The 57,671-nt window shown below is 44.2% G+C and carries 45 protein-coding genes, 1 tRNA gene and 3 pseudogenes (1 of these 49 only partly in view); 22 read left to right on the plus strand and 27 right to left on the minus strand.

The window, feature by feature from the left end; all coding sequences use genetic code 11:
- Positions 1–117 precede the first annotated feature (117 nt).
- A complete protein-coding gene (locus F941_RS11140; protein ID WP_018572567.1) occupies positions 118–561 on the plus strand; it encodes a DUF2726 domain-containing protein in 444 nt (147 codons plus the stop codon).
- Positions 562–692: 131 nt separating this feature from the next.
- Here F941_RS11140 and F941_RS11145 read toward each other — a convergent pair whose 3' ends face one another.
- From F941_RS11145 to F941_RS11160, 4 genes are read right to left on the minus strand one after another with little or no spacing between them, the layout of a single operon-like run.
- Positions 693–878 (minus strand): hypothetical protein, encoded by a 186-nt coding sequence (locus F941_RS11145; RefSeq protein ID WP_005011237.1) that lies wholly within the window; start codon positions 876–878, stop codon positions 693–695.
- On the minus strand, positions 875–2,584 hold the full coding sequence (locus F941_RS11150) for an FAD-dependent monooxygenase (protein ID WP_005011240.1): 1,710 nt from the start codon (positions 2,582–2,584) through the stop codon (positions 875–877). Before F941_RS11150 ends, F941_RS11145 begins: the two co-directional genes overlap by 4 nt.
- 46 nt (positions 2,585–2,630) lie before the next feature.
- On the minus strand, positions 2,631–3,938 hold the full coding sequence (locus F941_RS11155) for an MFS transporter (protein ID WP_005011241.1): 1,308 nt from the start codon (positions 3,936–3,938) through the stop codon (positions 2,631–2,633).
- Positions 3,939–3,988: 50 nt separating this feature from the next.
- The gene (locus F941_RS11160; protein ID WP_005011242.1) at positions 3,989–4,768 is read right to left on the minus strand and encodes an IclR family transcriptional regulator; all 780 of its coding nucleotides are present in this window, start codon (positions 4,766–4,768) and stop codon (positions 3,989–3,991) included.
- Positions 4,769–5,153: 385 nt separating this feature from the next.
- Between F941_RS11160 and fahA the strand changes: the two genes are divergently transcribed.
- The 6 genes from fahA to F941_RS11190 all read left to right on the plus strand — a co-directional run bounded on the left by fahA (position 5,154) and on the right by F941_RS11190 (position 10,561).
- Positions 5,154–6,461, plus strand: coding sequence for a fumarylacetoacetase (gene fahA, locus F941_RS11165; RefSeq protein WP_005011243.1), 1,308 nt, complete (start codon positions 5,154–5,156; stop codon positions 6,459–6,461).
- Positions 6,458–7,096, plus strand: a complete 639-nt coding sequence (maiA, locus tag F941_RS11170) for a maleylacetoacetate isomerase (RefSeq protein WP_005011244.1) — start codon at positions 6,458–6,460, stop codon at positions 7,094–7,096. The genes fahA and maiA overlap by 4 nt, the downstream gene beginning before the upstream one ends.
- 30 nt (positions 7,097–7,126) lie before the next feature.
- Positions 7,127–7,702: a VOC family protein gene (locus F941_RS11175; protein WP_005011245.1), complete on the plus strand. Its 576-nt coding sequence runs from the start codon at positions 7,127–7,129 to the stop codon at positions 7,700–7,702.
- Positions 7,703–8,107: 405 nt separating this feature from the next.
- Positions 8,108–8,992: a LysR family transcriptional regulator gene (locus F941_RS11180; RefSeq protein WP_005011252.1), complete on the plus strand. Its 885-nt coding sequence runs from the start codon at positions 8,108–8,110 to the stop codon at positions 8,990–8,992.
- A 217-nt stretch (positions 8,993–9,209) separates the two neighbouring features.
- Complete coding sequence (locus tag F941_RS11185) at positions 9,210–9,911, plus strand: CoA transferase subunit A (RefSeq protein ID WP_005011257.1); 702 nt, start codon at positions 9,210–9,212, stop codon at positions 9,909–9,911.
- Between the two features lie 2 nt (positions 9,912–9,913).
- Complete coding sequence (locus F941_RS11190; protein WP_005011259.1) at positions 9,914–10,561, plus strand: CoA transferase subunit B; 648 nt, start codon at positions 9,914–9,916, stop codon at positions 10,559–10,561.
- A 112-nt stretch (positions 10,562–10,673) separates the two neighbouring features.
- Here F941_RS11190 and F941_RS11195 read toward each other — a convergent pair whose 3' ends face one another.
- The 6 genes from F941_RS11195 to F941_RS11220 form a co-directional block, all read right to left on the minus strand.
- Complete coding sequence (locus tag F941_RS11195) at positions 10,674–11,951, minus strand: hypothetical protein (RefSeq protein ID WP_005011269.1); 1,278 nt, start codon at positions 11,949–11,951, stop codon at positions 10,674–10,676.
- Positions 11,952–12,030: 79 nt separating this feature from the next.
- Positions 12,031–14,340 (minus strand): primary-amine oxidase, encoded by a 2,310-nt coding sequence (gene tynA, locus F941_RS11200; RefSeq protein ID WP_005011270.1) that lies wholly within the window; start codon positions 14,338–14,340, stop codon positions 12,031–12,033.
- Between the two features lie 82 nt (positions 14,341–14,422).
- A complete protein-coding gene (locus F941_RS11205; RefSeq protein WP_005011273.1) occupies positions 14,423–15,088 on the minus strand; it encodes a helix-turn-helix domain-containing protein in 666 nt (221 codons plus the stop codon).
- Positions 15,089–15,172: 84 nt separating this feature from the next.
- Complete coding sequence (locus F941_RS11210) at positions 15,173–16,579, minus strand: aldehyde dehydrogenase family protein (protein ID WP_005011275.1); 1,407 nt, start codon at positions 16,577–16,579, stop codon at positions 15,173–15,175.
- A gap of 370 nt (positions 16,580–16,949) precedes the next feature.
- Positions 16,950–17,243, minus strand: a complete 294-nt coding sequence (locus tag F941_RS11215) for a hypothetical protein (protein WP_018572570.1) — start codon at positions 17,241–17,243, stop codon at positions 16,950–16,952.
- A 165-nt stretch (positions 17,244–17,408) separates the two neighbouring features.
- Positions 17,409–19,151 carry an FAD-dependent monooxygenase gene (locus F941_RS11220; protein WP_005011281.1) on the minus strand — a complete coding sequence of 581 codons (1,743 nt, stop codon included), beginning with the start codon at positions 19,149–19,151 and terminating at the stop codon, positions 17,409–17,411.
- Positions 19,152–19,360: 209 nt separating this feature from the next.
- On the opposite strand from F941_RS11220, the gene F941_RS11225 reads away from it, so the two are divergent.
- Complete coding sequence (locus F941_RS11225) at positions 19,361–20,242, plus strand: LysR family transcriptional regulator (RefSeq protein ID WP_005011283.1); 882 nt, start codon at positions 19,361–19,363, stop codon at positions 20,240–20,242.
- 47 nt (positions 20,243–20,289) lie between these two features.
- Here F941_RS11225 and F941_RS11230 read toward each other — a convergent pair whose 3' ends face one another.
- From F941_RS11230 to glnA, 5 genes are all read right to left on the minus strand, one after another.
- A complete protein-coding gene (locus F941_RS11230; RefSeq protein WP_005011286.1) occupies positions 20,290–21,513 on the minus strand; it encodes an alpha/beta hydrolase family protein in 1,224 nt (407 codons plus the stop codon).
- 155 nt (positions 21,514–21,668) lie between these two features.
- Positions 21,669–22,547 (minus strand): 4-hydroxybenzoate octaprenyltransferase, encoded by an 879-nt coding sequence (ubiA, locus tag F941_RS11235; protein WP_005011288.1) that lies wholly within the window; start codon positions 22,545–22,547, stop codon positions 21,669–21,671.
- A gap of 8 nt (positions 22,548–22,555) precedes the next feature.
- Positions 22,556–23,029 carry a chorismate--pyruvate lyase family protein gene (locus F941_RS11240; protein WP_005011290.1) on the minus strand — a complete coding sequence of 158 codons (474 nt, stop codon included), beginning with the start codon at positions 23,027–23,029 and terminating at the stop codon, positions 22,556–22,558.
- A gap of 69 nt (positions 23,030–23,098) precedes the next feature.
- Positions 23,099–23,374 (minus strand): hypothetical protein, encoded by a 276-nt coding sequence (locus tag F941_RS11245; protein ID WP_005011292.1) that lies wholly within the window; start codon positions 23,372–23,374, stop codon positions 23,099–23,101.
- 105 nt (positions 23,375–23,479) lie between these two features.
- Positions 23,480–24,895 (minus strand): type I glutamate--ammonia ligase, encoded by a 1,416-nt coding sequence (gene glnA / locus F941_RS11250; protein WP_018572573.1) that lies wholly within the window; start codon positions 24,893–24,895, stop codon positions 23,480–23,482.
- 995 nt (positions 24,896–25,890) lie between these two features.
- On the opposite strand from glnA, the gene F941_RS11255 reads away from it, so the two are divergent.
- The 8 genes from F941_RS11255 (at position 25,891) to F941_RS11290 (ending at position 31,929) form a co-directional block, all read left to right on the plus strand.
- Complete coding sequence (locus F941_RS11255) at positions 25,891–26,475, plus strand: anthranilate synthase component II (protein ID WP_005011298.1); 585 nt, start codon at positions 25,891–25,893, stop codon at positions 26,473–26,475.
- 18 nt (positions 26,476–26,493) lie between these two features.
- The gene (gene trpD / locus F941_RS11260; protein WP_005011299.1) at positions 26,494–27,540 is read left to right on the plus strand and encodes an anthranilate phosphoribosyltransferase; all 1,047 of its coding nucleotides are present in this window, start codon (positions 26,494–26,496) and stop codon (positions 27,538–27,540) included.
- Between the two features lie 21 nt (positions 27,541–27,561).
- Positions 27,562–28,368, plus strand: coding sequence for an indole-3-glycerol phosphate synthase TrpC (gene trpC, locus F941_RS11265; RefSeq protein ID WP_005011300.1), 807 nt, complete (start codon positions 27,562–27,564; stop codon positions 28,366–28,368).
- Positions 28,369–28,432: 64 nt separating this feature from the next.
- Positions 28,433–29,056: a tetratricopeptide repeat protein gene (locus tag F941_RS11270; RefSeq protein ID WP_005011302.1), complete on the plus strand. Its 624-nt coding sequence runs from the start codon at positions 28,433–28,435 to the stop codon at positions 29,054–29,056.
- Between the two features lie 154 nt (positions 29,057–29,210).
- On the plus strand, positions 29,211–29,894 hold the full coding sequence (locus tag F941_RS11275) for a Smr/MutS family protein (RefSeq protein ID WP_005011303.1): 684 nt from the start codon (positions 29,211–29,213) through the stop codon (positions 29,892–29,894).
- 96 nt (positions 29,895–29,990) lie between these two features.
- Complete coding sequence (folE, locus tag F941_RS11280; protein ID WP_171065526.1) at positions 29,991–30,539, plus strand: GTP cyclohydrolase I FolE; 549 nt, start codon at positions 29,991–29,993, stop codon at positions 30,537–30,539.
- Between the two features lie 105 nt (positions 30,540–30,644).
- Positions 30,645–31,004 carry a cupin domain-containing protein gene (locus tag F941_RS11285; RefSeq protein ID WP_005011307.1) on the plus strand — a complete coding sequence of 120 codons (360 nt, stop codon included), beginning with the start codon at positions 30,645–30,647 and terminating at the stop codon, positions 31,002–31,004.
- Between the two features lie 91 nt (positions 31,005–31,095).
- Positions 31,096–31,929 (plus strand): class D beta-lactamase OXA-299, encoded by an 834-nt coding sequence (locus F941_RS11290; protein WP_005011312.1) that lies wholly within the window; start codon positions 31,096–31,098, stop codon positions 31,927–31,929.
- 90 nt (positions 31,930–32,019) lie between these two features.
- On the opposite strand, the gene F941_RS11295 is transcribed toward F941_RS11290, so the two are convergent.
- From F941_RS11295 to hemE, 5 genes are all read right to left on the minus strand, one after another.
- On the minus strand, positions 32,020–33,399 hold the full coding sequence (locus F941_RS11295; protein ID WP_005011314.1) for a diguanylate cyclase: 1,380 nt from the start codon (positions 33,397–33,399) through the stop codon (positions 32,020–32,022).
- Between the two features lie 324 nt (positions 33,400–33,723).
- Complete coding sequence (locus tag F941_RS11300; RefSeq protein WP_005011318.1) at positions 33,724–35,622, minus strand: Lnb N-terminal periplasmic domain-containing protein; 1,899 nt, start codon at positions 35,620–35,622, stop codon at positions 33,724–33,726.
- An 84-nt stretch (positions 35,623–35,706) separates the two neighbouring features.
- Positions 35,707–36,177 (minus strand): DUF3015 family protein, encoded by a 471-nt coding sequence (locus F941_RS11305; RefSeq protein WP_005011321.1) that lies wholly within the window; start codon positions 36,175–36,177, stop codon positions 35,707–35,709.
- A 146-nt stretch (positions 36,178–36,323) separates the two neighbouring features.
- Positions 36,324–37,127 carry a DUF817 family protein gene (locus F941_RS11310; protein ID WP_171065527.1) on the minus strand — a complete coding sequence of 268 codons (804 nt, stop codon included), beginning with the start codon at positions 37,125–37,127 and terminating at the stop codon, positions 36,324–36,326.
- A gap of 36 nt (positions 37,128–37,163) precedes the next feature.
- Complete coding sequence (gene hemE / locus F941_RS11315) at positions 37,164–38,234, minus strand: uroporphyrinogen decarboxylase (RefSeq protein ID WP_005011325.1); 1,071 nt, start codon at positions 38,232–38,234, stop codon at positions 37,164–37,166.
- Positions 38,235–38,438: 204 nt separating this feature from the next.
- On the opposite strand from hemE, the gene F941_RS11320 reads away from it, so the two are divergent.
- The 3 genes from F941_RS11320 to F941_RS11330 all read left to right on the plus strand — a co-directional run bounded on the left by F941_RS11320 (position 38,439) and on the right by F941_RS11330 (position 41,724).
- The gene (locus F941_RS11320) at positions 38,439–39,671 is read left to right on the plus strand and encodes a L,D-transpeptidase family protein (RefSeq protein WP_005011327.1); all 1,233 of its coding nucleotides are present in this window, start codon (positions 38,439–38,441) and stop codon (positions 39,669–39,671) included.
- Positions 39,672–39,809: 138 nt separating this feature from the next.
- The gene (locus F941_RS11325) at positions 39,810–40,910 is read left to right on the plus strand and encodes a hypothetical protein (RefSeq protein WP_005011329.1); all 1,101 of its coding nucleotides are present in this window, start codon (positions 39,810–39,812) and stop codon (positions 40,908–40,910) included.
- 115 nt (positions 40,911–41,025) lie between these two features.
- On the plus strand, positions 41,026–41,724 hold the full coding sequence (locus tag F941_RS11330) for a pirin family protein (protein WP_018572577.1): 699 nt from the start codon (positions 41,026–41,028) through the stop codon (positions 41,722–41,724).
- A gap of 275 nt (positions 41,725–41,999) precedes the next feature.
- Here the strand turns inward: F941_RS11330 and tpgA are convergent, their stop codons facing one another.
- From tpgA to F941_RS11345, 3 genes and pseudogenes are all read right to left on the minus strand, one after another.
- Positions 42,000–42,797, minus strand: coding sequence for a trimeric autotransporter adhesin/peptidogylcan-associated protein TpgA (gene tpgA / locus F941_RS11335; protein WP_005011332.1), 798 nt, complete (start codon positions 42,795–42,797; stop codon positions 42,000–42,002).
- A 62-nt stretch (positions 42,798–42,859) separates the two neighbouring features.
- The gene (locus F941_RS11340; protein ID WP_005011333.1) at positions 42,860–50,677 is read right to left on the minus strand and encodes an ESPR-type extended signal peptide-containing protein; all 7,818 of its coding nucleotides are present in this window, start codon (positions 50,675–50,677) and stop codon (positions 42,860–42,862) included.
- A 669-nt stretch (positions 50,678–51,346) separates the two neighbouring features.
- Positions 51,347–51,772 (minus strand): annotated as a pseudogene (locus tag F941_RS11345) (transposase); the annotation flags it as partial.
- A gap of 856 nt (positions 51,773–52,628) precedes the next feature.
- On the opposite strand from F941_RS11345, the pseudogene F941_RS16250 reads away from it, so the two are divergent.
- Positions 52,629–52,793: pseudogene (locus F941_RS16250) on the plus strand (IS5/IS1182 family transposase); the annotation flags it as partial.
- Between the two features lie 270 nt (positions 52,794–53,063).
- Here the strand turns inward: F941_RS16250 and F941_RS11350 are convergent.
- Both F941_RS11350 and greB read right to left on the minus strand, forming a co-directional pair.
- Positions 53,064–53,153 (minus strand) — tRNA-Ser (locus F941_RS11350).
- A gap of 90 nt (positions 53,154–53,243) precedes the next feature.
- Entirely contained in the window at positions 53,244–53,735 is a 492-nt protein-coding gene (gene greB / locus F941_RS11355; RefSeq protein WP_005011335.1) for a transcription elongation factor GreB, read from the minus strand.
- A gap of 363 nt (positions 53,736–54,098) precedes the next feature.
- On the opposite strand from greB, the gene F941_RS11360 reads away from it, so the two are divergent.
- Positions 54,099–55,211 carry an MltF family protein gene (locus tag F941_RS11360; protein WP_005011336.1) on the plus strand — a complete coding sequence of 371 codons (1,113 nt, stop codon included), beginning with the start codon at positions 54,099–54,101 and terminating at the stop codon, positions 55,209–55,211.
- Between the two features lie 63 nt (positions 55,212–55,274).
- Here F941_RS11360 and F941_RS11365 read toward each other — a convergent pair whose 3' ends face one another.
- Complete coding sequence (locus tag F941_RS11365) at positions 55,275–55,658, minus strand: SCP2 sterol-binding domain-containing protein (RefSeq protein ID WP_005011337.1); 384 nt, start codon at positions 55,656–55,658, stop codon at positions 55,275–55,277.
- A 224-nt stretch (positions 55,659–55,882) separates the two neighbouring features.
- On the minus strand, positions 55,883–56,809 hold the full coding sequence (gene ttcA / locus F941_RS11370; protein WP_005011340.1) for a tRNA 2-thiocytidine(32) synthetase TtcA: 927 nt from the start codon (positions 56,807–56,809) through the stop codon (positions 55,883–55,885).
- A gap of 572 nt (positions 56,810–57,381) precedes the next feature.
- Here ttcA and F941_RS11375 point away from each other — a divergent pair.
- A pseudogene (locus F941_RS11375) lies at positions 57,382–57,671 on the plus strand (lytic transglycosylase domain-containing protein) (its annotated part continues 490 nt past the right edge of the window); the annotation flags it as partial.

The following is a 57,671-nucleotide window of genomic DNA, read 5'->3' on the forward strand; positions in this document are numbered from 1 at the left end:
GTAGAGCGACGGACTGTTAATCCGCAGGTCCCTGGTTCGAGCCCAGGTTGGAGAGCCAAATTCTAAAAGCCCACGCATTATGACGTGGGCTTTTTCTTCGGTATAGCAAAAGTTCCCGTGTTCAATTTAACTCAAATTATTTTTTTTATTATCGGCTGCCTTGCAAGCTTTGCTTTAGTTTGCATTCTGTTTCCCCGGCTTTTTTTCCGTAAGCAGAAATATTTTCCCAAACGCGTTATCACCCCCTTCGAAAGCAAAATGTACACGCGCTTAATCAGCGCTTTTCCGCAGCATCATGTGTTGGCGCAGGTGGCTTTCAGCGCACTCATTACCAATCAAAACTACAAAATACGCAATCAGTTCAACCGCAAGGTGACCGACTTTGTGCTGCTGGATAAAGACTGCAGCGTGATCGTGATTATTGAATTGGATGATCCCAGCCACATCGGCAAGGAAAAAGAAGATGCTGAACGGGATGCCATGCTGCAGGAGGCCGGTTACCGTGTGCTGCGCTATACCAGCATCCCCAGCGCGCATAATCTGCAAAAGGATATTTTGTAAAGCGCCTTTGGGGTTTGACTTTTCTGCATCTATGTTAATCGCAGCAGCGGGTTAACCTGCTCCATGCAGAACTGTAATAAAAAATCCCAGACGCTTTGCAGCGGCTAGGATTTGGTGCATCAAGTATACAATCAATCTTCAAAAACTTTAGCCTGATGAATCAGCTGCTGGTACACGGCGCCATCCTGGATTTGATTGGCGCTGAGTAAAGCCAGTTTGACCAAAAACAGCTCACGCTTTTGTTCAGGCACGGCATCTAAGGTTTCGGCCAGCAGGTCATATACTTTTTCTAAATCTGGAATGCTGATTGCGTTCATGCTGCGGCTCCTTCGGCGGCTTGAAGAAATTGTTGAAAGGTTTGGGTAATGGCATTTTCGCGGTAATTGATCCATCGCCCGTTAATATGATGCCCTGGACGGACTAAATAAATTGCTCCAGCCTGCGCAAAGAAGCGCTCTGCAGCCACGTCCGGCGCAATGGCAGCCGTGCGGTCTGCCCCATCAGCCGTCACGCCATCCAATGCTAAAGCTACGAGCTGCACTGGAATGCCTTGCTTTTTCAGCGCAGCAATTTCTGCATGCAATGAAGCAGGAAGCTGGCCTTGCTCTGTCAGTGCCAATACCGTGAATTTTCCAGAGATGGCATCATAAAGGAACGAACCATCGGCAAATTTAACATTCGGTATCAGCGCGCCATTTTCTGTCAATTCATTCATTTGCGCATTATCATCATGCTGACTGTTTAATGGCGAATGCGTATAGGCATGCGGGCGGGATGTGCGCCAATGGTACAGCGGACGCACAAATTCATGCGCTAAAGACAAGGACAGCACGGCGTTACGCAGCAGGCGGTAACCTTCCGTCGGCGGCGCCATAAAGCGGGTCGATTTTCCGGCCTCTGCAATAATTTCACGCGCCGCGCCAACCCGGTCACAACTGTAGCTTTCTAAAAGCTTTTCAGGCGCCCAGCCCTTCACGACCGCCGCCAGTTTCCATGCCAAATCCTGTGCATCCTGAAAACCGGTATTGGCGCCGCGCACGCCAAAAATCGGCAGCAGATGCGCGGCATCACCGGCGAAAATAATCCGGTTATGCACATAATTATCCAAGGTCAGCGCCCGTGCAGAATACACAGTGCTCCAGTCCATTTCCCATGCTAAATGATCTTTGCCAATCATCTTCAGCTGATCATTGACCGCTTTATGCAGATTTTCCGGCAGTAAAGCTTCTTCTGGAGAAACCGCAGGATCGAGCTGGTAATCAAAGCGCCAAATGCTGTCCGGCTCACGGTGCATCAAAATGGTATTGCCCGGATTCCAGTCAGGAGAGAAATAAGCCAAGCGTTCTGTTGGATAATCCAGTTTAATGCGGATATCCGCAATGACAAAACGCCCTTCGTAGCTTGCGCCTTCCATCCGCAGCTTCATGCGCTCACGGATCGGCGAACGGCCGCCATCGGCTGCCACCACCCATTTAGACGTGTGCTGATAAGCGCCTTCCGGCGTTTCAATAGTTAAAGTGACTTGATCATGGGTTTGCTCATGATCCACCACTTTGTTGCCCCAGCGCATTTCAATGTTCGGCTGCTGCTGAATTTCTTCCAGCAAAAAATGCTCCAGCCAGTTTTGCTGCAGATTATTCAATGGTGCAAACTGATCATGCTCACTGACCGGTGACGCCATGCGGAAGGCAATTTGCCCTTTATATATAGAATTGCCATGCGTCCACGGCAATGCTTTGGCCATAATGCGCTCAGCTGCGCCTGCCGCCTGCAGAATTTCCATTGAGCGCTTGGTATACACCAGTGCGCGGCTGCCTTCTGACAGCTGCAGTTCCGCAGACAGCAAAATGACCTTTACGCCCTGCTTGGCCAGCAGCAATGCGGCGGTCATGCCGATGGGCCCAGCGCCAACAACGGTGACCGTTTGATCATCCGCCGTTTCGGATGCCGCGCCATGATAGTGCGGAAAAACTTGATAATTGTAATACAGTGATTTTCTTGGCTCTGCCGCTGGAAAATGCATCTTGAACTCCTTGTCTTCATTACAATAAATAAATATTTTTAGCCGCTTAACCTGCTGGCTGCAGCGGCATGCTGTCTTTAAGTTGAATCGAATCTTCAGCTGTATGGCTGCGGTACGCTTTGCTTCCATTTAAGCCCACAGCATAAAAGCTCAGCAGCAATACAGTTAAAAATGAACAAAGCACCCAGACCATGGTGAATGAACCTGTCGCGGCTGCAATCATTGAAATTGCCGGAACGCCAGCGGCAATCCCCAGCGTCTGAAAGCGCAGGCAAATGCCGTAAACTTCACCGTAATATGCTGGGCCATAGGTTTTGGAGGCCACAACAGCCGGCGTTACCGTGCCTATGCAATTACCTACACCCCAAAACATCGCACCGAACAGCCCCAGCATCCACATATCTGCAGAAACGGTAAAAATAAAGGGAATACAGGTCAGTAAAACCGATGCCGCCACTAAAGCTGTGGTTTTGAGTGACCCGAATTTGTCATACAGCCAGCCCAATGCCACTTTTGCAAAAATCATGATGCCAAGAGTAATCACTAAAAATGTTGCCGCCTGCTCCATGCCAAAAGTATTTTGCAGATAAACCGGCAGCTGCAGCACAATCCCCCCGCCGACAAAACCCACCAAAAATTGAGCCGCCAGCATCGACCAGAAAAAAGGCTTTTTCTTTAATACGGCAGGCGCCAAATGCACCAGTGCAGTTTGATTTCCCGGCACGGACTGTTTCAGCGCCTGCTCTGCGCCATATGCTTTTAAACCTATGCTTTCCGGACTGTCTTTGATGATAAAGACAATCAACACGGCTCCTGCCGCAAACATGATCGCCGCCACCGTCTGATAAGCAAAAGCCAGACTGAAATGCTGAATGCAGTAGGTGATATATTTACTGAGCGCCATGCCAAAGAATGCGCTGCCCGAAAGCGCAATGCTCATCGCCAAGCCTTTCTTTTCTGCAAACCAGCGATTTACCAATATATTGGGCGGAATAAAGGTTAAACCGGTCGAAAAAAAACCGAACAGCGCCGCGGTGGCATACAGCGCCGCAATGCTGCTGACTATTGAAAATGCGGCATAACTCAGGCAAAAACCGGTTAAGAAAAACAGTAAGGCTTTTTGGGTATGCGCCTGCAGGATTTTGCCAACTTTCGGTGAAAACAGCATCACCGTAATATTGATAATGGTTGAGCACAATGCAAATTGCGTCGCGCTGATGCCCGCCTGCTGGGTGAATGCGTTCAGATAGATATTGAATGTTGTAATGGTCAGCGCAAGGGCTGAACCTGAAACCGCCATCAGCGCCAATACAATCCACCAGCCGTAAAAAAACTGATTTTCCGTTTTTTTCATTTTGCTTTCCCTAGTTCCTTGCATATATTCTGCTCAAGGAAAGCAAAGGCTTAACCTTGAGAGATCAATTCCGTTAAAGCAGATGCTGTTCCTTTTAGCGCTTTAACTTTTTCATTATTAAAATCAATTGGCAGATGCGCGTCACTGCCCAATGCCGCAATGGAAAATTCAATTTCACCATGGCGGTTAAACACTGGCACACACACCGCATTTACCCCAGCAAGCAAGTCTCCAGAGACGGTCGCTGCGCCCTTGTCACAAATCGCGCGTTTCATCTTCTGAAACTCATCCCAATTGGCTGGATAGACCTGCTGACCCAAACTTTGGCGCTGCTGCCATTCCTTTTCCAGTAAAGGCCGCACAATGTCTTCTGCCATAAAAGCGGCAAAAGTGCGTCCGGTTGCTGAATTCAGCATCGGCATGACAGAACCGACCCGCGTAATCACCGACACGGGCTGATCCGGTTCAATCCACTGCACCACCAATGGCCCTTGTGACGTCCATTTGCTGATTTGCAGGCCGCAGTTGATTTCACGGTGCAGCGCATGAATCATCGGCTGAGCCGCCTGAATCATATCTGTGCGCTGTATACAGCTCAGCCCTAAACGCCAGGCCTGATCACCAAGCGCATAGCGCCCGTCATCCAGCTGCTTGGCGTAATTCATCCGCACCAGACTCACCACATAGCGGTGAACCTTTGCCGGATGCATCGACAGCTTTTCAGAAAGTTCTTTCAGCATCATCGGCGTACGGTGCGCAATCAGTGCATCCAATACATTTAAGCCGACCTCTAAAGACTGCACCCCGCCTTGTGTTTTTTCTTCAGACATTCGTCTTTTAACTCTCAATTTAATGATCAGTATTTTACGCGAAGCAGTCTGATTAAAAAGCGCTAAACACAAAATTGGCCGCAATAAACTTTTAAGCAATGCTCCTGATCTGTTAATTTCAAAACCCATAAATTACGTAATTCATAATTAATTTATATATTGCGTAATTTGTTAAAATGAGTATGATGAGATTAATCGTAAAAATCAAGGCTTCTAAGACCTTAGGCGTAATTTTTTATAAAACATTTATATTTCAAAGTTTTATAAAAATATGATTTGCAAAATCATCAATTTGCGCAATGCCTGGAACCCCTGATGCTTATTTTTCTCAATGCAAACGTGTCAAACGCATGGATTGCTTTGCTCAGTCAAAAGGAATATAGAAATGACCCGCCCATTGAACTCATTTATAGACGTCGCCCAAAATTCAGATTTTCCAATTCAAAACCTGCCTTATGGCATTTTCAGCAACACTCAAGACGGCGTGCGCCGCGCAGGTACAGCCATCGGCGAATGGGTGCTGGACTTGGCGGCCCTCGAAGCGAATGGCTATTTGAAAATTCAAGCTGGCGAAACTTACTTTGCGCAAAGCACATTGAACAAATTCATTGAATCCGGCAAAGCCAACTGGTCTAAAATCCGTGCTGAACTTCAGGAATTGCTGTCTGCAGACAATGCCGAACTGCGCGACAACCCAGCCCTGCGTGAACAAGTGTTCTTTAAGCAGGACGATGTCACTTTGCATCTGCCCGTGCACGTGCCTGGCTATACCGATTTTTATTCATCTAAAGAACATGCCACCAATGTCGGCTGCATGTTCCGCGACCCTAAAAATGCCCTGCTGCCGAACTGGTCAGAACTGCCTGTCGGCTATAACGGCCGCGCAAGCTCTGTCATCGTCAGCGGCACAGATATTGTCCGCCCTTCTGGCCAGATCAAACTGCCCCATGCCGACCGTCCGCAATTTTCTGCCTGCCGCAAACTGGACTTTGAATTGGAAACCGGCTTTATTGTGGGCAAAGCCAACAATTTAGGCGAACCGATTGCCATTGAAAATGCATGGGATCATATCTTTGGCATGGTGCTGTTTAATGACTGGTCTGCACGTGACTTACAGCAGTGGGAATACGTGCCGCTCGGCCCGTTCAATGCCAAGACCTTTGCCTCATCAATCTCGCCTTGGATTGTGACTTTGGAAGCGCTTGAACCTTTCAAAACCCATTCGCCAGTCCAAGAGCCGCAGCCGCTGGCTTACTTGCGCGAAGACCACAGCAGCAACAGCTATGACATCAATTTATCTGTCGAAATTCAACCTGAAGGTGCGGTACAAGCGGATGTGATTTCCGAAACCAACTTTAAATATATGTACTGGTCGATGGCGCAGCAGTTAACCCACCACACGATTGCCGGCTGCAATGTGCAAGTTGGTGATTTAATGGGCTCTGGCACCATTTCCGGTCCAACGCCTAACTCATATGGTTCACTGCTGGAAATTACTTGGAATGCCACCAAGCCGTTAACACTGTCGAATGGCGAAGAACGCAGCTTTATTCAAGATGGCGACACCCTCATTATGAAAGGCTTTTGTGAAAGAGGCGGTTTGCGCATTGGCTTTGGCGAAGTCACAGGCAAAGTGCGTCCTGCCGTTGCATTTCATTTTGCTGAACATGCTGCCGAAGTATCATGCGCATGAAGCTTTACAGTTATTTCCGCAGCTCTGCGGCTTACCGCGTGCGTATTGCACTGAATCTAAAGCAGCTCAATGCAGAGATAATTCCAGTGCATTTACTGAATAACGGCGGTGAACAGCACAGCGAAGCTTACCGTGCAGTTAATCCAAGTGAATTGGTTCCTGCTTTGGTGGATGATGCTTTCACCCTGACCCAGTCACTCAGCATTTTGGAATATCTTGAAGAAAAATTTCCAGCGCATAACATTCTGCCGCAAGACCTGCAGCAGCGTGCGCTTGCCCGTGCATTCAGCCTGAGCATCGCCTGCGACATTCACCCATTAAACAACCTGCGCGTACTGCAGCATTTAACTGGTGAATTGGGCTTAAGCAATGAACAGAAAAATGCATGGTATACGCATTGGGTCAAAGTGGGCTTTGATGCTTTAGAAGCGCAGCTGGTTCATTCCAATGGGCGATTCTGTTTTGGCGACGACCCAACCATTGCTGACTGCTGCCTGATTCCGCAAGTGTACAACGCGCTGCGTTTCAATATTGATTTATCAGCTTACCCAAAAATTCAATCTATATACGCCCACTGCAATGCATTGGATGCATTCCAAAAGGCTGCGCCCGAAACGCAGCCAGATGCGGCTTAACTGTTAATTACGCAAATAAGGATATTCAACATGACCATTCAAATTGAAAAAATTCACCACGTGGCCTACCGCTGTAAAGATGCAAAAGAAACGGTAGAATGGTACAAAAAGAACCTGAATATGGACTTTATTTTAGCTTTTGCTGAAGACCATGTGCCGTCGACCAAAGCCTTTGATCCCTATATGCATTTGTTTTTAGATGCAGGCAATGGCAATGTTCTCGCCTTCTTTGAGCTGCCGACCCAGCCAGAAATGGGCCGTGACGAAAACACCCCGAAATGGGTGCAGCATATTGCGCTGAAAGTCAAAGACCGCACTGCATTAATTGAAGCAAAAGCGCATTTAGAAGAAAACGGCATTGATGTGCTGGGCATTACCAATCACGGTATTTTCCATTCAATTTACTTCTTTGATCCCAACGGCCACCGTTTGGAACTGGCATATGACGATGAAAAAGCGCCTGAAAAAATTGCCATGATCACGGAAGACATGAAGCATGACATGCTGGAGCAATGGTCTAAGACCAAGCGCGCGCCTGATCATACGCACTTCCTGCATGCATCAGAGTTAGACAACAACTCAGCCGCTGCGAAAGTGGATGCCTAAGCCATCCCCCCAGAAACAATGATAAAAAAGCAGTTCAACCCTGAGCTGCTTTTTTAAATGAAATCAGCAAAAGCGTATGCGCAGTACAGCTATTTATTACGCAACTCAAATTGGCGGTACCAATGCAAGGAATGGATGCGCCACATTAGCTTTAAACTTTTGATCTGAAAGCACATTATATTTTTAATATTTAAAAAACACATAATGCTGAATAGCCAACATCTTAAAACTCCCGCAATCCGTATTTTTCAGCTTATAATTATTAATACAAACTATTGAATAAAATATCAGTTCATTTTCCTGTGTTTTTATCAAGTTCGGCTTGAACTTTAAGCAGATGAATGCCAATTTTATCAGCCTTCGCTATTATGAACCGTTATTGACTTCTTTTGATAAGGCCCACGGATGACACTCAAGCAGTTAAAAGCCTTTTTAGTCTTAGCGCGCGCATTAAATTATGCCAATGCCGCCAATGAATTGTGCCTAAGCCAATCCGCTTTGAGTTTGAGCATCAAGACCTTAGAGGAAGAACTGGGCGGCAAACTCTTTAAACGCAATACCCGCCGAGTAGAAATGACTGCGGAAGGCCAATCACTCATCCCCTATGCAAGAAAATTATTGGCCAATTGGGAGGATATGGAAAAAGATGTCAAGCAGCGGTTCAAATTAAACCGCGGCACTTTAAACATTGCCTCCATGCCTTTTGCGACACATGCTATCCTGCCCGCCGTCATGCAGAATTTCTCAAAGCGCTATCCCAATATTAATTTTTCCATTCATGACATCCCCAATGAAAAAATTATTGAAAAAGTGCAGGAAGGCATTTTTGAAATCGGCATTTGCTTTAATCCGCAAATGAGCGATCAGTTGATTTTTCAGCCTTTATTTAATGAGGATTTCTTAGCCTTGCTGCCAAAGGGCCATGCTTTAAGCAGCCGAAAGAGCATCACTTGGCTGGAGCTATGCTCTCAGCCTTTTGTCACGCTGCAAAGCCCTTCCATTATCCGCAAGGTCATCGAACAGCACTGCGCTTTGCACAAGATTCACTTAGATTTAAAAGTTGAGTGTCACCAGATCAGCTCCCTATCGCATTTTACCGCTTACGGCATGGGGGTCAGCGCCATTCCCCGCCATTTCAAAAATTTTATTAATTTAGAACAAAACGTATTAATTGAAATTGAAGACAATGATGTTCAGCTTCCTGTGGGCATCATTTATAAAAAAGATGATGAACTTTCCAATATTTCCACACATTTTATAGAAACTGTTTTACAGCATGATTTTCATTGAGCCATGCTTTAAAGCATCTTCATCAATGAACCATAAAACCAATTAAATTATTCATAAAAAATTCTTCATTTTCAAAATCCGCTTGCCCTGCATGCAGGCTTCACACGGCTGCCTTGCGTGCATTAATGAGTTTTTCTGATCAGGCGTTAGAAAGAATCAATTTCTCAATTGTTAAGCGCGGTGTTAAAAAATAATAAAGCAAAAAAGGAATTTGAGAATGAACAAACTGGCGGCAAGTGCAGAACTTGCTTTAGCGGATATTGCGGCAGACAATCAAACATTTGCCGTTGGCGGTTTTGGTTTATGCGGCATTCCTGAAGCGCTGATCGACGCTTTAAAAAATACCGGCGTGACGGGCCTGACCTGTATTTCCAACAATGCGGGTGTAGATGATTTCGGCTTAGGCAAACTGCTGCACACCAAGCAAATCAAAAAAATGATTTCTTCTTATGTCGGCGAGAACAAAGAATTTGAACGCCAATATTTAAATGGCGAATTAGAAGTTGAACTCACCCCTCAAGGCACATTGGCCGAAAAACTGCGTGCTGGCGGCGCAGGAATTCCCGCATTCTTTACCCAAACTGGCGTGGGCACTTTAATTGCCGAAGGCAAGGAAGTACGGGAATTTGACGGCAAAGAATACATTTTAGAACCCTCTCTTACGGCAGATGTCGCTTTAGTGAAAGCCTATAAGGCCGATAAAGCCGGAAATTTAGTATTTCGCAAAACCGCGCGCAATTTTAATCCTGAGTGCGCCATGGCAGGCAAGATTACCATCGCTGAAGTTGAAGAAGTGGTAGAGATTGGCGAAATAGATCCAGATGATATTCATCTGCCGGGCATTTATGTCAACCGCATTGTGCTCAATACAGCGCCTGAAAAACGCATTGAACAATTAACCTTAAAGGCGGAGGCTTGATCATGGCTTGGACACGTAATGAAATGGCGCAGCGCGCGGCTTTAGAATTGGAAGATGGCTTTTATGTCAATTTAGGCATTGGCCTGCCAACCTTAGTTGCCAACTATATTCCAGAGAATATCAACGTGTGGCTGCAGTCTGAAAATGGCCTGCTCGGCATTGATGAATTTCCAACTGAAGAAACAGTCGATGCAGATTTAATCAATGCGGGCAAACAGACCGTCACTGCGCGTAAAGGCGCGGCATTCTTTTCCAGCTCAGAGTCTTTCGCGATGATCCGCGGCGGTCATGTCAATATTGCGATTTTAGGCGCAATGGAAGTTTCTGAAACTGGCGATCTCGCCAACTGGATGATTCCGGGCAAAAAGGTCAAAGGCATGGGCGGCGCTATGGATTTGGTGGCTGGCGTGCAAAAAGTAGTGGTGCTGATGGAGCACAATGCCAAAGACGGCAGTCCGAAAATTGTGCCGCAATGCACCCTGCCGCTGACGGGTAAAGGTGTGGTAACCCGCATCATCTCGGATTTAGGCGTGATGGATATAACTGAAAAAGGGATTGCTTTAGTGGAATTGGCGAAAGATGTCACACTCGAGCAGATTAAAGCCGTGACGGGCGCGGCGCTGATCACCCATGCGTTAGATGCGGCCTGATTGGCAGCAAAACCATCATAATTTTGCAGGGGTGGAAGATTAAAGCTCATCCATGCCAGCAATTAAAAAAGTACCGCAATTGCGGTACTTTTTTAATTGGTTCGTTTTGCATTTAATACAGATACTGCAGAATCAGCTGAGCATAAACATTGCTGCCTGTACCGCCCGCTTGGCTGCCGCCATGATCGATATCTTTTTTCGGCTTGTACCAGCCAGCCAAAGGAATCACATTGATATTTGCTGTCGGTGACCACACGGCAAAAGCATCGACTTCATGGCCATCTAAATTTTCAATCTCTTTTTTTATAGTATCAAACTGATAGGCCAGCAATCCTACATGCAAATTCTCTTTCATAGATGCCTGCAGTGACAGCTGATGAATCCGCGCATTGCTGCTGAACGGCCCTGCATAATTGCCAGCGACTTCACCTTGAAACCATGTGCCGAAGCCTGCATCGGTATTGCCGTAAAACAGCGGATCATAATTTTCTGAGAAAGATGAATAGCGGTAGCCTAAAACAGGCTGATACGGCAGCTGATCAAAGGTGTAATGTGCAGCGGCGTACCATGCATTTTCATTATGATGTTGTTGATCTTGATGCACATATTCTCCGCTGAACGCCAGCTGCGCATTGACTTGCGCTTTCACCCGCAGCGAAATATCTTTCAGGTCATCACGCAATGAGTCCTGATTTGGATCATCAAGATCGGTCACTTGCAGATAGGTCAATCCAGCAGATGCTTTGCCAAAGTCATATTCTGCATCTGCTGCCCATAACTTTGGTTGATATTGCGCTTTATTGTCTGACTCTAAATAATACACTTGGGTTTTCAGCTGTTCATTCAGCTGCAGCTTCATTTGCACAGCAAAATCAAAACTGCGGCGCGCCGCCAAATAGTAGCCGCCGCCGCGGTTCAGCTCACCATCTGCAATGCCTTTGCCCACATTCAGCGCATCGCCCGCCACAATAAATCCATCGGCGATTTGAATATTTTGCCGGCCAGCCCGCAGATCAAAACTGGCGTCTTCCGCCGAACCATTGCGCCAGCCGGCTGTCCATTCTTCCAACGAAGTTCTTCGCTCTTTGCCTGTGGTCATGCCGCCTGCATCTCCATCCCCAAAAGTACCGGAACTCAGGCCCATCACGCTGCCGTATAATGCGCCGCCATTATGCTGAACTTCAGCTTCAAAACCGTATTTGGCATAGGCTTCCTGCCAAGATACCTCACCTGATGCATCCGGATTGTTATAGCTTTTATCACTGTAAAAAGCGCCTAAGGTCACATCTAAAACAGGTTTAATTTTTACATTTTCAGGCAAACTGGCCATGTCCGCCTGCACTGTGCCGCCGCTCAGCAGCAATGCCGCCGCACACATTGTCTTTCTCATTTGATTCCCCTTAAAACTTATTTTTCAATCTTCCAAAAAAAAGAGGACCCGCTGCCTGCTGATCCTCCTGATGCATCCATCAGTGCTTGTGCTGTTCTTTTTCAGCAGCCTGCTTTTGATCTGCGCCATTGTTCAGGGTTGGCGTACTGTCAAAGAAATTCCATGGCTTCAGCATGGTATAGACCCATTCTGTCGGCATAATCGGCCATTCTTCAGCGCGCGCGACATGTGTTGTGCCTGTCGTCATCCACACCACCAAGTCTTTATTTTCAATATTGTCGTTATTGGCAACGAACTCGCCCAGCCCTGTATCTTTCACCGAACGGTTTGAATATTTTCCTTCAGGAAACTGTTCATTTTGATCACGCTTGGTGACCCAAATTTGCTTATCCATAAAGCTTAAACGCTTGAAGAGCCATTCGTCAGGCGCAAAGTTCGCGCCTTTCGCGATTGGATGCGTACCGCCTGCAAACGGAATCATTTGATAAGACACTGGATTGCCCATGCGGTTTTCTTTGTTGGCATTGGAAATTAAGCGGATGGTTGATGGGTCAAATTTCTGCGCCGCTTCCTGTTCGGTTGCCACAGTGCGTTCTTTGACCTCCATTGCGCTGCTGCGCGGGCCGCCGCGGGTATTTTTAGCAACGACGGGATCCAGCTCCATAAAGCTGTTATTGCCGCCATCGACATCCATATCCAAACGGAAGTTATAAATATGCTGATGCGTTGTGCCGACAATATTGTGGTCAATCAATGTACCGTAGCGGGTATCTTCTTTTGCAGTCGCATCATGCATGGTTCGGGCTTTGACGCCTTTAACCGCTTCAATGCCTGTCGCGCCGGCGTTGATGCCGATAATGCCGTTATTATTAAAGACCCAGTCAAAGATATAGTCATAGTTGCCCACGGTGCTGATCCAGCGCACCACCAATTCACGGCGTTCTGAACTGATATTCGGCTGGTTCATTTCCTGATGCTTAAACTCAGGGCCTGCATAACGCTCAAAAATGGCAATGGCGTTCGGAATGACGCGCGGCTGCCCGGTGTAATCGGCAATAACGGCATCCAGCAATACTGCATTGTCTGGCGCATCAATGCCTTTTTCAATGGAAGAGGTCAGCGTGCCCATGCCGTATTCGCCAGAATCCAGATAGGATTTGAAGTACCAGCCCATATCCGGATCACCATAAGGCACCACCATGCCGCCAAGGTTCCCTTCATACATGACCTTGCGTTTTTCACCTTTATCTTTATAGGTGACAGTCGATACTTTTAAGCCCACACGGGAATCTAAACCGACATGGAAGCACCATGGCCCCCAATGCACCGTTTGGCCGGTAATGGAAAAGTTTTTGCCCTCAGGCTCAACCATATTCAGCGGCTTAAACTGTGATTTGTCATTTTTATTGGCAATCGAATTGGGCGACATCGGCACTGGAATAATCGCGCCCTCTTCAAGCTTTACAATTTTTTTCTGGTCTAGATCCACCACGGCCACCAGATTTTCAATCGGATGCGCCCAATAATTGCCATCCCCCGTATCTAAATAGGAAACCACTTTCAGCACATTCAGCTCTTGACCTAAACCGTCTTTACCGCCAAAAAAGCCCACTGTCAGCGGCGTCGTTACCACTTTAGAAACATCTTTAACGCCGCGTTTTGCCAAGGCCTTTTTATAGTTTTTATCTTTGGTGATGATTTCCTGCACCGCGACCATATCATCGTACAGCACCATGCCATGGGTGTTTTCCAAGACTTTCCATTGCGTCACTTTTTGCGTTTTCAGGTCGACCGTCCCTTCAATCACCGATTTGCCTTTAAGCAAAGTGAATTCCGCCACACGGTCTTGCGTCAATTCTTTATGGTTAATGAAAGCATCCCAAACTTGGTCTTTTTCAGGATCTTTTAATTTAATCTCTGAAAAACGCATATTCGGATAAGCATATTCAGACTTGCTGATCGCTTCAAAAGTCTGTGAAATTTCCTGTGAGGTTAAACCGTTTAAAGGATGCGCTGCAGATTCCACTTTAAAGGTCTGATCTAAGCCTGATTGAAAAATTTCTGATGCAAATTCTTTACTGACTTCGGCCTTGCCATTTTTGACCAGCAAAGGCACGCTGACTTTCAGCGGCTTGCCATTGACTAAAACGGTATCTGAATTGGGCTTAGCCCGTACCACCAAAGAGCCTTTTGAAATGGTATAGGTATTGGTGAAGTCATCTTTTTTTACATCAGCGCCAAAATCGCTCATGTTCTGATACAGCGGCACCATGTCTGCAGCCTGCCCATGCGCCAAAGCCTGCTGATGCACGCCAATTAAGGCCGCGGCAACCGTTAAATTCAAACCGGCCCATTTTTTTAAGGACTGTGTAATTCGATTATATTTCATTCCCAAAATCCATAATTAATAAAACACTATGGATTTAAAATAGAGGATTTAATATTATAAAAAATCCACCTTAAGGATGATTTTATCTTAAAAATTTACAGATTAATTCCTGACGGTTTTTGACATTTATTTTTTGATAAATATGCTGCACATGTGTTTTAACTGTTGCCAGGCTGCAGTTTAAATTTAATGAAATTTCGCTATTATTAATGCCGTTCATTAACTGTTCTAAAACCGCAATTTCTTTTTTGGTTAAACTGTATGAAGCAGACATATCCGCTTTATCAATGGTATCGGTATGATGGTAAAAATACTTTTTAGACAGCTGATAAAAAGACTCTAAAACTCTCTGATCCTGCACGGTAAAAGGCACCTTTTCATTTTCACGCACAATGCTAAGCCCCAGTATAGGGTCGCCATTTCTTTTGCGGAAAAAAATTTCTGCGGTATCCTGTATTTTCCAGCGCGCCATAAAGTCTGCATAGCTTTCATCACACTGATGATGACTGAGCAATTCCACATTATTATTTTTATTGTTATAAAACCGGGTAAATGACACAGGATCATTTTCAACTTTATGATTTAAATACTCATCCAAAGAGTTTTTAGGTATATTGAATGCATGATAACCATAAGCCCGATCAATATGATCAATCGAATATACTAAATATCCATCAATATTAATTATCCGCTGCACCTGCTCTATAAAGTTTTGACTGAATTCTGTTAAAAACTGATGATTAAGCATAATTTCCACCTATCCTTACCGGAAATTTAATAAGCAATATATAAGCCAAGAAAGCCTCCTACATCCTGTAAGAGGCGCTTATTTTCAGCCGCTGATATGCACTGCCTGCTTATGGGTAAATAAAAGCAAGCCTTCCAAGCCAAAAGAATACCCTAAACCCGATAATTTCCAGCCGCCAAACGGCGCCGCAGGCGATAAATCAGAATGGCTGTTAATCCAGACCGTCCCCGTTTCCATTTGGCTGGCAATCTGTTCCGCTTTGGCCAAATCCGTGCTCCAAATTGAACCGCCTAAGCCAAACTGCGTATTATTGCTGCGCTCCAGCACTTCATCAACGGCATTAAATTTAATAATCGGCAGCACCGGGCCAAACTGCTCCTCATCCACTAAAGCAATGCCTTCCTGCACATTGGCGATTAACGCAGGCGCAATAAAATATCCATGATCCGGCAGCGCTTTTGACGCCGTCAAAACCTGACCGCCCCTCGCTACGGCATCTGCAATCAGCGCATTCACTTTGTCATACTGCATTTTATTCTGTACTGGGCCAAAGGTCACTTCAGGATTCGCGCCATCGCCAATCACTTGCGCATTTGCAATCTGCACCAGCTTTTCAGTCAAAGCCTCATAAACACTTTCATGCACATACAGCCGCTTCAGCGCTGCACAGGTTTGCCCCGCATTTAAAAAGGCAGAGGCAAAAATGCCTTGCGCAGTACGTTCCACATCAGCATCCGCCAAAACAATGCCGGCGTCATTGCCGCCCAATTCCAGCACCACGCTTTTCAGCGAGCTGACCGAATGGCTTAAAATGCTCTGTCCAGTACGTGTCGAGCCTGTAAAAGTCACTTTCGCAACATCAGCATGCTCCGTCAGCGCCTGCCCAATCTCACCTTTGCCTAAAACAATGCTGCACACGCCAGCAGGCACATGGCGGTTAATAATTTCCACCAGCTTGATGGTGCTGAGCGGCGTATATTCTGATGGCTTGTTGATGACGCAGTTTTTAGTTTTAAGCGCAGGAAAGATATGCCACACTGCAATCATGAACGGCCAATTCCACGGCGTCACAGAAGCAACCACCCCCAATGGGCGGTTATAGACTTTAATGGTTTTACCCTTAGGTTCCTGTATCGTTTCTACGGGAATGTCCAAACCTGAAAGATAATCAATCCAGCTGGCGCCAGCATCCACTTCAAACTGCGCCATGCCGATGGTTTTGCCTTGCTCCAAGGTAATCAGTTGCGCTATTTCATCTTTTTCCGCACGGATATCAGCCGCGATTTTTGCAAAAGCCTGTTTAACCGCATCATCTGATACATTTTTCCAAGCTTTAAATGCCTGCAATGCAGTGCGAACTGCATCATTGACCTGTCCCGCTGACGCACTGGCCACTTCTGCAATAACACTTTCATTGGCTGGGTTGATGACTGCAAAGCTTAATGCCTGCCCCTGAATCTGCTGTCCGTTGATGATTAAATCTGTATGCATCGCTCTTCCTTGTTTATGGTCTGACAATACCTAGCATTCTAGCGGTGTCGATCTGCACCGAAGTCATCCCAAAGGATGATTTTTCCAACTTCTCTGCCTTTTTTCAGTTCCATCCATTGACTTGAAAATAAGCGTACTATTAAATTTTTAATATTTATTTCAATTACATAAAGAATTAAAAATAGTTAACATATTTAATAATTCATAACTATACTGAATCTGATGCTAAATGACAAACTTTCCATCCAGATCAAATAAAAACCGCCATCATCGACGGCGGTTTTTTATTGGACACGGCAAGCCCTCAAATGAATAAGCTCAATTGACTTGGCGTTAAATCCGGCTGATTTTCAGCTGCTCCCGATACGGCTTATTGCTGTTGAGCGGCATCATTCTGCTGTTTATTTTTCAAATTTTCATTTTGTGCAACTTTAGGCTGATCTTGCGCTGCTTTAGCCCGTTCCGCCGCTTCACGCGCTTCTATGCGTTTCAGCATTTCAGCCTTTTGCTGTGCATATTTTTCTTGATTTTTGGCGTCACTGTTCACAGCTAAAATAGCCATAGTGACGAGAAAAATTGGAATCAGCAAACCCAGCGCCATCAAAATAATGACTTTTTTCTTACTGGTTTTCGCTGCATTTGACTGTGGCTGCTGCATACCCATTTACCTGCTATATCACTGCATTTAAAGTTTCGAACGCTAATATAACAAATTCATCTGAAATTGCGCGTCATTGAATAGATGCTTCCACCATTTTACATCCGCAAAAAAAAGCCGGCATAGGCTGCCGGCTTGGATAAAATAGGCTCCAAAATTTATCTAAACGTGTTAAACACTCAGCTGAATCTGCGCCAGCACCTGTTTTAAGACTGCAGCATAGTCATAACCCTCGTTTGGCTTATTTACCATACGCCACGCGACATAACCATCTGGACGCACCAGCACCGCGCCTGCTTCAGGCACTTCCGATTTGGCATTCCATGCGCCATACACATCACGGAATTGGCGCGAACCAATTTGAACCACGTCTAAATAAGGCAATGCCAATGCTTCAGCAGCCGCTTTCCAGCCAGTGCCCGAAAGGCCTGTCATTAAGGTAAAGCGGCCTTTGCCGCTAATATCCAAAGTCGAACGCTTTTGCCCTTTGGCATCCACCAGCCAAGCATGCGGCACTTTCGCGCCTGGGCGCGTAGTCGCTTGCAGATGCAATTGCGGGTCTTGCAGGAAGACTTCTTCATCCGATTCTGCAACCACAGCATTGGATGCATAGCGCTGGTTCAATTCTGTGCCCTGCGCATTAAACTCATAATGTTTAATCTCCAGCGCTTTAAATAATTGCTCACGGATTTCTGCCGCTTCCTCTGTTTCTGCAAAAATCCGATCCAGCATTTGCGCCTGCGTGGTCACCCCTTGATCAAAACCAAATACATCTTTTAAATGCCTATAGTCGAAACGGGATTGGTTGGCGCGGGCGACGATCTGCTTGCCGACTGGCGCCCGTTCCTCAGTATAGGATGCCAGCAGACTTGGCTGCGCCCAGCCTTTCACCGCATAAGCCAGTTTCCACGCCAAATTAAAAGCATCCTGCATGCAGGTATTCGAGCCTAAGCCGCTGGATGGCGGATGACGGTGCACAGCATCGCCGCCGCAGAATACGCGGCCGACCGAATAGTTGGCTGCCCAAGTCTGATTGACATACCAGTAAGACACCTTCTGAATTTCAACATCGTCAATTTCAGTTCCCACAAAAGCATTTAAACGCGCACGCACCTGTGTTTCTGTCACCTGTGGTTCGCCCTGTTCAATGTCAAAGCCCCAGCCCATAATCCATTCATCCCACGGACTGATGGCGCGGAGCAATCCCATGCCGATATCCCCAAAGCCGGCTTCAGGATTCACAATCCACTGTAAAATAGCGGGACGGTGCTGCACATATTGCGACAGATCTGCTTTAAACGTTACATATACCGTACCCGCACGCGACATCACCCCTTCCAAAGGCAAATTCAGCTGCTCAACGATTTTTGAACGCGCGCCATCCATGCCCACTAAATATTTGGCGCGCAGGCTAAATTCCTGACCTGTAATTTGATTGATAAAAGCTGCCGTTACACCATCGTCATCTTGAGTATGCGACAAATACTCGGTATTAAAATGATAAATCGCGCCGCGCTCACCGGCATTCTTTACCAGCAATGCTTCCATTTTCGGCTGAATCAAATCGACCAAAGGGCATGGACTGCCCTGCACATAATCACCATGGCGTTCATCGCCTGTTCCCCACGCGCTCATGCGGGCAATTTCTTCGCCAACAAGGCTGGTGGTAATCAAGCTTTCCCCCATCTCTTGCCACGGCGTCGCAATGCCTTTGACTTGTTCTTCTACACCTAAATCGCGCAGCACTTCCATCGCGCGCTGATTGGTAATATGGGCGCGCGGGCTATTGGCGAGCCAATTAAATTGTGTAAAGAGCTGCACTTTAATGCCATAGTTCGCCAAAGCCAAACCTAAAGTAGAGCCGGCAGGCCCAGTCCCCACAATTAAAACGTCCGTATCGTATTGCTTCGGCATATCAAGCTCCGCATTTGAATTACTGTATAGCTTTGGCCTACAGGCCAAAAGCGCTGCTAAGCAGTTTAAAAAAGTTTGAAGCTGCGCCCCACACCCAGACCTCTAAACGATAGTTGCATATTTTTTTCGTCTGCTTGAATGCATACTCATTTGAATTTGAAGCCGCGTTTGGCTGCAGATTCTTTTTAATTTTTCAACGGTCATACGCTATGGAATTGCGCCATTTAAAATATTTTGCAGCAGTTGCAGAATACGGCAGTTTTACCAAAGCAGCAGAACAGCTGTTTACCGCTCAGCCGTCCCTAAGTCAGCAAATTAAGGATTTGGAAGCAGAGGTTGGCGTACAGCTGATCGACCGCTCCAGCAAGCAAATCAAATTGACCGATGAAGGGCGGACTTTTTTAAAGCATGCTTTAAATGCGATAGAAAGCGCCAATTTAGCCGCGGCGGCCGCTCAGCAGGTGGCGCATCAAAAGAAAAATCAAATTCATATCGGTTTTTTAAATGTGGCGGAATTAAAAATCATGCCGCTGATTTTAGAAAAGCTGAAAAAGCAGCTTCCCAATATCAGCATTCATATTCAAAGCCTAACCTGCCTAGAGCAGATTCATAAACTGAAAAAATCTGAGCTGGACATCAGCTTTACCCGTTTTGCACTGCAGCATGACGACTATGACAATATTCAGCTGATGACCGAGAAAATCTATTTAGTGGCGTCCAAAAAACTGCACAGCAGCGGCCATACGGTAACGCGCAACTATTTAAGCAAGCAGAGCATCATTATGTGCGAACAAGGCGCCTCCCCGGTATTTTATGAAAATATTCATCAAATCATTGCGCTGGAACAGCTGCCGCAGCGGCAGATGCATTGGGTCACCAATGTGCTGCAGCATATCAATCTGATTAATATGGGCATGGGCTACAGCTTTGCGCCAGAATACCTGCTGAAGTTTTTAAGTGAGGATGTGCAGACCGTCGCAACCGATTTTGAAATCACGCCGCTGCATCTGTATGCCAGTTTCAGAAAAAATTCCAGCCATCAGGCCTTGCAGATGATTTGCCGGGAATTAAAAGCCGCAACAATACACTAAAAATCATACAAGGAGCCAATGCTCCTTGTATGATGGCAATCTGTTGTTTAATTAGCGGTCATCAAGTCATGAATCTCATCCGCCAAAGCCGGAATATTATTAGAGAAGACCGTTGAATGCGTTTCACCCGCGAAAGGCTCCAGCCGGACATCTGTACCCAATCCATCCATATTGACCGCCAAATCCGTCGTAATATCCACTGGAACCGTCGTATCCGCCTCGCCCTGATAAATCACTACAGGCTTATCTAATTTGACCATTCCCGGTGTATTATCATTCAGATATTGCCCAATATCCGGATCAGTTAAGAAATTTGGCTGCAAAGCCGTATAGGTAAAAAATTTGCTGTAATCTGTTCCCATATATTGCTGCATGTCTGCGGCGAATTTTATCCCCAGCTCTGGTGAACAAATGCTTTCCGCCAATGCAGCGATAGGAGCTTTTGCCGGCAGAAATGACTGCGCATATTGAAATGCTGGCGTTTCAGCTTTAATGCCTGAACTGACAATGGCCGCATAAGCGTAGGCTGTCGCTGCAATGCCGATGGCCTGGCCAAATGCGGCAGCATCCCCCGCGCTTAAAGCTGCTGCCGCTTTGTTTTGCGCCGTATTTAGATCTTCATCCAGTGTTTCTGCTAAATAAGAAGCAGGCGCAATGGCTACAGTGCCTTTAAAATTATAGCCCAGCAGCGCTTGCTGGTACTGAGCCGCCGCCAAGGCCGCATGACCGCCCTGAGACCAGCCAATCACACTCCAGTTTTTAGATAAATTTCCATACTGATCATGCGCAGCTTTCACCGCTGACAGAATAGATGTTGCCGCGCTTTCCAGATTCAAATAAGGGTGCGGAACTGCAGTATTGCCCAAACCCTCATAATCAGGGGCAACAACAGCATACCCTTTAGCCAGTAAAGCTTTCACTAGAGCCTTTTCAGAGCCCGCTAAAACATTCTGAGATGGAGCGCATCGGTCAGCAGCGCCTGTTGTGCCATGCGCCCAAACCACAACAGGCCAGCCACCTGAGGGTGCAGCGCCAGCAGGAATAAAAATTAAGGTTGTTGCATTAATCTCCTTGCCTGCGACACTTTGCATTTTATAAGTCAAAATTTCATGTTTCGCCGCCAGTGCAGACACATCGGGATCCACTGCATAAGCGTTTATATTAGAAGACCATATATTCCAGTCCTCGTCATCTCCACTGCCGCAAGCCGTTAAAAATAAGGCTGAAGAATATGCAGCCGCCAACAAACTTTGTTTAAGCACCTGATTCATTTTTCATGTCCCTTTCTTGTTATTCGCCGGAATCTCATCACGAGATTTAAATAATTAAGCATAAAAAAAGCACCTCAATTAGGTGCTTTTCGTAATATGCGTCAATATATTATTTATTTTTTGTAAATTGCATCACACTTTCTTATGCACATATTTCATAAAACCGCAAAGAAAATGCCGATAAAGATAATAAGCCCAACCCAGCGGTTATGGCGGAAAGCCCAAAAACAGCGCTGCGGATCGCGGTCACGGGTTTTGGTCCATTGATAGATAAAATCAGCAGCCACAGCCAGTAACGCCAGCAAACCAAATGGCAGCAGCAAGTGTTCTAAATACAGTGCCGAACCAATCAGTACAATACTTAAAGCCTGCAGTGCCGAAATAATTTCAATGTCATATTTGCCAAATAAAATTGCGGTGGATTTTACGCCAATTTTTAAATCATATTCACGGTCGGTGATCGCGTATTGCGTATCATACGCCACCGTCCACGCCAAATTGCCAAAGTATAAAAGCCAGCAGGTTAAATCTAACGGTTTGCCTATTGCTGTAAAGGACATTGGAATTCCCCATGAAAAAGCCATGCCTAAAACAACCTGAGGCAAATGCGTATAGCGCTTCATAAAAGGATAGATAAAAGCGAGAAAAAGCCCGCCTAAAGCACAATAAAACGTTTCAATGGGCAGAAACAGCAACATGCATGCACTAGCGAAGACTAAAGCAAGAAACACATAAATGGCTTCTTTTGCAGAAATAATGCCTGTTGCCAAAGGGCGGGTTTTGGTGCGCTCAACATGTGCATCCACTTTGCGGTCGGCAAAATCATTGATGGCGCAGCCAGCCGCACGCATAAATATCGTGCCTAGTACCATCGGAATCAGAATACCAATTGGCGGTATGCCCTCTGCTGCAATCCACAGCGCCCACATGGTCGGCCAAAAAACCAATTCTGTGCCAATCGGCTTATCAAAACGGCAGAGGTAATAATAGGCTTCTAGACGTTCACGCCAAGTAATTTGATGCACAGCTGTCATAACGATCCTTAACCTGCAGAATGTTGCTTTTGCAAATACTGTTCAAAACTTTCCAGAAAAGTTTCCTGCACAATGAATTTGCAGCCGTGCCAAGTATAACAGCTCTGCCGAGTCCAGCCATCTTCAAGCCAAATCACACGGCGTTCACATGCTGGGTTTGTGCGCTGAAACAAAAAAAAGCCAATCGGTTTAGTGCCAATATGCTTAAATATCCGCGCGCGCTGCTGCAAGCTCAAGATCGGAAAAATGCTTTTGGCTTTCACCCAAGGCTGTTCTTCACAGCCGTATAAATAGCTTTCACGCACCCAGGATGTGTGCTGATAAGGCATTTTCATCCATTTTGCATCGATAAAGTTCAGACGCTGAAAATGTTCTTTTACCGGCTGAACCATAAATTTTCCATCTGCTAAATCAGTCAGCTGCTGGGTCAATGAACCTGACGCATACAGCCATGATTTCAGTTCAGCGGGAATATGCTGCATAACTCTACCTGTAAAATATCTGTTTAACGCTTTTTGTTGGCGCATCATTGAACATGGTTAATTCGATCATTAACCATTGTCTGTTTTTGCAATCACTTCAAATTTGCCGCTGGGCATTTTTTGTAAAATCAATCCTTCACTGCTCAAATAAAAGCTTTGAGGATAATCATATTGCAAAGCCAGTTCAGGATTTTTTAATGCCACAAATTGCGCCTGCTTATAGCCTTCAGGAGTACGGCCGACTTCTATATAAGTCACTTCTGAAAAATTCAGCTTGAAGCCTTTTGCATGATCCTTGGGGTCATTCCAAGGGAAAAACCCTGTATGCTTTTTACGCTGCGCCATAAATTTGGATGCCATATCTGAAACGTATCAATGCATGATACAAAAAAACCCGCACAAGGCGGGTTTTTTTTACAGTTGTGATTCTAGGTCTAAAGACCGGAAGAATTACAGGCTGTAGTACATGTCGAATTCAACAGGGTGAGTTGTTGTATTTAAACGGCGAACATCTTCACGTTTAAGTTCAACATAAGCACCCAGCATTTCTTTAGTGAACACGCCGCCTTTAAGAAGGAATTCGTTGTCCGCTTCAAGAGCATCAAGCGCCATTTCCAAGCTGTGAGCAACAGTTGGAATTTTTGCTTCTTCTTCAGGAGGAAGATCGTACAGGTTCTTGTCAGCAGCTTCACCTGGGTGAATCTTGTTTTGGATACCGTCAAGACCAGCCATCAGCAATGCAGCGAAACCTAAGTACGGGTTCATCATTGGATCAGGGAAACGCGCTTCGATACGCTTGCCTTTCGGGCTAGATACGTAAGGAATACGGATAGAAGCAGAACGGTTGCGCGCTGAGTAAGCAAGCATGATCGGCGCTTCAAAGTGCGGCACTAAACGCTTGTACGAGTTTGTAGAAGGGTTCGTAATTGCGTTCAATGCACGAGCGTGCTTGATTACACCGCCGATGAAGTACAGCGCCATTTCAGAAAGGCCTGCATATTCATCACCAGCAAACAAGTTCTTGCCGTCTTTAGAGATCGACATGTGAACGTGCATGCCTGAACCGTTATCGCCAACCATTGGTTTAGGCATGAAAGTCGCAGTTTTTGCATATTGGTGAGCAACGTTCCAAACAGCATATTTGAACTGTTGAACTTCGTCAGCTTTGCGAACCATCGTATTGAAGCTTACGCCGATTTCTAATTGGCAAGATGCAACTTCATGGTGATGAACTTCTACACGGCCTGGGCCCATGATGTCTTCAATTTTTGCACACATGTCTGCACGCATATCTTGTGAAGAATCTACAGGAGGTACTGGGAAGTAGCCGCCTTTAACGCGTGGACGGTGGCCAGAGTTGCCCGCTTCGTAGTCTTTACCAGTAGACCAAGCCGCTTCTTCAGCAATCAATGTATGGCGCGCGCCAGACATATCGATGTCCCATTTTACTTCGTCAAATACGAAGAATTCTGGTTCTGGGCCAAAGAATGCTGTATCACCGATACCTGTAGATTTCAGGTATTCTTCTGCACGGCGAGCGATCGAGCGCGGGTCACGGTCATAGCCTTGACCAGTAGATGGCTCAATTACGTCACAAGTTACAACAACTGTTGCTTCAGCGAAGAACGGGTCAAGGAAGCAAGTTTCTGCATCTGGACGTAAAATCATGTCAGATGCTTCGATGCCTTTCCAGCCGGCAATTGAAGAACCGTCAAACATTTTGCCGTCTTCAAATGTGTCTTCGTCGATTGTATCAGCAGGGTAAGTTACATGCTGCTCTTTACCCTTAGTGTCAGTAAAGCGAAAATCGACCCATTTTGCGCCACTTTCTTGGATGAGTTGAAGGACCTTGTTCGCCATGCTCATTTTGCTCCGATGTTTTTTTGTTGCACTTGCTAAGTGCGTGTTAGCAGTTGGCAGTTATAAAGCAATTACCGTACCAACTTTTAAAAACAAAGATAATATATTGAATTCCTTATCAGAATTAAAGATTACGCTGCTTTGCTTTGTGTCTATTATACTGAGTGCCAAAGTAAATGCACCATATTCAAACACTCTCATTTAATTTTGTTCAAAAAGCGCCACAACATGTTCCAATTTGGTGCAATCATGCATATCCACTTATTCCTGCGCCTTTTACGCTGCGGTATTTCCGCATGCATGCATTTAAATAGCCTGAATAAAATCAATACTCATCTTTTTGTTTAATCTTCAATACTTAAGGCATCTTGTTTAATATTTTTAAGCGCTCAAACCCCAGCTCTCGGCAGGTTTGGCGCTGTAAATTCAGACATTCAAATCATCCAAGGCTGAAGCTGTATTTTTTCGGTAAAATAATGCTGAAAAAAGATGCAGGCAAAAAATGCACCTTTTGAGTGAATATTTCTTTCCAGCAGTGTTTTATCCAGATTCTGCACATCAGCAATTCATTTTGCTGCTCAACAATTATTCCCCAGCAGTTAACTGCAATCCATTTAATGACTGCAGCATTTTCTCTAAATCGTGAGCTGCTCGCAGGACAGCAATTGCATGTTAGACATGAATGACTGCCGCATCCATTTAAGCGGTTGCCTGCTTGAACAGCGGCGTTAATCAGCAGCCATCAGGCCAATTAGCGCCAAATCTGAATATCACTAAAACCTAATAGCGATATCGGCAGAATCCACGAGGCCACGCCCCTGTTCCTCGAAATAGTTCAGCCGAAAATGATTATTTTTTGCTATGATGACTTGCGCTCCATTTTCCTGATTTATTTATCTTTATATAAATAATCAATGCTGCATTTCTCCAGCAAGGAAAACTGTGGGCCGCTTTGGACTAATCAAGCACAGTTAAGTGCGTAATTTCAATAGGTTAAGCTCATGCTTTTAATGATCGACAACTATGACTCTTTTACCTACAACATCGTCCAGTATTTTGGCGAGTTAAATCAGGAAGTAAAAGTAGTGCGTAATGATGCCGTGACTTTAGAAGATATTGAGCGATGGCAACCGAAGTATTTGGTCATTGGCCCAGGCCCTTGTTCGCCAAGTGAAGCAGGTATTTCTATTCCTGCCATTCAGCATTTTGCAGGCAAGATTCCATTGCTGGGTGTGTGTTTAGGCCACCAAGCCATTGGACAGGCTTTTGGCGGTGATATTATCCGCGCAAAAAAAGTCATGCATGGCCGCTTGTCTGACATGTATCACAGCGATAAGGGCATTTTCAGTAATCTGCCTTCTCCATTTTCCGCAACGCGCTATCACTCTTTGGTGATTGATCAGGCGACGCTGCCAGAATGCTTAGAAGTCACCTGCTGGACCAATGAAGAAGATGGCTCCATGGAAGAGATTATGGGGGTAAAACATAAGACATTGCCGGTTGAAGGCGTGCAGTTTCACCCTGAATCTATTTTAAGCCAGCACGGCCATCAGATTTTCAAAAACTTCTTAGAAATTTACGCATAACAGAGCGCATCCAAGATTATGAATATTCAGCAAGCTTTAAATAATATTACGAAAAATATCGAACTCACTCAGCCGCAAATGGAAGAAGTGATGCGCACCATTATGAATGGTGATGCAACAGACGCGCAGATTGGCGCACTGATGATGGGCCTGCGCCAAAAAGGCGAAAGCATTGACGAAATTACCGCCGCAGCCCGTGTCATGCGTGAGTATGCCATTAAAATTGATGTCAGCGATTTGCCGCATTTGGTGGATATTGTCGGTACTGGCGGCGATGGCCAAAACCTGTTTAATGTGTCTACAGCTTCTTCTTTTGTCATTGCCGCTGCTGGCGCAAATATTGCCAAGCATGGCGGACGCGGCGTGTCCTCTAAATCAGGCTCTTCTGACCTTTTAGAACAGGCTGGCATTAACCTTGATTTAAATATGCAGCAAACTGAGCGCTGCATCCGTGATTTAGGTGTCGGCTTCTTATTTGCGCCCAACCATCATAAGGCCATGAAATATGCTGCTGGCCCGCGTAAAGAACTGGGCTTCCGCAGCATTTTCAACTTACTCGGCCCGCTTACGAATCCGGCTGGCGTTAAGCGTTTTGTGATTGGGGTCTTTTCTACTGAGCTGTGCCGCCCAATTGCAGAAGTTTTGAAACAGCTGGGCGCAGAACATGTCATGGTGGTGCATTCTAAAGACGGCTTAGATGAAATCAGCCTTGCATCTTCTACCTATGTGGCAGAACTGAAAAACGGCGAAATTACCGAATGGGAAATTCAGCCTGAAGCGGTGGATATAGAATCTCAAACTTTAACCGGCTTATCTGTAGACAGCTCTGCAGAAAGCTTGGCGCTGATTAAAAATGCGTTGGGCAAAAAGAAAACAGCGATTGGTGAAAAAGCGGCCAGCATGATCGCATTGAATGCTGGCGCGGGCATCTATGTATCAGGCCTGACCACCTCATATAAGCAAGGCGTGGCCTTGGCGCATGACATCATCTATGGCGGTCAGGCTTTAGAAAAAATGGATGTGCTGTCTGAATTTACCAAAACGCTAAAACAATACGAAGCTTAACCGGTCAAGGAAATTTAAATCATGGTTGATATCGCAAATACCATCTTGGGTAAAATTGTTGACCGCAAGCAGGAAGAATTTGCCGCGCGCTTAAAGCAGCGCAGCTATAAAGATGTGGAAGAACTGGCGCAGGCGGCAACACCGGTACGCGGTTTTGCGCAGTCTTTGTACAGCAAGCGCCCTGGGGTGATTGCTGAAATTAAGAAAGCCTCGCCGTCTAAAGGCGTAATCCGTGAAAACTTTAACCCTGCAGAAATTGCCCAGCAGTATCAAGATGCTGGCGCGGCATGTTTATCTGTTTTAACCGATGCGGATTTTTTCCAAGGCGCCGATGAGAACATTCAGATTGCCCGTACGCATTGCGGCTTGCCTGCCCTGCGCAAAGACTTTTTGATTGATCCATACGGCGTGATTGAAGCGCGCGCTTTGCATGCCGACTGCATTTTGCTGATTGTGGCGTGTTTGTCAGATCAGCAATTGGAAGAAATGTCTAAAACAGCATTTGAACATAACTTAGATGTTTTGGTTGAAGTGCATGATGAAGAAGAGCTAGAACGCGCGCTGCGCCTGTCTGAGCGCTGCCTGCTGGGCGTAAACAACCGCAATTTAAAAACCTTTGATGTGGATTTAAATACCTCACTGCGTTTGAAAAAACTGCTGGCGCCTTCACGCTTATTGGTGACTGAAAGCGGGATTGCCACGCCTGCCGATGTCGCCATGATGCAGGAACATGACATCCATGCGTTCTTGGTCGGTGAAAGCTTTATGAAGCAGCCGCGCCCCGATCAAGCGTTCAAAGAATTGTTTGGTGTACCAAAAACGATTTAAGAAACACAAATTTCAGGGTGCTACGGCATCCTGATTTTTTCTTCACAAACTCGATAGCGCATATATGTCTCATTTTTCTGTTAAAGAAATTATCAATCAAGCCCAACATTTCACCCCCTATGAGCAGATGATTATCGGCATCAATCATTGCTTAGGTATCAATAAATATAAACAAGATTTAAAAAAAGGACGTACATGGATATGGGTATCTGCAGCCTACTATGGACTCTTTATTGCGCAATATAATTGGGCGTTAAGCTGGGTAGAATCACCAAATTATAAAATTGCTCATGATATTACGCTTGATGAGTTAAAAGTCTTAGCTGAGAAAAATGACTTAGCTGCTTTGTATATGCTAGGCGTGCATTTTACTGACAGCGATCCTGCCCTTGCCGTTCAGTATTATCAAAAAGCCGCCAATAACAATTTCTATCCCGCTATCAATAATTTAGCAGACAAATATGAGACAGGCTTAGGTGCTGAGCAAAATATTCACAAAGCAATTGAGTTATATGAAATCGCAGCTCAACATCATATTGCAGCTGCCGAATGGAGTCTCGGATTTCTTTATTTTAATGGCAAACTCATAAATCAAGATCTTGAGTTGGCAAAATTTTGGTTAACTAAAGCAGATAAAAATGGTTGGCCGCAAGCTCAAGAACTTTTAGATATGTTAGATGGAGTTTGACGACTGATAAATGAATATCTAGATTGAACTTTTTGATATTCACTACTTGAGCCAAATAAGACTTAGATCAATAGAAAGCCTTTACAGTTCAAATCAAGAGCATTTCGGACTATAATTTAGCGATATATCCGCATCCTTTCTGTTTTTATCCATTATGAGCAAACACGATTCTTCGCTGTCTAAAGAACAATACAACTTACTGAATGCTTTTAAAAAGCAAATCAGCAAGCCGGCGCCTGCGCCAGAACCGATTGCGCCTATAGAAAAAACACCTGAACAGGAACAGCAGGAAGAATTAGATTTTTTCCGCAAGCAGATGCAGGGCGTGCATAAAATGAATGCAGGAAATATGGCAAAAACGGTTAAGCACACCAAAAAAAAACCGGATGCGCAGACTTTAGCAAAGCGCGCTTCTGCTGTTGGTCCAACGCAAACCGATGAAGCCCTGCTATCCAACACGCAGGCCATGCTGAATCCTGTTGCGAGCCAAGCTAAACTCAGCTACCGCATTGCGACCCTGCAGCATCGGGTGTTTGAAGATTTAAAAGCTGGCAATCTGCGCTGGTTTGAAGCCGTTGATCTGCATGGCTGTACCGTAGAAGATGCCCGCACAGCTGTACTGCAGATTATTCAAATGGCCAAGGATGACAATCAAAACGTGATTAAAATTGTGCATGGCAAAGGCCCCGAAGCCATTTTAAAAACGCATGTCAACAGCTGGCTGCGCCAGCACCGTGATGTGCTGGCTTTTGTCAGCGCGCCTGAAAATCAGGGCGGAACTGGCGCAGTTCTGGTTTTGCTCAAACGCGCAGAAAAGAACCCGCAGTTTAAACAGTAATCGGATTTTTCCTTTAAAAGCAGGCATTGTAATGGTTTTCTGCTACAATGCCGTCCTTGTTCAATCTCTCTGTGTAAGTGAACACGTCTTATGTCTATGCAGCAATCCTACGCTAACATTCTTACTGCCGTTGGTGAAGACCTTAATCGCCCAGGTCTTAAAGATACCCCTATGCGTGCTGCTAAAGCCTTCTCCTATTTAACGTCCGGCTATAGCCAAACTCTGGAAGAAGTAACCAATAAAGCGGTCTTCCCTTCTGATAACCGTGAAATGGTGCTTGTTAAAAATATCGAGTTCTATTCACTCTGCGAACATCATCTGCTGCCGTTTCATGGCCGGGTGCATATTGCCTATCTGCCGGAAGGCAATGTTTTAGGCTTGTCTAAATTTGCCCGAATTACCGAAATGTTTGCGCGCCGCCTGCAGATTCAGGAAAACTTGACGCAGCAAATTGCAGAAGCTGTGGCGGAGGTGACTGGCGCCCGCGGTGTAGCTGTGATGATTGATTCCGCCCATATGTGCATGATGATGCGCGGTGTCGGCAAACAAGAATCTACAACCCGAACAGTATCATTTGTCGGCGACTTTAAAACCAATAAAGAAGAACGCCGAGAGTTTTTAAGCGCGGTCCCGGAAAGCTATTAATTCAGCCTTCATTAAAGCCTCAACCTGTGTTGGGGCTTTTTTTAGCCACATCATTTAAATTTCATTTTAAAACACTTATTGAATGTATTGAGCAAGGAATCTGCTATGTCAGCTATTTCAGTTGCGGGCCAAGGGCCAACTCAAAGTGAACGCACCGTTGATTTCCCGCGGCCAGACCGCTTGGTCAAAGGCAATCCTGAGCGCCATACCTGCAGCTTATATGAGCACCCCAATATGGACTGCGGCATATGGCAATGTGAAGTGGGCGCTTGGAATATTGTTTTTGCGCCAAATAAGCAAGAATTCTTTACGGTGATTGAAGGCCATGTGCGTATTCATCACAAACATTCCAATATCATGATTGAAGTCGGCCCTGGCGAAGCAGGCATTATTCCGCCTGGCTTTGAAGGCACGTTTGAAGTGGTTGAAGCAGTCAAAAAATATTATGTGAATGTCGCGGTTTGAGCGGTTTAAGTTACAGATTCATCACATGAATTCGCTGTAAATTTGCATGTTTATTGGCATAGTACTTCAAGCAATTTTCAGAGTTCAATGGATGAATCCCTTCACAAAATACTGTGCAATTTTATGCCCCATAATTTTTCTGGGCGCCTGCACAATATCCCCTTTTTCACACGATCAAGCGCATTCTGCCCATGCCAGCCAATTAACAGATGCAGCCACTATCCGCAATTTGTTTAATCAAGCCAATGTTCAGGGCGTGATTCTCATTAAAAGCGGCAATGATCTTCAAGCATATGGCAATGCGATACAGCGCGCAGATCAGCCATTTATACCGGCCTCCACGTTTAAAATGCTGAATGCCCTGATTGGCATTGAACACAACAAAACTTCCCCAGACGAAGTATTCAAATGGAATGGGGAAAAACGCAGCTTTCCAGCTTGGGAAAAAGATTTAACCTTAGCGCAGGCCATGACCGCCTCTGCCGTACCGGTATATCAAGAATTGGCGCACAGAATTGGCTTAGAGCTGATGCAAAATGAAGTGAAGCGGGTTCAATTTGGCAATGGCGATATTGGCGCTCAAGTCGATAATTTCTGGCTGATGGGCCCGCTTAAAATTACACCAAGGCAGGAAGTGCAATTTGCCGATCAGCTGTCCCACTTGCAATTGCCCTTTCGCAAAAGCACACAGCAACAAGTGATTCAAATGCTGTTTATTGAACAGATCGGCAGTAAAGCGCTCTATGCCAAAAGCGGCTGGGGCATGGATGTTGAGCCTCAAGTCGGCTGGTATACCGGCTGGGTTGAAGATGCTCAAGGCAAAACCACAGCCTTTTCACTCAACCTAGAAATGGATCAATCCACACCGGCATCTCTGCGTAAAGAGCTGGTGATCAGCAGCTTAAAGCAGCTCAAAATCCTATAAGCCCTTTTTTAAAATCCCAACACGGATTGAATTACCCCCATAAATTGGAATAGAAAAGCCGCAAATTGCGGCTTTTCTATTCCGCCGCGACTATTGGGTACTCAATTTTGCTAAATACACATTATTGCGGCCTTTGTTTTTAGCGGCATACAGCGCGGCATCGGCAGCATCTAAAAAGCGCTGATAATCTGGATGCCCGTCATACAGTGCACAGCCAATGCTGACCGTAAAATTAAAACTGCTGCCCAGCGATGAACGGATGGGCGTGTCCTGCACACGTTTACGGATACGCTCTGCAATTTCCTGCGCCCGGATCAAATCACTGTCGACCAGCAAGAGCAAAAACTCTTCTCCGCCAATTCGGAAGGCATAGTCACTGCCCCGCACAGATTCTAAAAGCACTTCGCTAATAAACTGCAGCGCCAAATCTCCTGCAGCGTGGCCATGCTTATCATTAATCCGTTTAAAGAAGTCCGCATCAATTGCCAGCAGTGACAACGGTGAATGATTCTTGCGAGAAAAATGAATCTCACGCGAAACAATGGTCTCTAAATAACGGCGGTTCAGCAGCTGTGTCAGCGCATCATTGCCTGAATCAATATATTCAGCCACTTGGAACAGCTGATCAATTAGATGCTGAATTTCTCTATTTTTACTGCGCATCTGCTGAATCAGCGCAATAGTCTGCTCTTTCTGCCCGCATTCCAGCACATGATTATTCAGTAAATCCACTTCATAGATCCGGCTGATAATTTCATCCACCTGCTCTGAACCGCTAAAAGCGTAAGCCGCTTTATGAATAAACCAGAGGCCGAATTCAGATTTTGACAGTGCAGGATGCGTAAACCGCTGCGTATCTGAAAATACTTTAAACATCAATTCATTTTCCCAATCCAGCAATGAACTGCGCTGCTTGTCTTTTTGCACAGACGCATCCTGCATGGCGGAAAATAAACGGTAGCTGTGCTTAATGTCATTATTCTTTTCAATATTGACTTCATAGGAACGGCATATAATTTCTGAACTGAAACCCAGAATCTGAAAAATATAGCTGATCATGCTTAAAGTATAATTTTCAGCATACTGAGATTCAGCCTTCAGGCTGAATATTTTCTTTTCGATTTCCCGAATGCCGCGCATGATCAGCCAAGACGGTATGCCAATCCGCGCATGAACTTTGCCAACCATTTGCTGCTTCGCGGCAACCTCTTCAAACTTGTGCTGCAGCGGCGCATTAAAGGATTCAATCAGCCATTGATTCAGCGTCTTGGTTAAGCGGTTTTGGACAATATCATCCGAAAGAAAATACGAGGCCTCTTTTTCCAGCATCATGTTTTTATAAAATTCAACGACCAAAATTTCAGAGTGCCTTTGTATGAATTGAACAGCATCATTTAAAATATCGACTGAATAATCATCGCAAATGAGTTTCCATTGTTTTGCATGCTTTGCAATGCTTTCAGTATTCATACATTTGTCCCAGCGGCTATAACATCCAGCCATCAAAAAAATAATAGTGCCGCAAATTATACATAATATGAATAGTGTGACCCAATCAATCTTTTTATAAAAAACAGTATTTTAATTTTAAATATTTGCATAAAATTGCATGATAAGTATGCTAAAAATCAAAATAAAAAAATCAGACGGTTGGTCTCAATAAGCAGTGTTTTTTCAGACAGGATAGAATGCTTTTACAGAATAGCTGAACAAATGGGAAGCGCTCTTAAACAGGGCTATGATTTACCCATCGTTCAGAGGGATGCTTTTCCGCAATTCAAAATCCGGCATGGCTTAAAAGAAATGAACAAATTCGAAACTGGCTTTATCCCAATCAAAGCCATGCTGCTGCTGAAACTCCCAGCCCAAACGCAGCGCATTTTGTGCATCCAATGCATATTGAATTTGACTATTCAGCCTGATATTCCATTGGTTCTGATCTTGCCAAAAAGGCAGTTCGACCTGCACCAAGCTGTTGATGTTATCTGACCAGATATTTTGACAACCCAGCGCTGGTCCAGCCCCGGCACGCCAGCCGTCATCCAGCGCCTTGCTGCTTTGAAAATGCACTTGCATTTGCGCATAGCATAAATGGCGCCGGCCGCTGTTTGCCCTGCTGAAACCTGCCTGCATACTCAAATTGGCCACACCATGCTGCTGTGTTTCACTGAACTGGCCATGGGCACCTAAGGCCTCCTGCTGCCAGCCAAAGTTAAAGCCCCACGACAGCGGAGTCTTAAACGGCGTGATGGGGTTATAGGAATTGACAGATAAAAAGTCAAAATGCTCCAGCTTCAGTGTATCTTGCCGATATTGCACTGCGCCATCCCAAAACATCAGCTGTGTGCCTGTACGGAAGCCGCCCTGCGGATCCATTAGATCATGATAGGCTTGCCGGTGCCCCAGTTCAACGAAGCTGTCCCCCTGCACTTCACCGGCTTTAAACTGAAAATTTCTGGCATGATGCCCCTGTACAGGGTCCATATTTGGGCGCGGCGCATCGGTGCGCTGTTTTTCCGCAGGGATTTCACTGCGCAGCACCAAAAGCTGGCGCAGCCGCGGCTGAGCAAATTCACCTTCAACTTTACGTGAGGTTAAATAAAGGTATAAATCGTCATACGCCATTTCTAAAATTTTAGCGCGCTCTGTTTCTGAATAGGCAGACAATTGCGCCTGCATATGCAGCGGCGCTGTAAAAGCCAGCTGGTGCGCCTTTTGCGCCAAAATACGGCCATGCTGGCGGGCCTGCGCCAAGAGCTGCGTTTCCAAGGCTGGACGGTAGACCGTATCTGCAACCAGCCCCTGCCGTTCGACCGAACGTATGGTTTCAATTGGAACCGCAGCGACTTTAAACTGGTTCTTCAAGTCCAGTTCTGGACGGACAGTATCCAGCAGCCCCAGCAAGCGGTATGCGCAGTTGTCACTGACAAAATAATAAGGAAAGGTGACTTTCTGCATTTCCCAAATATGCTTGACCAAAAACTGGGTTTCCGCCTCAGATAAATTCAGTTCATATTCCCACAAGTCGCGGCTTTCAAAATCGCCATATTCTTTCACTTTGCGGTAATACGGCATGAGTGAATATTCACCCGGGTATTGCCCTGTTAAGCCTTTCCATGCAAATGACCAGCCATCGGTATTGGTGACCGTCGCAGCATAATTAATGGCGTACGAGACTAAATTCAGCTGTTTCTGATCTTTAGGATCAATACGCAAAAGCGTATGCCCAAACATTGAACTGGGATTGCCCATAAAGTCTGTGGCGTAGATCAGGGTTGCTTTATACGGATTGATTTTACCAAACCAGTCATCCAATTCAGGACATTGAACCGCCGGCAATTGCGCAGACTGAATATTCAGCTGTTCCATCAGCCATTGGCTGCGGGCAGGAAAACGGCAGCGGATGGATTGATTGGGCAAAGCAGCCTGAAACAGCGCTTGTATATTGGCGCTCAGTTCACTGTGCAGATTATGCTGTCCATCTTGAGAGAAAAAATAACCGCTGTAAGTGACTTCACTTTTTCCATGCTGATCTGCGTACATTAAACGATGCCAAATGATTTCATCCGCCAGCCGCTGCTGTTCTGCCTGCTGCACATACGCCTGCGCATGGGCAGGAATTTCATTTGATGGACTTTGCGCGAAAGTGACCCCAGACACAGCAAATGCACAGCATAAAGCAAATAATTTCATGGACACCTAATCATCCGGGAGAATATTTTGAACATGCAGATATAACAAAACCCTGCCAGATGGACAGGGTTTTGCTTAAAGAAATTAAACGTATGCTTTTAATACATTGTCTTGCGCCATAACGCTTTGTAAAGATGCCAACACTTGCACAGAAGACGCATTTTCAGCTGCGTAGATTTTAGAGAAATTGGCTTTAGATACCGCAAAGAAATGCGCTTTATCTGCCGCTTTAATATTCAGCAGTTCTGCTAGGACATTCAGGCTTTCGCCTTGGCCAACCGCCATATCACGCGCTAAAGATTCCGAGTTTTCATTGGTAAATGTAACCGCCTGCGCTGTTACAGTTCCTGTACCGCTGCAGCCTAAGGTACCAAAAGTAATACCGAACAATTGGTTAGCAAATAGACCGTTAGTTGTTGCCGCTAAAATCTTTGGAACCTTCCCTGACTGGCCTGCCCAGACTTGAGAGCCGATACCGCAGCCGGCGTCACGGTCTGCGAAAGCAGCTGTAGAACCAGCCGCTAAAACTGCAGCTAAAGCTAATTTTTTGAACATAGCATTTCTCCAGAAAAATCATTTTTCAATGTTTTTAATTATTAAAAAGTGTACAAATTTTATTGTACTTTGGCAGATTACCGTTATATAACAAAGAACGCAAAACAATTTTAGAATAAAGAGTTGATCAAATATCAACCTCTTGTTTAAGCGGATTTTTTAAGCTCCCACACACCATTGTCTTGCCGTGTGCCTAATATTTTCAACACCAAAACCAGACTGAGCAGCAGCAGCAGATACCAGGAGCCCAGTTTGCCCCAGCCCACCATATGCCATGCATCGACCTGGCTTGGGTACAGCCAGATTTTATAGAATGTGCTGATGTTTTCCGCAATCCAGATGATAAATGCCAAAATAGCCAAGACCGGAAGCATTGGCAGCTGAAATTGATGGCGCTGCAGCTGAAATTTGATTCTGGTTTTCCAAAAAATGGCTATGCTCCAGACAAATAAAATCATTCGAATGTCTGGAACAAAAAATTTGCTCATGAAATTAAGATAAGACAATAACGCCAGTGTCAGCATATTGCCAAAGCTCGGCAGCTTTTCAAATGAGACCTGATATAAACGTAAAGACCGGGCAAAAAAACTGCCTACGGCGGAATACATAAATCCGGCAAATAGCGGCACGGTTAGAATTTTAAATACCGCCGGCTGCGGATACTGCCATGAGGCAATTTGCGGATGAGTGAGAAAAATTTCCATCACCATCGCCATCATATGAAAAAAGGCGATGACCTTGGCTTCCGCCCAGGATTCCAGCTTTAAATACAGCAAACAGGCTTGAATAGTCAGCGCATAAAACAGCAGATAATCGTAACGGAAAAAACCGTAAAACTCTTGGCTGCCCATAAATGCGGTCAGCACAAAAGCGGCAAGCAGCAATATCCCAAATAAAGCAGCCGAAGCTGCCTTATAGGAAAACTCAAAACAAGATTTAAAAATTGAGATCACACTAAAAAATCCGACTTCACTGTACTCAATTCATTACAAATATTTTGCGCTGTATTCATGCACCGTATCAATAAAGGCTTTCGGATTTGCAGGATCCACCCATTGCGTAATGCCGTGGCCTAAATTCGCCACATAACCGGTTTTTTCACCATGGGCATACGCATCATCCAGCATGGCTTTGGTGGCTTTCTCGATGGTCTCATGCGAACCATATAATGTTGCCGGATCTAAATTGCCCTGCAGCGCAGCGCGGCCCGCCACGGTCTGGCGCGCAACATTCAGCGGTGTCGTCCAGTCTAAGCCAAATGCATCAGCGCCTGTCGCGACCATCGGCTCAAGCCATTGGCCGCCGCCTTTGGTAAATAAAATTACCGGCACTTTGCGGCCATCTTTTTCACGCTGCAAGCCCGCTACAATTTTCTGCATATAGTTCAGAGAAAATTCGATATATTCACGGTGCGCCAATGCGCCGCCCCAGCTATCAAAAATCTGCACCGCCTGCGCGCCCGCATCAATTTGCGCATTCAGATAGTCAATCACTGCATCCGCCAAACGACCGAGCAGCGCATGCAGCACTTCAGGCTGCGCATACATCATTTGCTTGGTAAAGCGGAAATCCTTGCTTGAACCGCCCTCAACCATATAAGTTGCCAGCGTCCACGGGCTGCCTGAGAAGCCGATTAAAGGCACTTGGCCGCCTAAAGCAGAACGGATCGCACTCACCGCATTCATGACATAGCCCAAATCTGACTTGGCATTAAATGCAGGCAGATTTGCAACATCCTGTTCTGTACGGACAGTTTTATGAAATTTTGGGCCTTCGCCGGCCTCAAAATACAAACCTAAACCCAGTGCATCCGGTACGGTCAAAATATCAGAGAACAGAATTGCTGCGTCCAAATCGTAACGGCGCAAGGGCTGCAGGGTGACTTCACAGGCAAAATCGGTATTTTTGCACAGAGAAAGGAAATCGCCCGCTTTGGCGCGTGTTTCACGGTACTCGGGTAAATAACGGCCGGCTTGACGCATCATCCATACGGGAGTGGCGTCTACTGGCTCGCGCAGCAATGCACGCAGGAAACGATCATTTTTGAGGGCCGTCATTTACTTTTCCATCTATTTTCAACTTTGCAACATCATAACAAAAACCCTTCAAATTGAGTAATTTCTCAGAATTTTAAAAATCGTTTATTGTCAAAGATAAATATGATATTTACACAAAACAAATACTGCATCCCCCCAATTTTTCTGCAATACTTGCAACCGTTTTTTCACATTGTAAATGAATAATTCTTAAGGTTGAGTTACATGTTCGTTCGCACAATGCTCGCAATGAGTTTAAGCTGCATAATTGCGGGTACAGCTTTTGCCGCAGCCACTTCTGAACAACCATTAAATCCAAAGGTAATTACGGATGTAGCTGTTCAAGACCCGATTGATCCGCTTGCCGCTGATTCAGCATCTTCTGCATCAACACAAATTACGTCACAAGAACAACAAGATTTAAATAAAGCGTCTCAAACGCTGAACGATCTGCAAAAATCTGAAGATCAAACCGCCGATGTTGGCGCCGCTCCTGCTGCAGCGCCAAAAACTGCGCCCAAAGTTTCTGCCGGCAGCGCCTCTGCTGCAAAAGCATCGTGGACATTAGACGGCTTGAATAATGCGCAGTGGTATGAAGATATTGGCAAAGGCCAATTCCCTGTATATGCCCGCGCGCATGTCATGCTGAACAATGCGCATGCTTCACCAGGCGCAATTGACGGCTCAAGCGGTAAAAATACGCTAAAAGCAATTGCTTCATTCCAGCAAATGAATGGCCTTAAACCGACCGGGACATTGACCAAAGAAACTTGGGATGCATTAATTGCAAAGCAAGGCAGCAAACCTGCATTTATTGAATACACTATTACGGATGCAGACCTAAAAGGTCCTTATGCCGCATCAATTCCACGTGATTATGCGCTGCAAGCCAAAATGAAGGGTTTGTATTACACCCGCGTAACTGAAATGCTGGGTGAAAAATTCCATATGGATGAAGATTTTTTAAAGAAAATCAATCCTAAGGCAACGTTCAGCAAAGCTGGCGAAAAAATTATTGTGGCCAATATCCGCAATGAAGTGCCTGAAGACATTCATCTAATTGTGGCGCACAAAGGCGCGAAGCAGCTGTACTTGTTTAACAGCCGCAACCAAATGATCGGTTCGTTCCCTGCAACCATCGGCAGCTCAGATACGCCGTCGCCAACAGGAACGTACAAAGTGACGGGTGTCGCGCCAAATCCGTGGTACAGCTACTCGCCAAGCAACTTTGTGCAAGGCAAAAATACCAAACCGCTGTCTTTGCCGCCCGGCCCGAACGGCCCAGTGGGCAACATCTGGATTGGCTTAAGCAAAAAATCATTTGGTATTCACGGTACGCCAAATCCTTCAGCGATTTCCAAAACTGCGTCACACGGCTGTATCCGCCTGACCAACTGGGATGCCAACGATTTGGGCAAAAAAGTGAAATCTGGCGTGACGGTTAAATTCTTAGAGTAATTGCTGCGTCGCAAATCAATAAAAGTGTTTTATTTTCGAATAAAGCACTTTTTTTATGGCATTTCATTTTAAATAACAGTTATACAGTGCGTTCATTTACATCAAAAACATCACAATAAAAAACATTTAAGGTTCAATATGAAACTGAGCTTAGAACAGGCTTTCTATACTTTAGGCATCACCGCAGGCCTATTTTTTTCAACATTACACATGACGCATGCAGCGCTGGACATAGAAGAGCAAAATGTTATCTATATTGACGCTTCTTCTGATGACGGCGATGAGTCTATTTATCCTGAAAATTGGTCTGATCAAAAAAAGATCCGCGATCAGAAATACAATCCGCACAATGACTCTTCACAGCATTTTTTAAGCAACGCCCGCTACTTTGTCATTAATGGGAAAAATGCCGTGCGCTACTATCCTTTATCAGAGGCGGAAAATCCGGCACTGCTGTATACCAGCGTAGGCAGCAAAAGCTATTTTGCCCTCGTTCAGTCTTATGGAGCTGCGATGCAGCCCATCATGCTCAAACCGCAATTACCGCATCAGCTTAAAGACCATCAGCTTTTCGGCATTCAGCCGCACGATAAAAATCTAGTGCTGATTTTCCGCAGCCGATATTTCCATACGCCTGCGGAAATGGCGCGGAATATTGCCTTGAATCCAAATTTTAAAAGCTATTTTTACCGGACCAGCTATGAGCTGATTGAAGTCACGCCTCAAGGCAAAATTCTTCACCGCACTCAATTTGCTGCGCCTTCCCCAGAAAACGGCTTAGGTTTTGGCCCGAAAATGAATGAAAATAATGGCGAATATGAAGACAGCACTATCGAGTACACCACCCGTACGCCTGGTGTTTATCAGACTTTGAACCCATATGATATTGAGTACAGCTATGCTTATACGCATGGAAAATTGACTAAACATACTGAAAAACGCCTGCTGACACCGAGCGAACGGGCTGAAATCAAAGTTGATCATGGCGGTGTCAATGCCGAAAATATGCACGATGAATATAATGAAGCCAATCAAGACCGGCGACCAGAACCGAGCAGCTGTTTAGAGGATTACTGGGTGTATCATGATAAAGCTGCGGCTAAAAATGTGCTCTGGGGCAATCCGTGGCTGCAGCGCCAGCCAGCTTTGTATCAAAATTTTTTAAGGGATTATGCAAACGGCAAAACCTATAGCTGGCTGCAGTTCAGACAACATTTTTGCAATGCGCAGCAGCCTTAATATGGAAAACTCATTTGTCTTAAATATGAAACGCTGTATTGCTTTTATATACTTTCACTTGCAGATATAAAACAATAAACTGATCTCAAGTTAACAAGAATAGAGGAATAAGATGATGAATGCTTATTTACACCGCAGTGAATCCCGTGGACATGTGAAAATGGGCTGGCTGGAATCTAAACACAGCTTTTCCTTTGGCAACTGGTATGACCCAAAACATATGGGCATCAGCGCGCTGCGCGTGATTAATGATGACTTGATTGCCGGGCATCAAGGCTTTGGCCAGCACCCGCATGACAATATGGAAATTTTAACCTGCGTGTTAAAAGGCACCATTACGCATAAAGACAGCATGGGCAACCATGGCGGTATTGCAGCGGGCGAATGGCAATTGATGAGCGCCGGCACGGGTATTCAGCATAGTGAAATGAATCAGGGTGATGAACAGGTGCATTTACTGCAGATTTGGATCATTCCCAATGAACGCAATGCTGAACCGACATATCAGCAAATTAAATGTGACCCGCGCGAGCAGCCTAATCAGTGGCACCTGATTGTTGGGCCCAATGCCAATGCGCCGATGCACATCCGTCAAAATGCTGAGGTGAAAACTGCCTTCATTGAAAAAGGCCAATCTTTGGAAGTGAAAGCCGTACAGCACATCAATTATGTGCATGTCATTTCGGGTGCGGTGCAAATAGACGAACATACTGTCAATGCAGGTGATGCCATTGCATTTGTCGACGCTGCGCAAATGAAGGCGCTAGAAGATACGCAAGTGATTTGGTTTGATTTGCCTGAAAAAATTCAGTGATTTCACCATCTGAAATGAGCAATAAAAAAGCCTTCGCAATGAAGGCTTTTTTATGTGCGGCGCATTCAGTATGCATGAGCAAAGCATGAATCACTTGAATAGCCTTAAACTTTCTCCAGTGTTGATCTGTCAACACGGTACAAAGCATAGCCAATAGCAGCATTAGGTTTAGCGATTTAATTCTGCTACTTTGCTATTTTTTAAGCTAAAAGCGTCAACACGCCCTAAAAACACATTGATCATTTTTTTTGATCAAGAGATCTAATTTACACCTCTTACCAATCCACATTTACACGGCGATTAGGCCCAAGGCAATCAATTAAACTTGCACTGCGCTGGCCATTCTCACACTTTTGATATAAATCAGTTTTACTGTTTCCTTCAATCCTAATCCTATTCGGCGATACACCATATTGAACCAATAACTGAGCCACGGTATTGGCGCGCGCCTGAGAAAGCTTCTGATTATAGTCATCTGAACCTAATCGATCCGTATAACCCGCCACAATGACAGAGCTGGTCTGGCTGGTTCGATTAATGCGATTTGCCAATGCTTTTATAGAATTTTCACCTGTCACAATTCCTGCCGCATCTGAACGGTCAAATTCAAAAAGAATGTCGGCTGCAGTCTCTGTTGCAGCTGCAGTTTCAGCTGCTAGCGGTACTGGTTGAGGCTTTGCTGCCTGCTCGGAATACTGCGTAAGTTTTTCACAAGCATCGCCTTTCCAGCTTAAACGTTCAGACAACGATTGACGGTCAAAATCAACTCTTAACTGACAGCGTTTATATTGCTGGCTATTTGGCACTCGAATATCTAAAACATAGTTCCACGTTTTAGCGCCAAATATGCCTTCATTAAATTGTGGATCACCTAAGATATGCCGAAATTGATTCTTATCCAAACCCACATCGAGCCGTGCGACATCATTCACTTCATAACGCTTAACTTGTTTCAAATAGCTTTTCTTGAGTTCCGGAAAACTGACTTGCTGATCTGTTGCAGCAGGTACTTCTGCTGTAACAGTCGATAAAGGAACACACAACATCACACAATAAAAAAGTATATTTTTCATAGCAGTTATTCTCATTCATATTCTAAGTAAAATGGACAAATTTAAAGACTTAACTTAAAGGTCTAATCGATCACACCACTAAATCCAATACGTACACTTGGATCGCCCTGTGATGCCGCAGCCACGCCGCCAGTCAATGACCAGCGTCCATTGTCAGCAGTCTTACGCAATGTGACACCAACAGCATTTTCCCCGCCATGGTATGCGGCCCCAACAGCATAGGTGAATTTTCCTGCTACAAATGGCGCACCCTCCATTGCCATAGCAGCGGCAATGCCTGCATTTGCCTTTTTCTCTACATCGTCTATTCGTCCATTGGTGTCATAGAATACCTGCTCTATACGGTCTCCTAAATTTGTAATTTTATTGCCTAAATCAATGTCCGCCTGATTAAGCGCGCCTAGAGCATCTCCTACATTATGGTAGGTTCCATTATTTACATTATAGGTCGGGGCTGTAAATTGTCCGTTTTCATATTTTGCGCCCCCACCTAATGATGTCGTAATATATTGATTTGACGCATTTAACTGTGAACCATTTACTGCATCTTTAGACGTGCTTGAAACTTCACCCGCTGCCACATTGGTAATTTTTTTGTTGCCCGCATTAATTCCATTTTGGTCAATAACAACATCTCCAACTTTGACTGTATTTGCAGTAACCGTATTGGATGTCACTGAATTGAATTCCACATCATCCGCCGTCGCAACCTTATATTCTTTTCCGCCAGAGCTATTCGTTGTTTCTGTAACAGTCATATTTTGACCCGCAACCACGGTAGAATGCTGCCCAGCTTTTTGATTGATCGAACTAATGGCGTCATTAATATTCGTCGCACCCGTCCCGCCTATGTTCGTAATGGTATTTCCATCACCGCCTTGGAATGCGCCATCACCAATAATGTCGTGAATCTGGCTGCCGTTGACAGCATCTTTGCTGTTTTGTGCAATGCTGCCTTCAGCAACATTTGTCACTTTAGTGCCTGCAGCATCTATGCCATTTTTCGTAACACTTGGCCCGCCCTTGATCGTTAATCCATCATTATTAACTACAGTGTCTCCAGCCGTAACGCTATCCACCTTAATATCTTTGGCCAATTCAACGCTGACGTTGTTTCCGCTATTATTGATATTAATATTTCCATCTTTACTAGAAAAATCAACGGTATCTGCCGGCTTCACTTGGCTAGTATTTCCCCCATTAGTCGTTAAGTTCCATCCTTTGTTTGCATTCTGAGCGATATCACTCACTTGTTTTAACTGATCTTCTGTCGCAGCTTGCCCGCTAACAAAATTATTGGGATCAAAGGTTTTATTGGTTAGACCGCTGATGGTTCCTGTAGAACCATTTACCATGATAGGATTTGCTCCACCCACAATAATTTGGGTTGGGCCTACCTGAGTTTGATAAGTACCATTACTGACACTGATATTGCCTGCGCCAATTAGGCTGCTGTTGGTGCCATCACTGACCGCAGTCCCGTCAACTGTACTAATATTCGATTTGTTACCATCTTTGAGTTCAACTTTTCCATCGGTAATTTTACTTTTTCCGACCGTCAAGCTGCCTGCAGAAGTCAAATCAATATTTTTAGCTAGTTCAACTTGAACTTTTCCACCAGAAACTTTGGTACTGATGTTGCTATCTGCACCAATCACATCAATGGTTTCGCCTAGTTTCTTCGTAACAGTAGTGCCATCCTCAGCTTTTAAGCCAAAGCCAGCATCTGTTAGCCCTGTTTGCATTGCTTTCAGCTGTTCTTCGGTTGCTGCGCGGCCAGCTGTCGCAAAGTCACTGCTAGTGGTGGTTTTATTGGTTAAACCTTCAAGCGTTCCTTTATTGGCGTCAAGTACAACATTATTTACAGTATTTTTAACAATAATACTGCCTGCATTTATAGCACTTTGAGTGGCGCCATCCTGTACTGTCACGCCATCTTTATTGAGGACAGTCTTGTCTGTTCCAGTACCTGCAGTGACACTGTCAACATTCAGATCTTTATTTAAGCTGAAATCAATTATGGTTGTCCCATTAGCATCGTTTGCCGCAGCAACTTTTAAGTTATTCTCACCCGTTGCTAATCCAATATCGACAGTATCTCCTGGTTTGACCTGTGTTGTTCCTAAAACTGTGTCTGTTTTAACATTCCAGCCTTGGTTGGCATTTTGAGCAACATCACTGACTTGCTTTAACTGCTCTTCTGTCGCAGCCTGTTTTTGATTATAAATCCCATTTGGGTCCCATGTTGTATTGCTCAATCCGCTTACACGCCCAGTGGAACCATTTACTGTAACTTGATTTGCACCGCCCACAATAATCTGCGTCGGCCCTACTTCAGTTTGGTATGTGCCATTGCTCACATGAATAACACCTGCACCAACAGTGCTGATATTACTTCCATTGCTTACAGTCGTTCCGTCAACTGTACTAATATTCGATTTGTTACCATCTTTGAGTTCAACTTTGCCATCGGTAATTTTACTTTTTCCGACGGTTAAACTGCCTGCAGAAGTCAAATCAATATTTTTAGCTAGTTCAACTTGAACTTTTCCACCAGAAACTTTGGTACTGATGTTGCTATCTGCACCGATGACCTCAATGCTTTCACCTAATGTTTTAGTTACAGTATTGCCATCTTCCGCGGTTAAGCCAAAGCCTGCATTGTTTAGACCTGTTTGCATTGCTTTCAGCTGTTCTTCAGTCGCCGCACGGCCTGCTGTCGCAAAATCACTGCTGGTGGTGGTTTTATTGGTTAAGCCTGTAATGGTGCCAATATTGCCATTGATCGTCACAGGATTGCCGCCTGTGGCTGGTCCAATTTTAACGACGGGCTCTAAACCGAAAGTAATGCCGTTGTTGCCCGTATTGGTAATTTTAATATTGCTGTCGGCCGCACTGAAATCAACATTCTCCCCCAGTGCAATGGTATCTTTGGCTGTGGTGTCTGCATTTGCACTGACACTAAACCCTTTATCAACAATCTGTTTAATTTGACTGCCATTGACAGCGTCCATCGAACTATCAGTAATATCGCCAGCTGCAACATTGGTGATTTTATTGGTGCCTGCATTAATGCCTGCAACTGTTACACTTGGAGAGTTAGGGACAGCGCCGCCACTTGAGTTCACAAAAGTTAAACCTTTGCTATCAATGATTGTCCCGCCAGCATTGACGCTATCGAGCTTAATATCTTTAGCAAGTTTTATCGTGAGCTTATTATCGGTACTGTCTGCGACCACGCCAATATTGTTATCCGTCAGATTTGATGCAACGGATTCTCCACCGACAATGCTTAAGCGCTGCCCTAGCCTTCTGTCGACATTTACCCCTGCATTGTCTCCGACAAAAGTGAGCGGTGTAGCCAATTGATCTTCTGTTGCAGCCCGCCCAGCAACATAATTCACTGGGTCAAAGGTGGTATTGGTCAGACCTGTAATCGTGCCATTTTTACCATTAAGCGCAATGGTTGAACCTCCTGGAAGGCCGCCAATATTCACCACTTCCGCCAGTTTCAAATCAACATCTGCGCCAGTATTGCTGATAACTAAATTACTGTCGCTATTTGAAAAATCGACCGTCTCATCTGGTGCAATATTGGTGCTGCTGGTTACGTCTTTATTGGTGGTTAAGTTCCAGCCCTTATTCGCATTTTGAGCCGTATCATTCACTAATTTAAGCTGTTCTTCAGTCGCTGCTCGGCCCACTGTCGCAAAATCAGCTGCCGTGAGTGTCTTGTTGGTTAGCCCCGTTAAAGTACCTGTTGTGCCGCTGAGCAATACATTATTGGTCGTATTTTTTAAGTTAATGCTGCTGGCATCGCTGGTATTGCTGTTTGCGCCAGAGGTAATCACGTTTTGAGTGGAAGTACTAACATTGCTGTTATTTGCGCCGTCTTTAATTTCAACCAGGCCATCCGTCACTTTGGTTGTACCCACAGTCAAACTGCCTTGTGCAGTAAGGTTTACATCTTTTGCCAATTTAAGCTGCAAAGTATCTGTACCATTTGCGACAACACCAATATTGCCCTCGGTAAGCACTCCTGTGGCGCCCCCTTTAACATCGAGCTGCTGCCCTAATTTACGCTCCACCTTGGCGCCACTATCACCAGCGAAACTCAGCGCAGTATCGGCTAAGTCTGTAATCGCCTGATTGGTTTGATAGAGTTGGCTGCCATTAACCGCATCTGTACTTGAACTGCTAATCCGCCCTGCCGCAACATTAACAATGGTTCGCTCAGATCCAGCATCTCCGACGCTTACACTCGATGACGCAGTTGGAGCGCCTGCAAAGTTATAGGTTTTTCCATTAATTGTGGTTGATGAAGTGGCAACATACGCCGCAGAAACCGAATTATTCCCAAGAACGACGGCGTTTTCATGCGAAGCTGTTGCTGATTTACCAAATACAGATGCACCTTTAGCCGTTACGGAAGCACTGTTCCCTATAGCAACTGCATCTTCCTGCAGCGCTGTCGAACTTGTACCTAAAGCAATCGAGTTCAATGCATTGGCATTGGACTGTTTGCCCAATGCAATTGCATTCACGCCATTTGAGGTTGCATTATTGCCTATCGCGGTTGCATCACGGGCACGGCTGATACTATTCACGCCAAAAGCAATTGCATTTTCACCTGAGCTTTCAGCATTTTGCCCGATTGCTGTCGCTTTTGCAGCAAAACTCTTTGCCTGTGAACCAATTGCCAAACCATCTTGCGCTGTACTATTGGCATCAGACCCGATTGAAGTCGAGCTAATACCCGAAGCTTTAGAATTATCCCCAAATGCCATCGCATCTTCTGCACTGGCATTCGCAAAGCGCCCTAGAGCAACTCCCTGAGCACCACTGACTTTAGCCTGATAACCAATGGCGGTGCCATTATCCCCTTGTGAAAGGGCTTGACGTCCAATTGCAATGCCCTGATTGGCAGAATTAACTTCTGCTTCACTTCCGACCACAACTGCGTAATCAGATTTCGTTCCATCAGCTTCTGAGCCATTGCCTATCACAATGGTATCTGCACCACGGCTTTCAGCACTTTTACCCATCGCAATATTATTTGTACCCGATGCAATCGAAGAATCACCAATTGAAATTGAAGAAGCGCCAACAGCACCTGCACCTGCTCCAATTGCAACAGCATGCTCTCTGGCTGCAATTACATTATTACCGAGCGCGACACTCCCGACTGCAAGTGTTGAAGTACTCGCGCTTGGACCAATGGCTAATGAATCATCCCCGCTTGCACCCGAATTATTTTTATTATCCATATCGCTTGTTTTGACTGAAAAATACTGCGGTCCAGCTTCGGCAACTGCTGCTTTCAACTGCCCAACATTAACAGCTGAAGTCAGATCATTATTATCCGCCTTCACATTACGAATAATGGTTCCATCTGCGCCGACTAAATTTACCACTGACTTGTCTGAGTTATAAAGTACAGCATCGGGTACAATGCCGCCAATTTGCCCACTTCCCAACAAGTCAAAAGCATCTTGAATGGTGGTTGGCAACTTGGTGGTATTCCCTGTCGAATCCTTCACATTGACTTGAATTAAAGGCAACTTACCATTACTGTCAACAGCCGCAGGGTTTCCAGTTGAATCTGTTGCCCCCATCACACGAATAATATCATTCTGTAATGCCTTAATCTGATTAACCGTCACGGCATCTTGTCCATCCGAACCATCAGCAACATTGGTAATTCGGCGTTGTACCGTGGAACTGCCAACTGAGACAATGTTTAAACCGCCAATTCCAGCAGATGAATTTGTAATATACCCATCACCTAATGAATTCGTTTGAGCAACACTGCCTGCTCCCAATGCAACGTCGTTTTGGTTGGCGACAGAATCTAAGCCGATGGCAACGCCTGATGTTCCGATCACACTGGAATCATAGCCTAATGCTATCCCTCCTTGAGCAGCATTGGCTCGCGTCCCTACTGCAACAGCCAAACTTTCAGTAATCGTTGCTGCACCTAAAGCTACAGAACTTTGTATCGTGTCATTTCTGTCTTTATTACTGCCAAAACCAATGGAAATATTTTGATTCCCAGATAAATTAGACCCGGCATTTGTACCTAATGCAATATTGTAATCTGAACTGGTTGTATTCAACGCTGAGTTGCTGCCTGCTCCCACCCCAATCGCAATAGACTGATTACCTTCAATATTTTTCCCTGAATTCGCCCCGATTGCGATATGACCATTACGGTCTACGGTACCAGAGCCAATTGACCCAGCCCCTGCATTACTACCAATCGAAATTCCATCAGCAACACTGGCTTTAGCCCCATCGCCAACAGCTACAGAACTGGCGCCTCCCGATGCAGTTTGGTTACCAATTGCGACACTCTCACTCCCACCTGCAGCTGCAGCATTGCCCACCGCGGTGGCATTGGTCGTTGCCGAAGCTGATGTTCCAATAGCATTTGCGTTGCTCCCTCCGGCATTTGCACCATTACCAATTGCATTTGAATTGGTTCCTGTTGCTAATGCTGCATTACCAACGGCGACACTTGATGGACCGCCAGCAAGAGTAGATGCGCCCAGTGAAACACTTTTGTCACCTACAGCCATATTTGCGCCATTTTGAATGGCGCTGACAAACTGGGTCACTTGTGCAGGTGTAACCGCTACACCGTTAATCTCCGTAATGCTTGAAATATCGGTACCTGTAGCAGTAACAGGAATTCCATTAATCGCTACAATTTGAGTACTTGAAATATTATAGGTGGGGGTAAGTGTCCGAGTTTGACCGCCATTACCAATAGAAGTCGAGTTTGCGCCTAGAGCACCTGTTTCTTTACCAAAAGCAATCGAATAATCATTTAAAGCATTTGCGGTATTACCTACTGCAATACTGTTTAATCCTGTTGCATTAGAAAAATGTCCAACAGCAATGGACGATTCACCTGTTGATTTTGCGACTGGGCCAATAGCAACTGAATCTAAACCTGTTGCCTCTGAATCAGCCAAGGTTGAATTGGTATGAAAATATTTAATCCCCTGACCGCTTTGGAATAGCAAATCATTAATTTGACCGCCTGTTATTGCATCGGTAGAGCCTGCTGCAATACTGCCGTCCGCCAAATTAGTTAGTTTATCTCCTCCTAAATCCAAACCATCTGCGGTACTGGATAAAGTCGTATTATTGCTCGCATCGCCAATTTTTACAGTGCTGAATTCAGGATTCTCAACCGTTGCGATTGAAATATTCGTTCCTGCATTGGTCACTGTTATATTTTTTCCATTCACAAAATTTACAGTATCCGTTGATTTAACAGCCGTCGCTGCTCCCCCATTGGTTTGTAAACTCCATGTTTGATTTTTCAGTACATCTAAATCAGCAGCAGATACTTTGCTTGCCAAGCCTGTTGTTGCATCATTAACTTGATTATTCAGCGTATTTAAACTGTTTTGAGTTTGATTTAAATCTGTTTGGGAAGCCTTGCTTGCAAGACCTGTATTTGCATCATTGACCTGATTATCCAAAGTGTCAAAATCAGACTGAGATACCTTTGTCGCCAAACCTGTTGTGGCATTATTCACTTGATCATTGAGTGCGGTTAAATCATTTTGTGTTTGGGTCAAATCACTGCCAACTGCAGCCAAGGATATCCCGTTTGCAACCACGTCCCCAGTAGAAGTTAAAGTACCTGTCAGTGTAGTATCTCCGGCCACCGCCAGATTACCATTGACGTTCAAATTTTCATTAATATCCTGTGCCAATACAACACCAGAATTTAAAATTGATAACACTAAGACCGAACTTTGAATTAGTTTATTTACTGATGATTTCTTTTTACCTTTTGCTATTTCAGAAACTGCAACCCAAACTTCTAAAATGACATTCCACACCAGCTTGTATACTTTATTCATATTATTACCTATTTGGATTTATTAGAAGAATCACATTTTTATAAATAATAAAATGCACAATTTCTCCACTCTTTTACCAAAAGATACATTTATTAAACAAAGAAATGATACATTATAAAAAATACAACTAAAGAAAATATTTTATTATCAAATTGTTACAATAAAATAACGTAATTTTCAAAATACCCACTATACATTTAAAGTTTTTATTTCAAATAAATTATTATATATTCACACAACAAAATAAAATTTAATTAGTTTTTAAGAATCAGAAGACTAAAACAAGTTTTTATAAATATACTTCTAAAACAACCACTTAAAAAATAAATAAACCTTAAAAATGAACAAATAGACAAAACCAAAAACTGCTTCATTAAATAAATAGAATTGTAAATCTATTTCAGAAACATCTATTTAAAAGAATATTTTTAAAAACACAAAAACAAATTAAAGTATAGTACTGAAATACTGTTGTTTTTATCCTTTGCTATTGTTTTTAGATTGGTCATTTACAATTTGAAAGTGTAGCTAGTACTTTACTTATCGCCATTGTATTAAATTGAATTGGTGCACCAGTAAATAATAGAATTCTTTAGAAGGAATAGGCTTTGTTGTACAAAGGTTTAAAAGCTAGTTTGCCACCTAAGCCACTCAAATTTATGTGACAACTTAGGTATGAGGCCTGCCTAATTCCGTAAATTTATTGAGTACTGCTATGCGTGTGTGAATTACATTGACTTGGCTATTGAAGTTTCTAGCACTCTGTTTGTCACCTAATAATTTAATTTTAGTTTCTACCAAGCTGTGACGATGATCGCTAGGCCACTTTTTCCAAATTGTTCTTCCTAGGTGTTTGACTGTTTTCAGCAATTCATTTCTCTCTAAAGATCTCAGCGTCTTATCTTTCAATGGCCTTGCATTTTTTAGGTGGAAGCGCCGCATGTGCTTGTCGATCTGAAATGACTTGTCGGCCGTATTCGGTATCACAAGCTTCATCTGCATAGACAGAATAATTTTCTCATCAGGTAGGATTTTATCCAGCGAATCACTGACATTATTTGCAGCCATCTGAACAGCCCTTATTTGCAAGGGTTCAGTATATCGATACCGCAATTAGTTATCTCATTGTTGCAATGCATTTTTCATTTGTCCAAATGAATCCCCTTTAATTACTGCAACTTTTCGTTCCCCCAATTCATTCATTAATTCAATTTTGTAACTAGGCATTCGCAATATCTTATGATTCTTCTTTATCTCCACCTTGCACTTTATCTTTTAAAAAGAAAATTCATCATAACTTGTGGCATTATATTCATTTGGATATCTATACTGACACATTAATCCTAAACAATATAAAGGAAACTTTTAATATAAGACGTCTTCCAACAAGATACTCCGCTTAATTCATTAATAAGTGCATTTTATCCTTTAGAATTAGAATAATATCCCCACAATCTACAAGGTATTATTTATGACTTTAACAGATGGATTACTTTAACTTTTTTTATTGTATTTTAAGATTTTTCTAAATATTTATATAAAGTTTAAATTTTCTCCACATCTATTTATGTTTACTAAATTTTATTTTCTAACAATTAACATCAGACAATACAACACCCATGCTAAATTAGGTTTTACTCAATTAAATCACTACTAACATCATTCCCTCTTAAATATTCATCTCTATGATCTAATAAATCAAGATAGCATCTTTTATTTTCAAAAAAAAATTTTAATTTTTCAGCTATACTTTCATTACTCTATTAAAATAATACTTTGACTATTGTAAAATATATCCAAATAAGATTTCACATCAGAAATATCAAGATTTATGATATTTTAAACTGTTTATTTATAATTCTATTAATACCTAGTAATTTCAATTTTATACTCCTTAAAGATTTCTTGCACAAACCTACCATTAGATACGTATTCGGCAATATAATTTCGGATAAATAAGTCTGCACCTAAAATCCATCGTACAACCAATTGGCCCACTTACAACCACACTCTTATGAATAGAGGTAATATTTCGATTTAATTTGATCCTAGCACTCAATGGTATGCTCAGCTAAAAGGCGAACAAGGTCGAAATCAAACTTATTCTGATATTGCTGAATGAGCCATCAATGATAAGTTTGTGCAACAAAGCCTATTTCCACCTAAAAGGCTCATTCGTGAGCCATTTTTTTGTGTATTAAAAGTCTTTTTTTTCACAGCCTAAACTGCATATAGAATTATTAAAGTTTTTATATTGATTTCTTATTCAGTCCAAAACTATCCCATCTTTACTTTTTAAATCCAAAATTTTATTTGGGATAGGTTGTGGAGTAACCCATTAGGTAATAAAAAAGCCCTTGTAATAACAAGGGCTTTTTTAAGTATTTGGCGGAAGCGGTGAGATTCGAACTCACGGAGGGGGTAAACCCTCGTCGGTTTTCAAGACCGGTGCATTAAACCGCTCTGCCACGCTTCCATGGACGCCATCATATAAATAATTTTAACCTTTGGCAAATGCTTTTGGTTTTTTTTAGTTTAACTGTTCAAAATAAAATCAAAAAATATATTAATCCGGCTTTTCAGACGGCTCATACCGGATTGCATTGATAAACCATGTTTTTTTACCTGAAGGTGTCATCACTTCTGCTTCGTCATCCACCTGTTTAGACAGCAAGGCACGCGCCATAGGTGAATCAATTGAAATATGCTGCGGATGGTGATCATATATTTCATCCACCCCGACAATTCTTAAAGTCTTTTGTTCACCTGCTTCATTTTCAATATCAACCCAAGCACCAAAATATACTTTGCCTGCCTGTTCTGCTGAAAAGTCGACAATATGCAGCTCTTCAAGCCGTTTTCCTAAGTAACGTACACGGCGGTCAATTTTACGCAAAATTTGCTTATTGTATTGGTAATCTGCATTTTCAGAACGATCACCAAGGCTTGCTGCCCAGTTCACTTTTTTTGTAATTTCAGGACGTTCTTCGTGCCATAAATGCTTTAATTCAGCAACCAGCAAGTCATGTCCACCGCGTGTAATTAAGTTAGATTTCATAATATTTTTTTGGCTTGACTGTTGCTTTTCACGTACAGGAAATCACCATATTACCCTCTTTCTGCATATAAAAAAAGGCTATGAAATTAATTCATTAATAAAATTAACAAGTTATATTACAAATCTTCACTAATTCATGTACAAAATTTGACAAGCCTTTTTTTCATCTTTATTATGCGCACATCTTTTGATCTTGAGTGTTTTTTAATCAATACAGTTTTTCTGTATATTTCCCAACTAATCCTTAGTCATTTTGAATGACGTCATGACTGCCCAACCCTTATCGCATTTAGCTGACTTGTAAAAGTTACAGGCTTATTCGCCTTGGCTTTTTAGGGCATAAATACCTGTAGCGGAGACAACATGCACAGTAGTTCAACTTCTGGGTCGAGGCTTTGCCTTAACTCTTTAAAATCCCTCCCAATTAAAACACTTGCTTTTGGTACTTTAATTCTCCCATTCCATAGTATTAATGCAAGCAAAACAGCATATCAATTTGATAATGTCGTCAACACCAATAAATTGGTTGTTGTATCTGTGGTGAATCCCACTGCTGTCTTTGATGACAGTGAACATTTGCACGGTTTTGGCTATGATTTAGTCCGCAACTATGCAGACAGCTTAAACGTAAAGCTTGAGTTTAAAACGGTAGATGACAATGCCACGGCTCTGAAATGGGTTAAGCAAGGCAAAGCCAGCTTCGCCATGACGACTGCCAGTATTCAGACCATTGAAGGCAAAAATTTAACTTCATTTTCAGCGTCCTGCGGTGAAACTGCTTCCTTGCAGAAAAATGGCCTGAACACTGACTTAAACTGGGTCTTCAAAGCGGCCAATGATCCGCTCAGTGAAACAGCCAGCGGCTTTATTTGCCGCGCCAAACAAAGCGGCACGCTGCAGCAATTGGCGAATTTCTACAACCAAAATGTGATTAAAGAAGAATCCTGGGACAGCATTCAGCGCGATTTAAACAGCCGCATGCCAATTTATAAAGCCAGTTTTCAGCGTACTGCGCAGCAATACAATTTAGACTGGCATTTATTGGCTGCGATTGGCTATCAGGAATCGTATTTAAAGCCGAACTCTGTATCACCTACAGGAGTCCGCGGCTTAATGATGCTCACCAACAGCACAGCCAAAGCCATGGGTGTCAGCAACCGTACCGATCCTGCTCAAAGCATTCAGGGCGGCGCTAAATATTATGACTCCATGCTCGATCAGTTCTCGGACATTCCGTATCCTGACCGCAATTGGTATGCCTTAGTGGCTTATAATATGGGGCCGGGCGCTGTAAACCAGCTGCAAAACCGCATCAAGAACCAGGGCAAAGACCCCAATAAATGGGTCAATTTATACGCCTATCTCGACAGCAATAAAGCCAGCAATGGCCGTTACCGTCAAGCGGTGCAATATGTCACCCGCATCCGCGCTTATCTAGAGCACATTAAGACGACACCTCAGCTGGTGAATATATAACCGCTGAGATCGAGTGCAAAAAAAAAGCTTACCAGTCGGTAAGCTTTTTTTTATGTAAGCGGATTAAGCCGTCAGCTCAAGCACTTTTTTAAATAAATCTTTTTGCTCTTGGCTTGGCTTGGCTGTTTGCAAAGCCATCAATTGCGACATATCGCCTTGAACTTTAATTTTGCCAGTCATGAAAGCCTGCATCGCAGCAGCCATGTCAAACTCAAGGAATACTTTGCGCAGTGTTTCTGCATCCATATTGAGCGTTGTTTTTGCATTGCCCGAAAGGCCTTTCTTAATTGCCCCGCCATCTAAAGATAATTCAGTATTGCCAGAAGCGTCTGCAACGACCAGGTTGATTGCCAGATTTGCCAATGCAGGCGGTAAGTTTAGGTTACCAGCTTGCGCAGTAAGAGTTTCGACAGTTGAAAACCAATCATCAGTTAAAAAAGCAGGCATGATGTTTCCTCAATTTATTTGTGCATTGTGTGAAGCCTATCCAGGCCGCATCTTTTGAAGCTATTTTGCTTGTTGCCTGTTATAGCATGTAATTTTAACTTATGCCTAAAGTTTTTTGTACGCAGCGTTCAGTTTTTACCCAAACCCTATATAATCAATAAAAATCAAAAACATAAAAAAAGCATCTTTAAAATAAAGATGCTTTTTTGAATACAAATACAGGCTTAATCGGCAGCAAAACCTAAATTGACCATATTAATCCGCTTGCTTTCGCCTTCCGCAGCGTCTTCAGTTGAGCAGCTCTGCTTAAAGTCAAATTCACGCTCACTGTCCAGGGCTTCAAAGTCAAACAGCTCACGGTCAGCCAATTGGGATGGCGATACGTTCTGCAAAGCGCCAAAGATGCTATGCAGGCGTTTTGGATAATCTTTGTCCCACTGACGCAGCATATCATTCAACATGGCGCGCTGCAGGTTTTCCTGCGAACCGCACAAGTTGCACGGAATAATCGGGAACTTGCGCATTTCTGCATATTTAATAATGTCCTTCTCTTCCACATAAGCCAAAGGACGGATCAAAATATTCTTTTTATCTGAAGACAACAGCTTTGGCGGCATCGCTTTTAAACTGCCCCCATGGAACAAGTTTAAAAAGAACGTTGCCAAGATATCATCACGGTGATGGCCAAGCGCCACTTTAGTTGCGCCAATTTCCTGCGCAAAGCCATACAGCGAACCGCGGCGTAAACGCGAGCAGACTGCGCAATACGTTTTGCCTTCCGGCGTAAGCTTCTTGGTGATGCTGTAGGTGTCTTTTTCTAAGATGTAGTACGGAATGTTATTTTCTTCTAAATAACGTGGCAAAACATCTTCAGGAAAGCCCGGCTGCTTTTGGTCTAAATTCACCGCCACTACATCAAAATTGATCGGCGCGATGCGTTTGAACTGCAGCATGATGTCCAGCAAGGTATAGCTGTCCTTCCCGCCTGAAATGCACACCATCACTTTGTCGCCATCTTCAATCATTTTAAAATCACGAATGGCGTGTCCGACCTGACGGCGCAGCTTTTTCAGCAGACGATAATACGCAGAGCTGGTTGGCAGTTCTGGTTTGAAATTAAATCCTTGTTCGGACTCAACTGGCGAGAACATAGACGAGTTAAACCTTAAAAAAAATACCGCGCAATTTTATCCGATTCGAAGTCATCACGCACCTAAAGAATGTAATTTCTGAAAAATGTAAAAACAATGTCATCTTCGGGTCATGGCGCGCATGATAATTTGAACGGTTAAGTTCATTTTTTAGCCAAGATGCTTACCTTTTGGACTTTTCCACAGTTGTCCACAAATCCTGTGGATAACTTTGTGGATTTAAAACAGCTTGACAGCGTGTCTTGCCCTGAGTTTAAGGCTTTTATTTAAATTGATCATTTTTTGATCAATTTAAAATACATTAAATAACAATTACTTAACACTGTCAAGTTATGCCCGCTAAAAAAAAATTAATTTTTTTTTTGATTATTGAATCAGCAAAATGACTTGATTTTTACAAACTCGCTGAGAAATAAATTGATCATGCCTTTTCAATCATCTTTTTTTTGCTAAACTCTTAATAACTGTTGGGGACAGAAGTTTACTTACTTACTACAATGAACAATAATTTTGGGCTATTTATATTATCTGTATGCGGCACTGCGGCTATCTGTTTAGGCGCAGCTTCGGCGCATGCCGGTCAAATCTATATTTACAAAGACAACAACGGCAGTACGCTGCTGACCAACCGCAAAAATTCAGACCGCTCACTGACCAAAGTAAAAGTGACGTATTACCCTGAAAGCAATATTCACAGCTACAGCAATTGGGGCGCCAGCGAATCGTCCGTTTTGCCAAGCTACAGCCGCAATAAAAATGCTTTTGACCACATTATCAAGCAGGCTGCACAGCAGCATGGCGTTGCTGAAGGCTTAATTAAAGCAGTCATGCATACCGAATCCGGCTTTAATGTGAATGCCCG

The sequence above is a fragment of the Acinetobacter bouvetii DSM 14964 = CIP 107468 genome (assembly GCF_000368865.1).
Taxonomy (GTDB): domain Bacteria; phylum Pseudomonadota; class Gammaproteobacteria; order Pseudomonadales; family Moraxellaceae; genus Acinetobacter; species Acinetobacter bouvetii.

Coding starts and splice junctions, on each gene's coding strand:
- F941_RS11275 (WP_005011303.1), top strand. CDS start 29,211: ATGAGCAAACACGATTCTTCGCTGTCTAAAGAACAATACAACTTACTG.
- F941_RS11145 (WP_005011237.1), bottom strand. CDS start 878: ATGAACGCAATCAGCATTCCAGATTTAGAAAAAGTATATGACCTGCTG.
- hemE (WP_005011325.1), bottom strand. CDS start 38,234: ATGACGGCCCTCAAAAATGATCGTTTCCTGCGTGCATTGCTGCGCGAG.
- folE (WP_171065526.1), top strand. CDS start 29,991: ATGCAGCAATCCTACGCTAACATTCTTACTGCCGTTGGTGAAGACCTT.
- F941_RS11155 (WP_005011241.1), bottom strand. CDS start 3,938: ATGAAAAAAACGGAAAATCAGTTTTTTTACGGCTGGTGGATTGTATTG.
- F941_RS11270 (WP_005011302.1), top strand. CDS start 28,433: ATGTCTCATTTTTCTGTTAAAGAAATTATCAATCAAGCCCAACATTTC.
- F941_RS11300 (WP_005011318.1), bottom strand. CDS start 35,622: ATGAAATTATTTGCTTTATGCTGTGCATTTGCTGTGTCTGGGGTCACT.
- ubiA (WP_005011288.1), bottom strand. CDS start 22,547: ATGACAGCTGTGCATCAAATTACTTGGCGTGAACGTCTAGAAGCCTAT.
- F941_RS11225 (WP_005011283.1), top strand. CDS start 19,361: ATGGAATTGCGCCATTTAAAATATTTTGCAGCAGTTGCAGAATACGGC.
- F941_RS11185 (WP_005011257.1), top strand. CDS start 9,210: ATGAACAAACTGGCGGCAAGTGCAGAACTTGCTTTAGCGGATATTGCG.
- F941_RS11360 (WP_005011336.1), top strand. CDS start 54,099: ATGCACAGTAGTTCAACTTCTGGGTCGAGGCTTTGCCTTAACTCTTTA.
- F941_RS11150 (WP_005011240.1), bottom strand. CDS start 2,584: ATGCATTTTCCAGCGGCAGAGCCAAGAAAATCACTGTATTACAATTAT.
- F941_RS11210 (WP_005011275.1), bottom strand. CDS start 16,579: ATGCATACAGATTTAATCATCAACGGACAGCAGATTCAGGGGCAGGCA.
- trpC (WP_005011300.1), top strand. CDS start 27,562: ATGGTTGATATCGCAAATACCATCTTGGGTAAAATTGTTGACCGCAAG.
- F941_RS11190 (WP_005011259.1), top strand. CDS start 9,914: ATGGCTTGGACACGTAATGAAATGGCGCAGCGCGCGGCTTTAGAATTG.
- F941_RS11160 (WP_005011242.1), bottom strand. CDS start 4,768: ATGTCTGAAGAAAAAACACAAGGCGGGGTGCAGTCTTTAGAGGTCGGC.
- F941_RS11205 (WP_005011273.1), bottom strand. CDS start 15,088: ATGCTTAATCATCAGTTTTTAACAGAATTCAGTCAAAACTTTATAGAG.
- F941_RS11180 (WP_005011252.1), top strand. CDS start 8,108: ATGACACTCAAGCAGTTAAAAGCCTTTTTAGTCTTAGCGCGCGCATTA.
- F941_RS11325 (WP_005011329.1), top strand. CDS start 39,810: ATGAAACTGAGCTTAGAACAGGCTTTCTATACTTTAGGCATCACCGCA.
- maiA (WP_005011244.1), top strand. CDS start 6,458: ATGAAGCTTTACAGTTATTTCCGCAGCTCTGCGGCTTACCGCGTGCGT.
- ttcA (WP_005011340.1), bottom strand. CDS start 56,809: ATGTTCTCGCCAGTTGAGTCCGAACAAGGATTTAATTTCAAACCAGAA.
- trpD (WP_005011299.1), top strand. CDS start 26,494: ATGAATATTCAGCAAGCTTTAAATAATATTACGAAAAATATCGAACTC.
- F941_RS11195 (WP_005011269.1), bottom strand. CDS start 11,951: ATGAGAAAGACAATGTGTGCGGCGGCATTGCTGCTGAGCGGCGGCACA.
- F941_RS11230 (WP_005011286.1), bottom strand. CDS start 21,513: ATGAATCAGGTGCTTAAACAAAGTTTGTTGGCGGCTGCATATTCTTCA.
- tynA (WP_005011270.1), bottom strand. CDS start 14,340: ATGAAATATAATCGAATTACACAGTCCTTAAAAAAATGGGCCGGTTTG.
- F941_RS11290 (WP_005011312.1), top strand. CDS start 31,096: ATGAATCCCTTCACAAAATACTGTGCAATTTTATGCCCCATAATTTTT.
- F941_RS11220 (WP_005011281.1), bottom strand. CDS start 19,151: ATGCCGAAGCAATACGATACGGACGTTTTAATTGTGGGGACTGGGCCT.
- tpgA (WP_005011332.1), bottom strand. CDS start 42,797: ATGAAAAATATACTTTTTTATTGTGTGATGTTGTGTGTTCCTTTATCG.
- F941_RS11175 (WP_005011245.1), top strand. CDS start 7,127: ATGACCATTCAAATTGAAAAAATTCACCACGTGGCCTACCGCTGTAAA.
- F941_RS11255 (WP_005011298.1), top strand. CDS start 25,891: ATGCTTTTAATGATCGACAACTATGACTCTTTTACCTACAACATCGTC.
- F941_RS11285 (WP_005011307.1), top strand. CDS start 30,645: ATGTCAGCTATTTCAGTTGCGGGCCAAGGGCCAACTCAAAGTGAACGC.
- glnA (WP_018572573.1), bottom strand. CDS start 24,895: ATGAGCATGGCGAACAAGGTCCTTCAACTCATCCAAGAAAGTGGCGCA.
- F941_RS11240 (WP_005011290.1), bottom strand. CDS start 23,029: ATGCAGCATATTCCCGCTGAACTGAAATCATGGCTGTATGCGTCAGGT.
- F941_RS11305 (WP_005011321.1), bottom strand. CDS start 36,177: ATGTTCAAAAAATTAGCTTTAGCTGCAGTTTTAGCGGCTGGTTCTACA.
- F941_RS11320 (WP_005011327.1), top strand. CDS start 38,439: ATGTTCGTTCGCACAATGCTCGCAATGAGTTTAAGCTGCATAATTGCG.
- F941_RS11365 (WP_005011337.1), bottom strand. CDS start 55,658: ATGCCTGCTTTTTTAACTGATGATTGGTTTTCAACTGTCGAAACTCTT.
- F941_RS11330 (WP_018572577.1), top strand. CDS start 41,026: ATGAATGCTTATTTACACCGCAGTGAATCCCGTGGACATGTGAAAATG.
- F941_RS11295 (WP_005011314.1), bottom strand. CDS start 33,399: ATGAATACTGAAAGCATTGCAAAGCATGCAAAACAATGGAAACTCATT.
- F941_RS11340 (WP_005011333.1), bottom strand. CDS start 50,677: ATGAATAAAGTATACAAGCTGGTGTGGAATGTCATTTTAGAAGTTTGG.
- F941_RS11245 (WP_005011292.1), bottom strand. CDS start 23,374: ATGGCGCAGCGTAAAAAGCATACAGGGTTTTTCCCTTGGAATGACCCC.
- F941_RS11215 (WP_018572570.1), bottom strand. CDS start 17,243: ATGGGTATGCAGCAGCCACAGTCAAATGCAGCGAAAACCAGTAAGAAA.
- greB (WP_005011335.1), bottom strand. CDS start 53,735: ATGAAATCTAACTTAATTACACGCGGTGGACATGACTTGCTGGTTGCT.
- fahA (WP_005011243.1), top strand. CDS start 5,154: ATGACCCGCCCATTGAACTCATTTATAGACGTCGCCCAAAATTCAGAT.